The sequence below is a fragment of the Sphingobium sp. V4 genome, from assembly GCF_029590555.1.
GTDB lineage: Bacteria > Pseudomonadota > Alphaproteobacteria > Sphingomonadales > Sphingomonadaceae > Sphingobium.
The window spans coordinates 667,844-724,442 of sequence record NZ_CP081002.1 but is presented as its reverse complement, the minus strand read 5'-3'; the positions used below and the strand labels follow the sequence as shown (position 1 = coordinate 724,442).

The 56,599-nt window shown below is 65.1% G+C and carries 53 protein-coding genes (2 of these 53 cut by a window edge); 30 read left to right on the top strand and 23 right to left on the bottom strand.

Annotated features, from left to right (window positions below; all coding sequences use genetic code 11):
* Positions 1–589: the 5' portion of an SDR family NAD(P)-dependent oxidoreductase gene (locus tag K3M67_RS18990; protein WP_285833014.1), read on the bottom strand. Its footprint begins 257 nt before the window's first position; the window shows 589 of its 846 coding nt (coding positions 1–589); it begins with the start codon at positions 587–589; its stop codon lies beyond the left edge, outside the window.
* Positions 590–747: 158 nt separating this feature from the next.
* Between K3M67_RS18990 and K3M67_RS18985 the strand changes: the two genes are divergently transcribed.
* From K3M67_RS18985 to K3M67_RS18965, 5 genes are all read left to right on the top strand, one after another.
* Positions 748–2,577, top strand: coding sequence for a flavin-containing monooxygenase (locus K3M67_RS18985; protein WP_066855091.1), 1,830 nt, complete (start codon positions 748–750; stop codon positions 2,575–2,577).
* Between the two features lie 100 nt (positions 2,578–2,677).
* Positions 2,678–4,054, top strand: coding sequence for an aromatic ring-hydroxylating oxygenase subunit alpha (locus K3M67_RS18980; RefSeq protein ID WP_066855088.1), 1,377 nt, complete (start codon positions 2,678–2,680; stop codon positions 4,052–4,054).
* On the top strand, positions 4,051–5,835 hold the full coding sequence (locus K3M67_RS18975; protein WP_066855085.1) for a thiamine pyrophosphate-binding protein: 1,785 nt from the start codon (positions 4,051–4,053) through the stop codon (positions 5,833–5,835). Before K3M67_RS18980 ends, K3M67_RS18975 begins: the two co-directional genes overlap by 4 nt.
* 51 nt (positions 5,836–5,886) lie before the next feature.
* Positions 5,887–7,302 carry an aldehyde dehydrogenase family protein gene (locus tag K3M67_RS18970; RefSeq protein ID WP_066855083.1) on the top strand — a complete coding sequence of 472 codons (1,416 nt, stop codon included), beginning with the start codon at positions 5,887–5,889 and terminating at the stop codon, positions 7,300–7,302.
* Positions 7,295–8,890 carry an NHL repeat-containing protein gene (locus K3M67_RS18965; RefSeq protein ID WP_285833013.1) on the top strand — a complete coding sequence of 532 codons (1,596 nt, stop codon included), beginning with the start codon at positions 7,295–7,297 and terminating at the stop codon, positions 8,888–8,890. Before K3M67_RS18970 ends, K3M67_RS18965 begins: the two co-directional genes overlap by 8 nt.
* On the opposite strand, the gene K3M67_RS18960 is transcribed toward K3M67_RS18965, so the two are convergent.
* Complete coding sequence (locus K3M67_RS18960; protein ID WP_285833012.1) at positions 8,876–9,685, bottom strand: IclR family transcriptional regulator; 810 nt, start codon at positions 9,683–9,685, stop codon at positions 8,876–8,878. The genes K3M67_RS18965 and K3M67_RS18960 overlap by 15 nt on opposite strands.
* A gap of 150 nt (positions 9,686–9,835) precedes the next feature.
* Here K3M67_RS18960 and K3M67_RS18955 point away from each other — a divergent pair, with 150 nt between their 5' ends.
* The 3 genes from K3M67_RS18955 (at position 9,836) to K3M67_RS18945 (ending at position 13,607) form a co-directional block, all read left to right on the top strand.
* Positions 9,836–11,416 (top strand): acetate--CoA ligase, encoded by a 1,581-nt coding sequence (locus K3M67_RS18955; RefSeq protein WP_066855075.1) that lies wholly within the window; start codon positions 9,836–9,838, stop codon positions 11,414–11,416.
* Between the two features lie 16 nt (positions 11,417–11,432).
* On the top strand, positions 11,433–12,581 hold the full coding sequence (locus K3M67_RS18950) for an FAS1-like dehydratase domain-containing protein (RefSeq protein WP_066855073.1): 1,149 nt from the start codon (positions 11,433–11,435) through the stop codon (positions 12,579–12,581).
* Positions 12,582–12,695: 114 nt separating this feature from the next.
* A complete protein-coding gene (locus tag K3M67_RS18945; protein WP_285833011.1) occupies positions 12,696–13,607 on the top strand; it encodes an SDR family NAD(P)-dependent oxidoreductase in 912 nt (303 codons plus the stop codon).
* Positions 13,608–13,645: 38 nt separating this feature from the next.
* On the opposite strand, the gene K3M67_RS18940 is transcribed toward K3M67_RS18945, so the two are convergent.
* From K3M67_RS18940 to K3M67_RS18925, 4 genes are read right to left on the bottom strand one after another with little or no spacing between them, the layout of a single operon-like run.
* Positions 13,646–14,809, bottom strand: coding sequence for a sulfotransferase family protein (locus K3M67_RS18940; protein ID WP_066855360.1), 1,164 nt, complete (start codon positions 14,807–14,809; stop codon positions 13,646–13,648).
* Entirely contained in the window at positions 14,809–16,083 is a 1,275-nt protein-coding gene (locus K3M67_RS18935) for an MBL fold metallo-hydrolase (protein ID WP_066855068.1), read from the bottom strand. Before K3M67_RS18935 ends, K3M67_RS18940 begins: the two co-directional genes overlap by 1 nt.
* On the bottom strand, positions 16,080–17,093 hold the full coding sequence (locus tag K3M67_RS18930; protein WP_353051194.1) for a zinc-dependent alcohol dehydrogenase: 1,014 nt from the start codon (positions 17,091–17,093) through the stop codon (positions 16,080–16,082). Before K3M67_RS18930 ends, K3M67_RS18935 begins: the two co-directional genes overlap by 4 nt.
* Before the next feature lie 16 nt (positions 17,094–17,109).
* Positions 17,110–17,931, bottom strand: a complete 822-nt coding sequence (locus K3M67_RS18925) for an SDR family NAD(P)-dependent oxidoreductase (RefSeq protein WP_285833009.1) — start codon at positions 17,929–17,931, stop codon at positions 17,110–17,112.
* Between the two features lie 148 nt (positions 17,932–18,079).
* Here K3M67_RS18925 and K3M67_RS18920 point away from each other — a divergent pair, with 148 nt between their 5' ends.
* The 3 genes from K3M67_RS18920 (at position 18,080) to K3M67_RS18910 (ending at position 19,933) form a co-directional block, all read left to right on the top strand.
* A complete protein-coding gene (locus tag K3M67_RS18920) occupies positions 18,080–18,952 on the top strand; it encodes a helix-turn-helix transcriptional regulator (RefSeq protein ID WP_066855063.1) in 873 nt (290 codons plus the stop codon).
* A gap of 113 nt (positions 18,953–19,065) precedes the next feature.
* Positions 19,066–19,533: a VOC family protein gene (locus K3M67_RS18915; protein WP_066855060.1), complete on the top strand. Its 468-nt coding sequence runs from the start codon at positions 19,066–19,068 to the stop codon at positions 19,531–19,533.
* A gap of 19 nt (positions 19,534–19,552) precedes the next feature.
* Positions 19,553–19,933, top strand: a complete 381-nt coding sequence (locus tag K3M67_RS18910) for a VOC family protein (protein ID WP_066855057.1) — start codon at positions 19,553–19,555, stop codon at positions 19,931–19,933.
* 30 nt (positions 19,934–19,963) lie between these two features.
* On the opposite strand, the gene K3M67_RS18905 is transcribed toward K3M67_RS18910, so the two are convergent.
* From K3M67_RS18905 to K3M67_RS18890, 4 genes are all read right to left on the bottom strand, one after another.
* On the bottom strand, positions 19,964–20,764 hold the full coding sequence (locus K3M67_RS18905; protein WP_285833008.1) for an SDR family NAD(P)-dependent oxidoreductase: 801 nt from the start codon (positions 20,762–20,764) through the stop codon (positions 19,964–19,966).
* A 13-nt stretch (positions 20,765–20,777) separates the two neighbouring features.
* Positions 20,778–21,116 carry a hypothetical protein gene (locus tag K3M67_RS18900; protein WP_066855051.1) on the bottom strand — a complete coding sequence of 113 codons (339 nt, stop codon included), beginning with the start codon at positions 21,114–21,116 and terminating at the stop codon, positions 20,778–20,780.
* Positions 21,113–22,300, bottom strand: a complete 1,188-nt coding sequence (locus K3M67_RS18895) for an aromatic ring-hydroxylating oxygenase subunit alpha (RefSeq protein ID WP_285833007.1) — start codon at positions 22,298–22,300, stop codon at positions 21,113–21,115. The genes K3M67_RS18900 and K3M67_RS18895 overlap by 4 nt, the downstream gene beginning before the upstream one ends.
* A gap of 70 nt (positions 22,301–22,370) precedes the next feature.
* Complete coding sequence (locus tag K3M67_RS18890; protein WP_285833006.1) at positions 22,371–22,949, bottom strand: TetR/AcrR family transcriptional regulator; 579 nt, start codon at positions 22,947–22,949, stop codon at positions 22,371–22,373.
* A 267-nt stretch (positions 22,950–23,216) separates the two neighbouring features.
* On the opposite strand from K3M67_RS18890, the gene K3M67_RS18885 reads away from it, so the two are divergent.
* The 11 genes from K3M67_RS18885 (at position 23,217) to K3M67_RS18835 (ending at position 35,719) form a co-directional block, all read left to right on the top strand.
* On the top strand, positions 23,217–25,640 hold the full coding sequence (locus K3M67_RS18885) for a TonB-dependent receptor (RefSeq protein WP_066855042.1): 2,424 nt from the start codon (positions 23,217–23,219) through the stop codon (positions 25,638–25,640).
* A 292-nt stretch (positions 25,641–25,932) separates the two neighbouring features.
* Positions 25,933–26,619 (top strand): TetR/AcrR family transcriptional regulator, encoded by a 687-nt coding sequence (locus K3M67_RS18880; RefSeq protein ID WP_285833005.1) that lies wholly within the window; start codon positions 25,933–25,935, stop codon positions 26,617–26,619.
* A 3-nt stretch (positions 26,620–26,622) separates the two neighbouring features.
* Entirely contained in the window at positions 26,623–27,606 is a 984-nt protein-coding gene (acuI, locus tag K3M67_RS18875) for an acrylyl-CoA reductase (NADPH) (RefSeq protein ID WP_066855036.1), read from the top strand.
* A gap of 25 nt (positions 27,607–27,631) precedes the next feature.
* A complete protein-coding gene (locus K3M67_RS18870; RefSeq protein ID WP_285833004.1) occupies positions 27,632–28,813 on the top strand; it encodes an FAS1-like dehydratase domain-containing protein in 1,182 nt (393 codons plus the stop codon).
* A gap of 21 nt (positions 28,814–28,834) precedes the next feature.
* Complete coding sequence (locus tag K3M67_RS18865) at positions 28,835–30,517, top strand: class I adenylate-forming enzyme family protein (protein ID WP_066855030.1); 1,683 nt, start codon at positions 28,835–28,837, stop codon at positions 30,515–30,517.
* Complete coding sequence (locus K3M67_RS18860; protein ID WP_066855027.1) at positions 30,514–30,927, top strand: nuclear transport factor 2 family protein; 414 nt, start codon at positions 30,514–30,516, stop codon at positions 30,925–30,927. Before K3M67_RS18865 ends, K3M67_RS18860 begins: the two co-directional genes overlap by 4 nt.
* An 11-nt stretch (positions 30,928–30,938) precedes the next feature.
* Positions 30,939–31,700, top strand: a complete 762-nt coding sequence (locus K3M67_RS18855; protein WP_066855023.1) for an SDR family NAD(P)-dependent oxidoreductase — start codon at positions 30,939–30,941, stop codon at positions 31,698–31,700.
* Positions 31,701–31,830: 130 nt separating this feature from the next.
* Positions 31,831–32,613, top strand: a complete 783-nt coding sequence (locus tag K3M67_RS18850) for a hypothetical protein (protein WP_066855020.1) — start codon at positions 31,831–31,833, stop codon at positions 32,611–32,613.
* A gap of 87 nt (positions 32,614–32,700) precedes the next feature.
* Positions 32,701–33,453 carry an SDR family oxidoreductase gene (locus tag K3M67_RS18845; protein WP_285833003.1) on the top strand — a complete coding sequence of 251 codons (753 nt, stop codon included), beginning with the start codon at positions 32,701–32,703 and terminating at the stop codon, positions 33,451–33,453.
* 29 nt (positions 33,454–33,482) lie between these two features.
* Complete coding sequence (locus K3M67_RS18840) at positions 33,483–34,949, top strand: aldehyde dehydrogenase family protein (RefSeq protein ID WP_285833002.1); 1,467 nt, start codon at positions 33,483–33,485, stop codon at positions 34,947–34,949.
* 20 nt (positions 34,950–34,969) lie between these two features.
* On the top strand, positions 34,970–35,719 hold the full coding sequence (locus K3M67_RS18835) for a TetR/AcrR family transcriptional regulator (RefSeq protein WP_066855015.1): 750 nt from the start codon (positions 34,970–34,972) through the stop codon (positions 35,717–35,719).
* Between the two features lie 4 nt (positions 35,720–35,723).
* Here the strand turns inward: K3M67_RS18835 and K3M67_RS18830 are convergent, their stop codons facing one another.
* The 4 genes from K3M67_RS18830 to K3M67_RS18815 are packed head-to-tail and all read right to left on the bottom strand — an operon-like array spanning position 35,724 to position 39,837.
* Positions 35,724–36,524 (bottom strand): enoyl-CoA hydratase/isomerase family protein, encoded by an 801-nt coding sequence (locus K3M67_RS18830; protein WP_285833001.1) that lies wholly within the window; start codon positions 36,522–36,524, stop codon positions 35,724–35,726.
* 10 nt (positions 36,525–36,534) lie between these two features.
* Positions 36,535–38,742 carry an acyl-CoA dehydrogenase family protein gene (locus K3M67_RS18825; protein ID WP_285833000.1) on the bottom strand — a complete coding sequence of 736 codons (2,208 nt, stop codon included), beginning with the start codon at positions 38,740–38,742 and terminating at the stop codon, positions 36,535–36,537.
* A gap of 16 nt (positions 38,743–38,758) precedes the next feature.
* Positions 38,759–39,586 carry a coniferyl-alcohol dehydrogenase gene (locus K3M67_RS18820; protein WP_066855005.1) on the bottom strand — a complete coding sequence of 276 codons (828 nt, stop codon included), beginning with the start codon at positions 39,584–39,586 and terminating at the stop codon, positions 38,759–38,761.
* A 20-nt stretch (positions 39,587–39,606) separates the two neighbouring features.
* A complete protein-coding gene (locus K3M67_RS18815) occupies positions 39,607–39,837 on the bottom strand; it encodes a ferredoxin (protein ID WP_066855002.1) in 231 nt (76 codons plus the stop codon).
* A gap of 215 nt (positions 39,838–40,052) precedes the next feature.
* Between K3M67_RS18815 and K3M67_RS18810 the strand changes: the two genes are divergently transcribed.
* Genes K3M67_RS18810 through K3M67_RS18795 form a run of 4 tightly spaced genes read left to right on the top strand, consistent with a single transcriptional unit; the run spans position 40,053 to position 43,613 of the window.
* Complete coding sequence (locus K3M67_RS18810; RefSeq protein WP_285832999.1) at positions 40,053–41,306, top strand: cytochrome P450; 1,254 nt, start codon at positions 40,053–40,055, stop codon at positions 41,304–41,306.
* Between the two features lies 1 nt (position 41,307).
* Positions 41,308–41,712 (top strand): Zn-ribbon domain-containing OB-fold protein, encoded by a 405-nt coding sequence (locus K3M67_RS18805; RefSeq protein WP_285832998.1) that lies wholly within the window; start codon positions 41,308–41,310, stop codon positions 41,710–41,712.
* A gap of 3 nt (positions 41,713–41,715) precedes the next feature.
* Positions 41,716–42,876, top strand: a complete 1,161-nt coding sequence (locus K3M67_RS18800) for a thiolase family protein (protein ID WP_066854993.1) — start codon at positions 41,716–41,718, stop codon at positions 42,874–42,876.
* Between the two features lie 2 nt (positions 42,877–42,878).
* A complete protein-coding gene (locus K3M67_RS18795; RefSeq protein ID WP_066854990.1) occupies positions 42,879–43,613 on the top strand; it encodes a DUF2889 domain-containing protein in 735 nt (244 codons plus the stop codon).
* A 41-nt stretch (positions 43,614–43,654) separates the two neighbouring features.
* Here K3M67_RS18795 and K3M67_RS18790 read toward each other — a convergent pair whose 3' ends face one another.
* Together K3M67_RS18790 and K3M67_RS18785 are read right to left on the bottom strand one after the other, a co-directional pair.
* Positions 43,655–44,923, bottom strand: a complete 1,269-nt coding sequence (locus K3M67_RS18790; protein WP_066854987.1) for an amidohydrolase family protein — start codon at positions 44,921–44,923, stop codon at positions 43,655–43,657.
* Entirely contained in the window at positions 44,916–45,740 is an 825-nt protein-coding gene (locus K3M67_RS18785) for a helix-turn-helix domain-containing protein (protein WP_285832997.1), read from the bottom strand. Before K3M67_RS18785 ends, K3M67_RS18790 begins: the two co-directional genes overlap by 8 nt.
* Before the next feature lie 277 nt (positions 45,741–46,017).
* On the opposite strand from K3M67_RS18785, the gene K3M67_RS18780 reads away from it, so the two are divergent.
* The gene (locus tag K3M67_RS18780) at positions 46,018–46,962 is read left to right on the top strand and encodes an enoyl-CoA hydratase/isomerase family protein (RefSeq protein WP_285832996.1); all 945 of its coding nucleotides are present in this window, start codon (positions 46,018–46,020) and stop codon (positions 46,960–46,962) included.
* On the opposite strand, the gene K3M67_RS18775 is transcribed toward K3M67_RS18780, so the two are convergent.
* Genes K3M67_RS18775 through K3M67_RS18755 form a run of 5 tightly spaced genes read right to left on the bottom strand, consistent with a single transcriptional unit; the run spans position 46,894 to position 52,541 of the window.
* A complete protein-coding gene (locus K3M67_RS18775; RefSeq protein WP_285832995.1) occupies positions 46,894–48,315 on the bottom strand; it encodes an amidohydrolase family protein in 1,422 nt (473 codons plus the stop codon). The genes K3M67_RS18780 and K3M67_RS18775 overlap by 69 nt on opposite strands.
* The gene (locus K3M67_RS18770; protein WP_285832994.1) at positions 48,309–49,421 is read right to left on the bottom strand and encodes a CoA transferase; all 1,113 of its coding nucleotides are present in this window, start codon (positions 49,419–49,421) and stop codon (positions 48,309–48,311) included. The genes K3M67_RS18775 and K3M67_RS18770 overlap by 7 nt, the downstream gene beginning before the upstream one ends.
* Before the next feature lie 55 nt (positions 49,422–49,476).
* A complete protein-coding gene (locus K3M67_RS18765) occupies positions 49,477–50,973 on the bottom strand; it encodes a class I adenylate-forming enzyme family protein (protein ID WP_285832993.1) in 1,497 nt (498 codons plus the stop codon).
* Positions 50,974–50,983: 10 nt separating this feature from the next.
* Positions 50,984–51,274, bottom strand: a complete 291-nt coding sequence (locus K3M67_RS18760) for a hypothetical protein (protein WP_066854965.1) — start codon at positions 51,272–51,274, stop codon at positions 50,984–50,986.
* 37 nt (positions 51,275–51,311) lie between these two features.
* Positions 51,312–52,541 carry a CaiB/BaiF CoA transferase family protein gene (locus tag K3M67_RS18755; protein ID WP_285832992.1) on the bottom strand — a complete coding sequence of 410 codons (1,230 nt, stop codon included), beginning with the start codon at positions 52,539–52,541 and terminating at the stop codon, positions 51,312–51,314.
* A 217-nt stretch (positions 52,542–52,758) separates the two neighbouring features.
* Here K3M67_RS18755 and K3M67_RS18750 point away from each other — a divergent pair, with 217 nt between their 5' ends.
* Together K3M67_RS18750 and K3M67_RS18745 are read left to right on the top strand one after the other, a co-directional pair.
* Complete coding sequence (locus K3M67_RS18750) at positions 52,759–53,550, top strand: SDR family oxidoreductase (RefSeq protein ID WP_285832991.1); 792 nt, start codon at positions 52,759–52,761, stop codon at positions 53,548–53,550.
* Between the two features lie 170 nt (positions 53,551–53,720).
* Complete coding sequence (locus K3M67_RS18745) at positions 53,721–54,023, top strand: hypothetical protein (RefSeq protein ID WP_066854957.1); 303 nt, start codon at positions 53,721–53,723, stop codon at positions 54,021–54,023.
* A 63-nt stretch (positions 54,024–54,086) separates the two neighbouring features.
* Here the strand turns inward: K3M67_RS18745 and K3M67_RS18740 are convergent, their stop codons facing one another.
* Positions 54,087–54,551, bottom strand: a complete 465-nt coding sequence (locus K3M67_RS18740; RefSeq protein WP_066855352.1) for a MarR family winged helix-turn-helix transcriptional regulator — start codon at positions 54,549–54,551, stop codon at positions 54,087–54,089.
* An 85-nt stretch (positions 54,552–54,636) separates the two neighbouring features.
* On the bottom strand, positions 54,637–55,893 hold the full coding sequence (locus K3M67_RS18735) for an acetyl-CoA C-acetyltransferase (protein WP_285833731.1): 1,257 nt from the start codon (positions 55,891–55,893) through the stop codon (positions 54,637–54,639).
* Positions 55,894–56,060: 167 nt separating this feature from the next.
* Between K3M67_RS18735 and K3M67_RS18730 the strand changes: the two genes are divergently transcribed.
* Positions 56,061–56,599: the start of an MFS transporter gene (locus tag K3M67_RS18730; RefSeq protein WP_285832990.1), read on the top strand. 1,099 nt of this gene lie beyond the right edge of the window; only the first 539 of its 1,638 coding nucleotides appear in the window; its start codon is at positions 56,061–56,063; its stop codon lies beyond the right edge, outside the window.

Below are 56,599 nucleotides of genomic sequence, written 5' to 3'. Positions count from 1 at the left end.
TGGTGCCGGGGGCCACCGTGTTCACCCGGATATGGTCCAGCGCGAGTTCCGTCGCCAGCGTGCGCGTCGCCGCGACGACTGCGGCTTTCGCCGTCCCGTAGGCGATATGATAGGGCGCGCTGTTCATCCCGCTGATCGACGACACGCCGACGATCGCGCCCGGCAGGGAGCGCGCGCGCAGTTCGCGCGCCACGGCCTGGCTCATGAAGAACATCGTCTCCAGATTCTGTTCGAACAGCGCGCGCCAGTCCGCGCGGGTGACGCGCTCGGCCCGCATCCAGGTCTGCGGCGCCGCGCCGCCCGCCACATTGGCCAGCCCGTACAGTGTTCCGGGCGCCGCCAGCGCCGCCTCCATCACCTGCGCCACGCCTTCGTCGGTGCCGACGTCGGCGATCACCGGCACGATCGACAGACCGCCGGTGATCAGCGGCGCGATGTTTTCGTCGAATTTTCCCCGGGTGCGCCCCGCCGCGATCACCGTCGCCCCCGCCTCGGCCAGCATCCGTGCGGTAGCGGTGCCGATGCCGCCGCCCGCTGCGCCGGTGACGATGATCGTCCGTCCCGTAAAATCCATCAGCTGCTGCGCCATGCCCGATTCCTCTCCTTTTTGCCGCGCGAATCTAGCCCGATGCGGGAAGCGCGAAACAGCCCGTCGGGGAAAAGATCGCTCCCGCGCTAACAGCCCGGCTCGCATTGCAAATGAACAGTCCTGTTGATTAGTTGGGGCCAACAAGATCAGGAGTGGATATGAGCTGCAATCCCACGCGGACGCCGGCGGCCGACAGTTTCGACATGGCCGCACTGCGCGAGAAATATCGCGAGGAGCGCGACAAGCGGCTGCGCAGCGACGGGCAGGGCCAGTATCAGCCCACGACCGATGACCAGACGCACAGCTATGACGTCGATCCGCACATGGCCGTCGCGCCGCGCGACCCGATTTCGGAGGATCTGGATGTGCTGGTGCTGGGCGCGGGCTTTGCCGGGCTGCTCGCGGGCTATCATCTGACGCGGCAGGGCGTCACCGATTTCCGCAACATCGACCATGCGGGCGACTTTGGCGGGGTGTGGTACTGGAACCGCTATCCCGGCATCCAGTGCGACAATGACGCCTATTGCTATCTTCCGCTGCTGGAAGAGACCGGCTTCATGCCGTCGAAGAAATTTGCCGACGGCGCGGAAATTCAGGGCTATTGCCGCCATATAGCGGAACGGTTCGGCTTTGCCGACCGGGCGATCTTCCACACGCTCATCACCTCGCTCACCTGGGATGAGGCGATCCAGCGCTGGCGCGTGGGGACCAGCCGGGGCGACGAGTTCCGTGCCCGCTTCGTCATCATGGGTTGCGGCGTGCTCAACATGCCCAAGCTGCCGGGGATAGAGGGCATCGGCCGCTTCAAGGGCAAGATCTTTCACACGGCGCGCTGGGACTATGACTATACCGGCGGCAGCTACGCGCAGCCTGTGCTCGACCGGCTGGCGGACAAGCGCGTCGCGATCGTCGGCACCGGCGCCACCGCGATCCAGGCGGTGCCGCATCTGGCCCGCCACGCCAGGCACCTCTACGTCATCCAGCGCACGCCCTCGACCGTCGACGAGCGGCCCAACCCCCCCACCGATGCGGACTGGGCGGCCGCGCTCCAGCCTGGGTGGCAGGCGGAACGCATGGCGAATTTCCACCGCGCCGCCATGGAATTCTTCCTGCCCGGCGAACCGGACCTGATCTGCGACATCTGGACCGAGATCGCGCGCAACCTGGCGGCCGAGCTGCAGGCCGAAGGCTGGCCGCAGCTCAGCCCGGAAGAGTTCATGGCCCGGCGCGAAGTGGTCGATTATCGCGTGATGGAACGGCTGCGCGCGCGCGTCGATTCGCTGGTCGAGGACCAGGCGACTGCAGAGGCGCTCAAGCCCTGGTACCGTTATTTGTGCAAGCGGCCGCTGTCGAGCAACGACTATTACAGCGTCTTCAACCAGCCCAACGTCTCGCTGGTCGACGTGGCCGACTCGCGCGGGCTGGAGCGGATCACCGAAGCCGGATTCGTGTCGGACGGCGTCGAATATCCCGTCGACTGCATCATCTTCGCCAGCGGCTTCGAAGTCACGAGCGAGCTGAAGCGGCGCTGGGGCATAGACGTGGTCCGGGGTCGCAATGGCCTGTCCATCTACGATCACTGGGCCGACGGGCCGAAGACGCTGCACGGCACCATGACCCATGGTTTCCCCAACCAGTTCTACATCGGCTATATCCAGGGTGGCCTGAACGCCAGCGTCACCGAACAATTCGGGCGGCAGGCGGAGCATATCGCCCACATCATCCACGCGACGATGGCGAAAGGCGCGACGTCGGTCGAAACCACTCAGGCCGCGCAGGACGATTATGTCCGCCATTTCCATGAGGTCGAGATCGATATGTCGGCTTTCCAGATGGAATGTACGCCGAGCTATTTCACCAATGAAGGCCAGGTGAAGGCGCCCTGGGCGCTGTTCCGCAGCTATGGGCCGGGATGGACCGCCTTCCAGACGCTGCTGCGCGACTGGCGCGCGCAGGGTGACCTGGCCGGCATGGAATTGCGGTCATGATCGCCGGGGGGATGATGTCGTCGCGCCGCCCGCTTTCGCTTGGGCGCACAGGCGCGAACGCGATAGGTCGGCGGACCGGAGCGGGATGCGGGAGGATGGCATGAACAGGCCGACCAACATCGATGTCGAGGATCTGGCCAAGCCGCTGACCTATCCGGTCGAAGCCTTCCTGTCGAAGGACTATGCGCTCGCCGAGAAGGAGCAGCTCTGGCCCAAGGTCTGGCAGGTGGCCGCGCGTGTGGAGGAATTGCCGGAGGTCGGCGACTGGCTGACCTACGACATATGCGATGACTCCATCATCATCATCCGTGTCGCGCCGGATCGGCTGAAGGCTTTCCACAATGTCTGCCCGCATCGCGGCCGGCAACTGGTCAACGTGCCGGAGGATGTCCATTCGGTGCGCGGCAACAAGCGGCGCAACTTCATCTGCGGTTTCCACGGCTGGACCTTCGATATCGAGGGGAACAACAGCTACATCCTCGATCCGCAGGACTGGCAGGGCGCGCTGACGCCCGAATGCACGCGGCTGTCGGACGTGCGGGTCGACATATGGGGCGGGTGGATATGGGTCCATATGGACATGGACGCCGAGCCGCTGGCCGATTTCCTGGGCGATGCCGGCCGCATCCTGTCGCATTTCGAAATGGACAGGATGCGCTACAAATGGCGCAAATGGGTCGTCTATCCGTCGAACTGGAAGACCGCGCTCGAAGCCTTCATGGAACCCTATCATGTCGCGGGCACGCACAGCCAGTTGCTCGCCTATGGCGACTATTATGCCTATAGCGCGGCCTATGGCCTGCATGGGGTGAGTGGTTTCGACCAGCGCAATCCCGCCTTCCAGATGAGCCAGAGTTCGAGCGTCACCCGCGCGGGGAAGGGCGACGATCCACGCCGCTCCACCTATGAGCTGATCCGCGAAAATTACGAGACGCTGAACTATGCGGCCTCGACCGAGACGCTGGTCAACGCCGCCAGTCGCCTGGTCGATGAACTGCCCGAAGGGACGCCGGCCGGCGATGTGATCGCCCACTGGATGAAGTCGGCAAAGGCCGACGATGCCGCTCGCGGCGTCATCTGGCCCGAAATCCCCCCCGATGTGATGGCCGAGGCGGGGCTGGCCTGGCATATCTTCCCCAACATGTCGGTGTTGCAGGGGATCACCTTCGCGCTCTGTTACCGCGCCCGGCCCTATGGCGACGATCCGAACAAGTGCATCTTCGAATCCTACGCGATCGAGCGTTTCCCTGAAGGCCAGGAGCCGGCGACCGAATGGGACCATGCCGAGCCGACGGCGGAGGGATGGGGTTCGGTCCTCGCGCAGGACTTCTCCAACATGAAATGGGTGCAGAAGGGGATGAAGTCGCGCGGGTTCCGCGGGCCGCTGCCCAATCCGCACCAGGAACGCAAGATCACCAATTTCCACCGCAACCTCGCCGCGTACATGGGTACGGGCGCACCGAGGCTATTGAAATGAGCTATGACGATCCCAAGCCCGCCGTCGACGTGAACGCAACGGACAAGAAGGGCACGCCGGTCTACAAGCGGATGCTGGACCTGTTCGAGGCCGAAGGCATCAACACCCTGTTCGGCATTCCCGATCCGAACTTCGTCCATATGTTCCTGGAGGCCGAACGGCGCGGCTGGACGGTCGTCGCCCCCCATCATGAGGCCGCAGCCGGCTTCATGGCCGAAGCGGCATCGCGCATCACCGGCAAGCCGGCGGTCGCCATCGGCACGCTGGGGCCGGGCATCGCCAACATGGCGCCGGCGATCCAGTGCGCGCTGGTCGAACATTCGCCGGTCATCTTCCTGTCGGGCCAGCGTGCCCGCGTGACCGAACAGCGGGTCCGACGCGGCCGCATCCAGTTCGTCAAGCAGATGCCGTTGTTCGAGAACAGCGTGAAATATGCCGCCTCGATCGAATATGCCGACCAGACCGACGAAGTGGTCCGCGAAGGCATCCGCAAGGCGATGGGCGGCACCCCCGGCCCGGTCTATATCGAATATCCCAGCCATATCATCCTGGAGGAGCTGGACCTGCCGGCGCCGCTGCCGCCCGAGCGCTATCGCCTGGTCAATCAGGGCGCGGACATCGACCGGGTCAGGCAAGCCGCCGACCTGATCCGCGCGGCGAAGAACCCGATCCTGCTGTTGGGCCATGCGGTCCATACCACGCGATCGGGCGCGGTGGTCAAGCAACTGGCCGACCTCATGAACTGTCCCGTCATTCAGACCTCGGGCGGCACGAGCTACATCAAGGGGCTTGAGGATCGCACCTTCCAATATGTCTTCTCGAAGGCATCGATCGAAGCCGTCACCGAGTCGGACCTGGTGCTGGCGCTGGGTACCGAACTGGGCGAGCCGGTCCATTTCGGCAAGTGGCGCTACTGGCAGAAGAATGAAGCGATCCGCAAATGGGTCTATGTCGAACAGGATGCGTCGGCGATCGGCGTCAACCGCCCGATCGACGTGCCGCTGGTCGGCGACCTGCGCGGCGTCGTGCCGCAGCTTGTCGCCGCATTGAAGGACAGCCCGCGCGCGCCCGCGCCCGGCCTTGCCGCCTTCATGCGGGAAGGGCAGGCGGAGCTGGACGAACTCGCCGCGGAATCGCTGACCAAGAGCGACGGGACCGGCGACCTGCCGATCCACCCCGCCCGCCTGGCGGTGGAGGCGACGCAGGCCTTCCCCAGGGACGGCATATTGATCCGCGACGGCGGGGCGGGTGTCATCTTCCAGTGGACCTATTCGCAGTGCAAGCCGCATGACGTGATCTGGAACCAGAATTTCGGGCATATCGGCACCGGCATCCCCTATGCCACCGGCGCGATGCTGGCGGATCGGGCGGCGACGGGCGTCAGCCGGCCTGGCCTGCTGCTGACGTCGGACAGCAGCTTCATGTTCCACATTGCCGAACTGGAGGTGGCGGTGCGTACCAAGCTGCCGCTGGTCTGTGTGATCGGCGTTGACAACCAGTGGGGTCTGGAAGTGGGTGTCTACAAGCGCACCTTCGGCCAGGGAACGGAGGAAACCGGTACCCATTGGAGCAAGGATGTGCGCTTCGACAAGATCGGCGAGGGCTTTGGCTGCCACGGCGAATATGTGACCCGCGCGCAGGACATCAAGCCGGCGATCGAGCGCGCCTATGCCAGCGGCAAGGTGGGCGTTGTCCATGTCGTGATCGACCCCAAGGCGAATTCGGAAGAAATGCCCAAATATGCCGAATTCCGCACCTGGTATGCCGAAGGCACGCAGTAAGCGGCAAGCGATCCTCCCTCATGGCGGGAGGATCGAACGATGGAGAGACCCATGCGCGATCATCTGCAATTCTACATTGACGGCCAGTGGGTCGACCCGGTCGAACCCCGAACCGCCGAGGTCATCAACCCGGCAACCGAGCAAGTCGCCGGACATATCGCGCTGGGCTCCGTCGCGGACGTGGACAAGGCCGTCGCCGCGGCCCGTCGCGCTTTTCCCGTCTGGTCGGAAACGACGCGCGAGCAGCGGCTCGACCTGCTCCGCGCCATCCAGGCCGAATATCAGCGCCGCCTGCCCGACCTGGGCGCGGCGATCCGCGAGGAGATGGGCGCGCCTTCGGGCCTTGCCAATGGCTTCCATGTCGGCCTTGGCGCGGGCCATCTCCAGACCGCGATCGAACTGCTGGAGCATTTTCCGTTCGAGGAATTGCGCGGCGCCACGATGATCCGGCGCGAGCCGATCGGCGTCTGCGCGCTCATCACGCCGTGGAACTGGCCGATGAACCAGACTTGCGTGAAGGTTTTTCCTGCGCTCGCCACGGGGTGCACGATGATCCTCAAGCCGCCTCAGCTCGCCCCCTTCTCCGCCCAGATCCTTGCCGAAATCCTCGATGCGGCTGGCGTGCCGGCTGGCGTGTTCAACATGATCCAGGGGCAGGGCAGCGTCATCGGCACGGCCCTGTCCACGCATGAGGATGTGGACATGGTGTCCTTCACCGGTTCCGAACCCGTAGGCGTTCAGATCCAGAGGGATGCCGCCGCCACGGTCAAGCGCGTCGGCCTCGAACTGGGGGGCAAGAGCGCCTTCGTCATACTGGATGACGCCGCGCTGGCCGACAATGTCGCGGGCGCGACGGCGGGCATGATGGGCAATAGCGGCCAGACCTGCAGCGCCGGATCGCGCCTCCTCGTCCCCCGCGCGCGCCTTGACGAGGCGCTGGCGGCGGCGAAGGCGGCGGCGGACAGCGTCACGGTGGGCGACCCGGCGGGCGATGTCGCCATGGGTCCGGTGGTGTCGAAGAGCCAGTACAACATCATCCAGGACTATATCGCCAAGGGGCTGGAGGAAGGCGCGACCCTGATCGCCGGTGGCCCCGGTCGTCCCGACGGCATCGAGCGCGGCTGGTTCGTCCGCCCCACCTTATTCCTCGGCACCAACGACATGGTGATCGCGCGGGAGGAGATATTCGGTCCGGTGCTGGTCATTATTCCCTATGACGATATCGACGATGCGGTGGCCATCGCCAATGACAGTCCCTTCGGCCTGGCCGGCTATGTGAACGGCCTCGACACCGATCTGGTCCACGGAGTGGCGCGGCGGCTGCGCACCGGCTGGGTCAGCATGAATGGCGGTTTCGACTTCCACGCCCCCTTCGGCGGCTACAAGCGCAGCGGCAACGGGCGGGAATGGGGCGAGTTCGGCTTCCATGAATATCTCGAAGTCAAATCCATGCTTGGTTATGCCTGACCTCATGGGCCGCATCGCGCCGACCGGCATGGCGGCGGCCGAAGGCTGGACGCTGGAGCGCCTCACTCCACCCAGCCGCCTCTATGGCGCAAACGGCCTGGCGGTCGGCCCCGACGGCCGGCTGCATGTCGCGCAGGTCGGCGGCAGCCAGGTCAGTGCGATCGATGTCGACAGCGGAACGATCGACACGATCAGCCCGATGGGCGGCGCGATCGTCGCGCCCGACGATCTGGTGTTCGACGAGGCGGGCAATTGTTATCTGACCGAGATTACCGAGGGCCGCGTGTCGATGCTGACGCCCGGGGGTCAGGCGCGCGTGATCCATGGCGATATTCCGGTCGCCAACCCTATCACCTGGCATCAGGGCCGCCTGATCGCGGGCGAATGCCGCATGGGCGCGCGCATCCTGGAATTGGCGATCGACGGCGGCGCGCCGCGCGTTATCCTCGACGGCATCCCCATGGCCAATGCGTTCCAGGTCGGGCCCGACGGCAAGCTCTATGTGCCGGTCATGGGCGCGAACCAGATCTGGCGGGTCGATCTCGACAGCGGCGCGCATGAGGTCGTCGCCGGCGACCTGGGCGTCCCGGATTCGGTGAAGTTCGACAGCAAGGGTCGCATCGTCACCACGCAGGTCGCCAGCGGGCAGGTGCTGCGCATCGACCCGGTCAGCGGCGTGCGCGAGGTGCTGGCCGATCTTGGACCGGGTCTCGACAATGTGGCCTTCATCGGCGACCGCCTCTTCGTGTCCAGCATTCCAGGCGAAATCACCGAAATTCTCGCGCCGGGCAAGGTTCGGCCAGTGGTCGCGCGCGCGCTGCAATGGCCGCTCGGTCTGGCGATGGGCGCGGACGGGGCGCTGTTCGTGGCGGACGGCACGTTCGGCTATACGCTGGAGCCGGGTGGTGCGCCACAGCTTGCGGGTATGATCTTCCATCCCGGCTGCCCGGGCTATATGCGCGGGGTTGCGCCCGGCGCGCAGGCCGGCGAGTGGATCGTCACCACAGGTCTGGGCAGCGTTGCCCGCTACCGGCCGGGTGAGGGGGCGAGCGATTTCCTCAGCCATGGCCATGACCGGCTGATGGGCGTCGCCGTCGCGCCCGACGGCGCGGTGATCTTTGCTGAACAGGGCAGCGGTCGCGTGCTGCGCGCCGACAATGGATCGGTCGAGGCGATCGCGCAAGGACTGGACCAGCCGACGGGCGTGGCGATCGACGCCGACGGCGTGGTCCATGTTACCGAAGCAGGAGCCGGGCGCATCGTGCGGCTGTCGGGTGGCCGGGCCGAAACGCTGCTGGACGGGCTGGACCGGCCCGAAGGGCTGGCGATCAGCGGCGATCGTCTCGTCACGCTCGACAGCCGTGCGAAGGCGTTGGTAGCCTGTTCGCGGGCGGGTGAAGAGCGCGCACTGCTTGCCACCCATCTCCCGGTCGGCGCACCTCCGGGCGTCACGCCCAGATATCTCGGTCCGATCGGCGACATGGCGGGACCGATGATCAACTTTGCCGACGTGGCGGCGGGCACGGATGGGACACTGTATCTGTCGGGCGACGCCGAAGGCAGCGTGCTGGCGCTACGCGCCGCCTAGCTGGTCGGACAAGGTCCGCGCCGCCTCGACCAGCGACCGCTGCAGTTCGGCCAGCCCGCCACTGCGCGCGAGCGCCCCGCCGATCCCGATCGCCACGAGGGCGTGGACGGGTCGCCCCGCGCCCTTCCACACCGGGGCGGCGACCACGGTCACGCCCGCGATATAGTGTCCTTCATCCACGGCGAAGCCCTGCGCGCGCGTCTGGCGGACCTGCGCCATCCAGTCGTCGAAGCTGGGTGGGGCGTCCCACCGCAACTGGTGGAAGCGCGCCCGCAACTCTGTCTCGTCATGCTCGCCGAACGCCGCGATGCAGCGTCCGGTCGCGCTTATGAGAGCGGGAAAGCGGCTGCCGACCTGGGTGCTGAGCTGGAAGCCGCTGCCCGATTGCGCCATCGCGACAACGATCATGTGATCGAGGCCCACCGCCTGCACCCCCAGCATGGTGAGGCCGAAACGGTGCGCCAGCCGGTCGAGCAGCGGTTGGGCGAGATCGTTGAACGGGTCGCGCCGCAGCCAGTGGCGCGCCAGCGTCAGCACCCCTGCCTCCAGCGCGTAGCGTTTGGTGTCGGGATCGAAGGACACCAACTCCTCCTCCGCCAGCGCGCGCAGCACATAGAGGCAGGTGGATGGCACCAGCCCCAGTTCCTTGGCGATCGCCTGGACGCCCAGCGGCCGGTCGCTTCGCCCGAGCAGCCGCAGGATCGCGGCGGCCCGGGCTATGGCGGGCGCCTTGCTCTCCTTCACTGCGCGGGCGACCTTGCGGACGGTGGAAGGGGGGAGGGCAGGCTGGGTCATGCAGAGGCTCCATCGTCCGCGCGATGGACGATCATTCAAAATATAGAATATCATTCATCATTTACAACAATTGAGTCGTCGTGACATCCCCTTGGTCCAGGAAGGAGCGGCGGAACGCCGTTCACCAGGATTAATGGAACGGACGAGCCCATGGCGAAGCTGACCGACTATCGAAGCTATGCCGACGCGCAGGCGCACGCGAACTCGGCGGCGTTGTGGGAATTGTTCGACGGAGACCGCGAGCATCTGAATATCGCGTATGAATGTATCACCCGCCACGCCGACGGGTCGGGCCGGCCCGCCGTCCGCATCGCCCATGCCGTCAATGGAGACGATGGGGGCCGTGACGAGATTTTGAGCTTCGACATGATCTCGGCTGGCGCCGCGCGGTTCGCCCATTGGCTGGATGCCGAGGGCGTCCGGCCCGGCGACCGCATCGCCTTCATGCTCGAACCCTCGCTCCCTTTCTACGTCTGTCTGTTCGGTGCGATGCAGACAGGTGCGATCTCCGTGCCGCTTTTCACTCTGTTCGGGCCGGATGCGCTGCGCCTGCGAGTGGATGACTGCAAGCCGGCCATCCTCATCACCAATGCAGAAAAGGCCGATCTGGCGCGGAGCCTCGATGGGCCGCGGGTCGTCGTCGCGGATGAGGGGCTGCTGGACAAGATCGCCGCATTCCCCGCCAGCTACACCCCGAAGACGAAGGCGAATGACCTCGCCGTCTTTCAATATACGTCGGGGACTACGCGCGAATTGCCAGAAGCCGTCAGGCACAGCCACCGGACCTTGGTAACATTGATGTTCGCTGCGCTCTACGGCACCGGCATCCGTCCGGGCGACGCGTTTTTCTGTCCGTCGTCCCCGGCCTGGGGCCATGGCCTGTGGCATGGCACGCTCGCGCCGCTGGCGCTGGGCGTCACGACCGGGACTTTTGCCGGCCGCTTCGATCCGGTGCGGCTGATGAAGGCGCTGGACGATCATGGCATCACCAATATGTCAGCCGCCGCGACCCATTATCGCATGATGAAGAACAGCGGAAAGGCGGCCGATTATCGCTTCCATTTCGAGAAGCTGAGCTTCACCGGCGAGCCGATCGACCCGGCGACGCTGGAGTGGATCGACCGCTATTTCCAGGTGCCGGCCTGTTCCATGTATGGCACGACCGAAATCGGCGTCGTGCTGGTCAATTATCCCGGCGCCATCGATTTCGTCGTGAAGCCCGGATCGCTGGGCAAAGCGGTGCCGGGACAAAGGCTGGAAGTACAGCGGCCCGACGGCAGCGTGTGCGAACCCGGCGAGATCGGCGAACTGATGCTCTGGCGTGGCGGCGGCTGGATGACCACCAAGGATCGCGCCAGGACTGACGGCGATGGCTATTTCTACCATTGCGGCCGCGCCGACGACGTCATCATCTCCGCCGGCTGGACGATGAGCGCGGTCGAGATCGAGAATACGCTGCTCAAGCATGAGGCGGTGCTGGAATGCGCGGTCATCGGCGTGCCCGACGATCAGCGCGGGCAGGTGGTCAAGGCCTTCGTCATCGCCAATCGCAACGGCGACGACGGGCTGGTGAAGCAATTGCAGGACTTCACCCGCGAACGGCTCGCCCAGCATGAATTTCCGCGCGTCGTGGAGTTCGTCACCGAGCTGCCCAAGACGCCGGCAGGCAAGGTTCATCGCAAGATATTGCGCGATCGCGAGGCCGCGAAGGCGGCCCTACTCACCCATTAAGGACAGGAGAAGCAGCATGGCGACACTGGCGGACGCCCCGACCAACAAATTCCCCAAGATCACCGAGGAGGGGCTGGACGACCTGCGCAAGCGCATTGGCGTCAAGATCGAGAACACGGTCGAACCGTGGAATTATGAAGCGACGCGCGACGCGATCCGCCACTATGCCCATGGCATCGGCGACGACAATCCGCTGTGGTGCGACCCGGACTATGCGGCCAAGACCAGATATGGCTCGCTGGTCGCGCTGCCCAGCTTCCTGTTCACCACCAGCCGCATCATCTCCGGCTATTGCGGCGGCCTGTCGGGCGTCCACGCGATGTGGGCTGGCGCCGACTGGACCTGGCACAAGCCGGTGCTGCGCAATGACTCGATCCGCACCGAAGCCTATCTGAAGGATCTGGTCGAGCATCAGACCCGGTTTGCCGGACGGTCCTTCCAGCAGATCTATCATGTCGATTTCTTCAACCAGCAGGGCGACAAGGTCTGCGAAGCCGACAGCTGGGTGTTCCGCACCGACCGCGACGAGGCCCGCGAACGCGGCACCAAATATACCGAGGCGCGCGGCCGCGTAGAGCCGTTCACCGATGAACAGCTTGCCGAGATGTACAAGCTCTACGAGCAGGAAGACATCCGCGGCGCCACGCCCCGCTATTGGGAAGACGTCAATGTCGGCGACGAACTGCCGCGCATGATGAAGGGACCGATGACCGTCACCGGCTTCATCTGCTACGCCCAGGGTTGGGGCGGCCTCTATATCCGCGCCAACAAGCTCGCCTGGAAGATGCAGCAGAAGCATCCCGGCACGGGCATCAAGAACCGCTTCAACGTGCCCGACTGCCCGGAACGCGTCCATTGGGACGAAGCCTTCGCGCTGGAGGTGGGCGCGCCGGGCGCCTATGACTATGGTCCGGAACGCTGTTCCTGGCTGACCCACCAGATCACCAACTGGATCGGCGACGATGGCTTCCTGCACAAGGCCAAGTGCCAGATCCGTCGCCACAATCCCGATGGGGACGTGATCTTCATCGACGGCAGCGTGATCCGCAAGTTTGAGGAAAACGGCAAGAAATATGTCGAGATCCAGCAGCGCGCGGAAACGCATCGTGGTGAAGTCTCGGCCTTCGGCACGGCGATCGCGGAACTGCCGGGCAAGCCGCGCTGATCCGTTACAGGGGTGGAGAGAGGGGCGTCGCCGCAGCGATATGCGGCGACGCCCCTTCTGCGTCCGGCCTTCGTCGCTAGGATCGCAGGGAAGATGACGGAGAGGAGCCGACGGATGGAGGAGATGCGCTTTGACGGCCGGGTGGCGGTCATCACCGGGGCGGGGCGGGGGCTGGGGCGCGCCTATGCGTTGCTGCTCGCGGCGCGCGGCGCGGCGGTCATCGTCAACGATCCGGGCGTGTCGATGCAGGGGGAGGGGACGGACGCCGGACCTGCCCAGGCGGTCGTCGATGAAATCCGCGCAGCGGGTGGCAAGGCCGTCGCCTCCACCGCCAGCGTCGCGACGCCCGAAGGGGGGCAGGCGATCATCGACGCTGCGGTCGGGGCGTTCGGCCGGATCGACATCCTCATCCACAATGCCGGGATCGTCCGGCGCGGCGCTATCGCCGACCTGTCCCCTGCGGATTTCGAGACGGTGCTCGATGTCCATCTGCGCGGGGCCTTCCATGTGATGCGTGCGGCTTTCCCGCACATGATCGCGGCCAACTATGGCCGGATCATCCTTACCGGGTCGATCAACGGCCTCTACGGCAATGCCGGGGTGGTCAATTACAGCGTCGCCAAGTCGGGGATGATCGGCCTGTGCAATGTCGCCGCGCTCGAGGGCGCGCCGCACAATATTCGCAGCAACATCATCCTGCCCGGCGCCGTCACCCGCATGGCCGAGGGGCTGGACACCAGCGCCTATCCGCCGATGGAGCCGGAGCAGGTCGCGCCTGCCGTCGGCTATCTGGCACATGAGGATTGCGCGATCTCCGGGGAAATGCTCGTCGCCATGGCCGGTCGCGTGGCGCGGGCCTATGTGATGGAAAGCCAAGGCGTATATCGCCCCGACTGGAGCATCGAGCAGATCGCGGCTGACATGGACGCCATTCGCGCCACCGACGATGCGCTGCTCTTCCCGCCCGTGCCGGACGGGCATCTCGCCCATCTGCGCCACAGCTTCGCCATGGCGCGCGACGGCTGAACGGAGTGGGGAGGGGGCGACACGCCCCCTCGCGCCTCCTACCCCTTCACCGGAATCGCGAAGCGGTCGATATAATCCTCGAAATGCGCGTGGATGCCCGCGCGATCGAAGCCGTAATCCTCCAGCGCATAGCTGTGCTTGCCATGCTTGCCCTGGGGGTTGGCGCTCAGCGTCGCCTGCATCGCGGCTTCCGCCTCCGCCGTGAGGGGCGTGTCGAACCGCGCATAGAGCCGCCGCATCTCGCCGATCGGATCGGCCAGCTGCTGGTCATACTGGATGTCGTGGATCGCATCCCAGCCATGCGCCGCGCGATAGGCCAGCATCCGCTCGATCATCAGGTCGAAGGTGCGCAGCTGCGACCGGCCGACCTCGACCGGATCGACATCGTCGCTGAACATCTTGCGCACCTGATAGACCAGGCTGCACGCCGACGCGACGACATCGGCCGGATCGCGATGGGTCATCACCAGCTGCGCGTCGGGATAGATGGTGGTCAGGTCATTCAGGAACAGCGGGTGCCAGGGATTCTTCAGCGTCCACTGGCCGCCATTATTTTCCTGCAACAGCTGGAACAGCCGCTTTTGGTAGCGGAAGGCGGGCAGGTAGCTCGTCGAGAACAGCCAATTCTGGTAGCTCGGGATGTTGAGCACCGAGTCATAATATTGGGCGCAGAAGGACGGCGCCATCGAGAATTGGCACTCGGTCGGGCTGTCCGCATCCTCATGATGCATGGCCGAGATATGCGGTGCATATTTGAGCATCATGTCCAGCCGCGCCTGCTCCGCGACATAGCGCGGGTCGCTGCTCAGTGCGCCGGCTGCGGCTGGCGGGACCGTGTTGAACGCCTCCCAGCGCAGGAAGCTGCGCCGCGCCGGATCGGCATTGAGCAGGTTGATGGTCAGCGTCGTGCCTGTGCGCGGCAGGCCGAACACGAACAGGGGCTTTACGACCGGCGCGTCCAGCAGCGCGGGATGCTTCGCCAGATAATCTTCGACCTGAAGCCGATTGGCGAGCGTCGCCGTCAATTGCTGCGCCCAGCGCCCCTGCGCCGCCTCGGTCAGCTTCGCCTCCCGATTGATCGCGTCGACCAGGACGTTCAGCCCTTCCAGGATCGCATCGTCGCCCAGATCGGTCAGACCCGTCTGCTCGCGGGCGGCCGCGACGATCGCGTCCGCGTCCAGCCCGGCGGTGGTGGTTGTCATCATCCTTCTCCTTCTTGCATCTGGCTGGCCAGGCGCTTCTCGACCTCGGCGATTTCCGCCTTCAGCCACATGGTTTCCGACAGGTTGGTGCCGCCGCTCGCGGCCAGCAACTGCTCCAGCGCGGTCTTCTTGACGCCCAGCGCCATGTCATGATCGGGCGCGACATGCAGCGCGATGTCGAGCAGGTGCAGCGCTTCGAGCGGCCGCCGGCCCACAACATGGGCATGGGCGCGGGCGGCCAGTGCGCCCGCGCCGCCCGCCATTTCGGCAAGGTCGGCATCGACCGCCGATCGCGGCACGCCATAGAGCGCCGTGGTTCCGTCGGCATAATGGAACCAGCCGGCATTCTCCTCCCATATGGCGCGCACGACCCAGGCCGTCTTGCCGTGAAACTCGCCGATCCTCAGGTCGTCGGGCAGGGCGATGTCGCGCATCAGATCCTGCACGCTCCGTCCCGCATTCATGCCCGCGACGGTTTCGCGCTCCAGATAGCTGACCGCCGCGTGCATCCGGTCGAGGTCGGCGCGGATCGCATCGCGTCCCCGGATTGGATCGCCATGGCCGGTAATGACAAGGTCTGCGTCCAGCGCCCGCACCTGCTCCACCGACCGGAGATAGGCGCGCACGAGCCGGGGCCGGTCGCCGCGGATCGTCACCAGATTGGGCATGGCGCGCCAGACCGGGCCGAACAGGTTGCCGGTGAAGACGATCCCTTCGTCGGGCATCCACAGGAAGGCGGAGCACAGCGTCTCGCCGCCCGGCGTCTTGACCAGTTCGAAGCGTCGTCCGCCCTGGGTGAAGGCCAGGCCGGTCGCGACCTCGATGTCGGGGACGATGACCGGCGGCTTGGGCGGCGGCCCGTCGCGGCGCGTCATCGACGCCCATAATTTCCCCGACCGGCGGGCGAGGAAGGGCGCGAGCCGGTCGAAATAATCGGCCGTCTCGGTGAAGCCCGCGCCGGCAATCACCTGCGTCCCGTCCTCCCGCTGCTCGGGTAGCGCGCCATAATGGTCGGCATGGCTCTGGGTCAGGATGATGCGGCGCAGCGGGCCGGTGCGGTGCGGCGCGAACAGCCCCTTGTTGCGCGCACCATTGCCCAAAAAGCCGGTATTGACCAGCAGGTCGCCATCCTGCGTCGTCACTAGATAGGCGTTGGAAATATCCTTCACCATGAGGATACCGTCGGCGATCCGGACGGCTTCGTTCTGCCCGTCCCCGGACGTGACCAGCGCGCCGAGCGGCGTCTGTGGCCTGGTGTCGGCGGCCATGCTCATGCGCCCGCTCCGTCGAATTCGATGATCACCTTGGCCGATTGCGGCTGCGCGGCGATGCCCAGCCCCTCGATCACCCGGTCGAAAGGTAGCCGGTGGCTGATGAGCGCACCGATCTTGTCCTTCAGGCGTGGCATCGCCGCGATCACCTCGGGCATTTCGGTCGGATAGCCGACTGCCGTGGTAATCGTCATCTCGGTCGTCAGCATCGGCCCGGCGGGCAGTTCGACGGGCTTGAGGTAAGCCGCCGTGATGACATGGCGAGCATGGGTCTTGGCCAGCGTCACCACGTCATGCAGGATGGACGGCGCGCCGGCTGCGTCGATATAGGCGTCGGTCGACGCCTTTTCGCGCCCGAACACCATGACCGTGCCGTGAATCTCCTTGATCCGTGCGATTGCATCCTCCGCGCCGGGGTTGATCGTGTGGGCGCCCAGCGCGCGCGCGCGCTCCAGCCGCTCTTCGGCCAGGTCGAGCGCGATCACGTCGGTGCAGCCCCGGTCGACCGCCCACAGGATCATGCCCAGGCCAATCGGCCCGCAGCCGAAGATCACGATCCTGTCGCCGGCCTTGGCCTGCGCCCGGTTGACCCCGTGCATCGCCACTGCCAGCGGCTCGCACATCGCCGCCACGTCATAGGATATGCCCTCGGGGATCGGCAGCAGGCTGTCGCCCAGCCGCGCGTCGCGGACCAGCAGTTCCTCGGTGAAGGCGCCTTCCGGCCCGCCGCTGCCGACATAGCTCGGCGTCATCATCGGGTTGATGATGACGCTCTGGCCCACGGACACGCCCGAAACCTCGTCCCCCACGAACATCAGTTCACCTGCGCCCTCATGGCCCAGCGCGGTCTTCGTGCCGGGACGCGGGATGCCGCCTGCCTTGATGTAGCTCAGGTCGCTGCCGCAGATGCCGCAGGCCTTCATCTTCACGACCACATCCTTCGGCCCTGGTTCGGGACGCTGATAGGGGTCGAGCCGCACATCGTTCACGTCATGGATGGTGAGCAGGCGCATCATCGCTCTCCGCTTTTCAGAAGGCGTAGGGGGGATAGATCAGGCTGCCGCCGTCGATCACGATCGTGTCGCCGGTGTGGAAGCGGGACGCGTCGGAACAGAGATAGGCGCCGATCCCCTCGAAATCCTCGATCGCGCCCGGCCGGTGGATCGGCGTCTTGGCGGAAAAATGCGCGTCGACCGCGGCCATGCGCGCCTTCATCTCCTCGCTCATCCCCTGGTCGCCGCCGATGCCCGTCTTGACATAGCCGGGCGCGATGCTGTTCGCGCGGATCTCATATTTGCCCAGTTCCGCCGCCATGCCGCGCACGGCCGCGCCCATGCCCCCCTTGGACGCGGCATAATTGTTGATGCCGGGCATCCCGTGGAACATGGACAGGCTGCCGCAATAGACCAGGCTGCCGCCCGGTTCGCCGGCGTCGGCGCGCGCGACCATCGCCTTGGCGCCTTCGCGAAGGGTGAAGAAGGCGCCATGCAGGTTCACCGCCAGCAGGTCATGCCATTCGGCCGAATCCAGCGTCAGCACCGACCGGCTGCGCGAGGCGCGTCCCGAATTGGCGAAGACGCAGTCGATCCGCCCGAAATCGGCGAGCAACTGTGCATAGCCCGCGACGATCGCCGCTTCGGATGCCACATCGACCTGGTAGGTTTCGACGCGGCTCGCACCTGCCGCCAGCAGGTCTGCCTTGGCGACCTCATTCTTGTCCACGTTGCGTGCCCAGATGGCGATCTGCCCGCCCATTTTCGCGATCCCGCGCGCAAAGCCCAGCCCAATGCCGCCATTGCCGCCCGTCACCAGCGCAACCTTCTCCGAACAGTCGAAAAGACCCGTCACCACCGCTCTCCTTGCATAATCGCCGCCCGCTGGCGGTCGTTCGCTTGGCGCAGAGTGTCGGGGAGAGCGGGGCGGGTCGCAATTGACCTGACTGTAGCAATCGGGTCATAATCCACCGACAGGGCCAAGACCATGTCAGCCGGAGAGGGCGATGCCGCCATTGGAAACCTACGCCGACTCCACCTTCGAGGCGGAACTGGTCGTGTCCTCGGCGAAGGTGCGGATCATGCGCTTGCATCTCGCCCAGCCGACCGACCGGCTGTTCCGCCGCGCCGATCATTATTGGCTCGACCTGTGCCTGACGCCCCGCCCGGAAAAGGCGCGGGGCTGCTATCGCGAACGTTGGGGCCCGCATCGCTATGAACCGTTGGGGGAGATTTTCCTCGTGCCGCCGGGGGAAGGGATTCATATCCGCAGCGAATCGGGCGGACGACAGGCGTCGGTCGTGTGCGAAATTCCCGCCGTGACCATCGACCGCTGGCTCGACGGCGGCATCGAATGGACCGACCGACGGCTGGCGGCGGGGCTGGACATCGCGCATCCGCACATGCGCGCCTGCCTGTTGCGGCTGGCGGAAGAAGTGCGGCATCCGGGGCCGGGCGGCGACATGCTGGCGGAACTGATCGCGCAGCAACTGGCGATCGAGGTCGCCCGCTATTGCCAGGCGATCGCCGAGGGACCAATCACCGGGGGACTCGCCTCCTGGCGGCTGCGGCGGCTCGACGAGCGGCTGCACCAGCCCGGTCCGCCGCCGCCGCTGGAGGAACTGGCGGCGCTCTGCAACATGTCGGTGCGCCAGCTCACCCGCGGCTTCCGGGCTAGTCGCGGTTGTTCGATCGGCGACCATGTTGCGCAGATCCGCATCGACATGGCCAAGCGCCATCTGGGGACGGGCGAGAGCGTCAAGGAAATCGCCTTCGCGCTCGGCTTCGCGTCCCCGTCGAGCTTCGCTTACGCCTTTCGCCGCGCGACCGGCGCGACCCCGCGCCAGTTTCGCCAGCGCCGCCTGCCCAAGGCTGGCTGATGCGCGCTTTGGCCCGATATCGACGATAGGGCTGGCGATCGACAGATGGGATGGTTGGCGAGTGCCGTTTATCTGTCCATTTCGTTGTAAAGATAATCGGGAGAGGACGGACCATGATCGTGGGACGCCATTATCAGAATGCCTATGTCACGCGAAACGTCGACAAGGCGGTCGCTGAGTTCCGGGCTCGGGCCGACGTCCGCGCGCTGCACGAGATCGAGGTGCCGGTCCATGTCTGGACGCCGCAGGGCGAGGGGACGGGCGTTCAGAAGCTCGCCTTCGTCTGGGTCGAGGATCTCAACTATGAACTGATCGAGCCGAAGGGGGGCGACGTCCTCGCCATCTATCGCGATGCGTTGCCCGCTGATGACCGGCTGGCCTTCCACCATGTCTGCCATGTCGTCGATGACTGGGACGCGCTGATGACGCGGGTCGCGGAGCAGCCCTTCCCGATCGTGCTGAAGGGCGGGACGCCGGGCAAGCTGGAGTTCCTCTATCTCGATACGCGATCTTGGCTCGGCCATTATACCGAATATGTCTGGATGGAGCCGGATCGCTGGGCGGCGATGGGTGGACGATGAAGAGGAAGGGACAATAACGATGATCAGTCTTGCCCGCTTCGGCACCCGCGACCTGGATCGCGCCAAGACGTTCTACGATGGCATCGCCACTTTGCTGGGCGCCATGCGCGCCTTCGACCGGCCTGACGTTGTCGCCTATAAGACCGCCGACGGCGGAATGCTGCTGATCGGCAAGCCGTTCGAAGGGGAGGCGACCCCCGGCAACGGCAACCAGGTCGGCATCCAGGCGGCGAGCCGCGCGACCGTCGATGCGGTCCACGCAAAGGCGCTGGAACTGGGTGGTACCTGCGAGGGCAAGCCGGGCATCCGGGGCGATGACCCCGATGGCTTCTATGGCGCCTATTTTCGCGATCTGGACGGCAACAAGCTGGTCGTGTTCCGTTTCGGCCCGCCAGACTAGCGCCCGTCATCATCTGAATGTCGATCGGCGCTAAAGCAGGCTGCCGCCGTCCACGGCATAGACCTGTCCCGTGGTGAAGCCGGCCCGGTCGCTCGCCAGATACACCGCAAGCGTCGCTACCTCCTGCGCGGTCGCGACCGGCCGTCCCAGCACCGTCCGGCGCGCGCGCCGGACCATGTCATCGGGACTGGCACCGGCAAAGGCCTTGCGGAAAAACCCGTCGTCGGGATTGAAGCGGCTTCCCTTGCTGAAGGCGTCGGGGTCGGTCGAGATCGTGCCATAGGGGGCGACGCAATTGACGCGCACGCCATGCTGGCCGACTTCCTTGGCCAGCACTTTGGTAAAGCCATGGACCGCCGCCTTGGCCGCCGAATAGACCGGCAGCATATAATCCCCGACCAGACCGGCGGTGGACCCGATGTTGACGATCGCACCGCTTTTCCGCGCGATCATCGCAGGTAGCATGGCATGGGTCATGCGCAGCACCGTGCCCAGGTTGAGGTCGATGTCCCTGTTCCATGTAGCCGGGTCGGACTCTGCAAAGAAGCCGGCGCCCACATTGTTGACGAGCACCGCCACCGGCCCGATCGCTTCGGCCACTGCGGCGATCCGGGTCGCCGCATCGGGATCGGTCAGCTCCGCCGAAAGGAAATGGGCGGCGGTCGCCCCGCGCTCCCGGCATTGCGCGGTGACGCGGGCGCCGGCCGCGCCATCGCGCCCGACCGCGACGATGATCGCCCTTTCCGCTGCCAGTTCCAGCGCGATGGCTCGGCCGATATTCGCCGTTGCACCGGTGACGATCGCTACCTGTCCGGCAAGGCCAAGGTTCATCGCGTCCTCCCGGTCAATGATCCGCCGCCGCGCGCGTGATCCGCATCGCTTCCCGATGGAGGGCGTGCCGCTCCTCGTCGTCGCCCTGCACCTCGACCGCCTGCGCGACATGCGCCAGCGAGAGGCAGAGCAGCATGAGCCGTCGTTCTGCGGCATCATGCTCTGTGAGGGCTGTGTTGTCCAACCGATCCAGCGCTGCGCCGACAAGAGGGCTGGCGGCGTCGAAAAAGGTCTGACGTTCCTGGCGGGACGATGCCGTTCGGCGCGCCGCCCGTGCGGCCGCGCCGTCCACGGCCCAGCCGTCGACAAATGGTTCCAGGGCCTCGAAGCCGGCGGGCAGAAGGGCTCTCATGCCACTCCCTCCGCCCGCCAGGCTTCGACCGCGTCGCGAACGCCCTTATAAAGATGTCGGCACAGCGCTTCCTGGGTCTGAAAGTGGATATGCGTCAGCGCCCCGCTGGACAGGCCACGCTGGCCCGCCTCGATCACCGCGCGATCCTCCGCATGAATGTCCCGCGCCGTCGCCATCGCATGTTCACGGGCGAAGCGTTCGCTGGCGCTGCTGTCGTCGCCGACCCAGTAGATGCGGATCACACCGCGCGACCGTGTCGCCGACACCGGATAGACGACATGGGAAAAATGCTGTGCGGGGGTGCCGAGCAGGAAGAAATTGGGGAACAGCGCGAAATAGTCGCGGTCATGGTCGCCCCCCACCAGCGCCCGCGCCATGGCGGCGGCATAGCCCCGGCCGAAGCCGACGGCCTGCATCGGCTTCACCTGCGGCTGGGGATTGGACCAGATGGTCTGGGTCCGGTGCTGGCCATGAAAGCCGTAGCGCAGCGGATAGCCGAAGGGATTGTCGGGACTGAGCGTGGCCAGGCCGGTGCGCGGATGGATGAAGCGCAGATGATAATTTTCCTGGAAATTGTCGTAGGTCAGCTTCCAGTTGGCGTCGATGTCGTAGACATATTCGGAAAATTGCGTCGCCCTTGCGACCGGCAGCGCCTCCAGCCGTTCGGCCAGATCGCCCAGCCAGTCGCGCAGCGGCGGCGGGTCCGGCGCAAAGCTCACGAAGATCAGTCCGGCGCAGACCGCCAGTGCGACCTGTGGCAGGGTGCAATCGGCCTTGCTGACATGGAATTGCTCGAAGTCCGGTGCGGAAATCAGCGCGCCGTCGGTGCCGAAGGTCCAGCGATGATAGGGGCAGCTGAACGTCGCGGCCTTCCCCTGCGCCTCTTCCACCAACTGGGTGCCGCGATGTGTGCAGACATTATGAAAGGCGCGGATGACGCCATCGCGTGCCCGCACGATCAGCAGGGATGCCTTGGCGAACTCCAGGTCGCGACGCAGAAAGTTGCCGGCGGCCGGTAATTCGCAGATGTGGCCGATCTGGATCCAGTCCTTCAGGAATATCGCCTGACGCTCGGCGGCGTACCAGTCGGGATCATGATAGGGCGCCGCCGGGATGGGATCGGTGCCCAGGAAGGCGACCTCTTCATCCGCGACGCGCGCAAAGGCGGTTGCTGGCGCAGTCATGCAAATCCTCCCGCTGATTAATGCGGAGAGAATAGCCGATACGAATATAATTTCAACAGATGTGTAGAAATTATGGCCTTGCCAGATTGACGGCCGACAATAGTCTCTGCTGCTCGTTGCGAAAGCGGCGGATAATCTCCTCGTCCGACAGGTCGTGACGCACGGCGTTGCGGAAGACGCGCGGTCCGATCACGGCGCCCGTGATCAGCAAGGTGCAGAAGATTTCGGGATCGACGCCACTTTGGGCAGCCGTGCCCGCGACTCCTGCAACCAGTGAATCCCAATGGGGATAATTGTCCCTTATGTCGGTCCCGGTCAGGAAATCGGCGATCCACAGTTGGATCAGTGCGGGATGGTCCAGCACGAACCGGGTGATGTGATCGATTCGCTCTTCCTGTGAGTCCGCGCCGGTGAAGGCTGCGGCCAGTTGCTGCGCGGACCATGCGCGCACGGCCTTCAGCAGGTCTTCGCGTGCGCGGAAGTGATAATAGACGGTGGTCCGGTCGATTGCGGCCGCGCGCGCCAGCGCCGCGATCGACAGTCCGGCCATCCCGGTCTGCGAAATGAGCGTAACGGCCGTCTCGATCAGGCTCCTGTGCGTTTCCTCATAGGCGCGATTGCGCCGGCGGTGGGCAAGGGGCTGTTCCATCGCGACCTCATGCCTCAAAATCATCGGCCTTGCCACTTGCAGCGAAGACAATGTTGGTCGGGAATATTGTCCGTGCGATGGCGCGTGAAAGCGGTGGGAATATGAGGGGAATCGCGACGGCGATATATAGACACACCTGTTGGTTAAGGGCTTCGCACGGCAATTGGTTCGGGCATAACGGCACTCGCAAAGAAACAGAAACGACCGCGTTGCGCCGATAGCGAACGGAGGATTCGCTGCGGCGTCGATCAGGGGAGGAGAGACCAAGTGAAGCGCATGACCGCATATCACCTCATGGGCACGAGCATTGCCGCCCTGGCTGCTTCGGCATCGGCACTGGCGCAGGAGGCGCCGCAGGATGCGGGGTTCGATGCACCGACCATCATCGTTCAGGCCCGTCGCCGCGAGGAGGATGTGCAGGACGTGCCGGCCGTCATCAACGCAGTCACCGGCCAGTCGATCGGCAATCTCAATTTCCGCGAGTTCACCGAGGTGAAGTCGCTTGCTCCCGGTCTGGAATTGACCACCAACGCCAACGGCATCGGCGGTAACGCCCGTCTGCGCGGCGTTAATTTCGACGCCAATGCCAGTGGCAACAACGGCACCGTCGAATTTTATTTCAATGACGCCCCGATCTCCCCTGGCATCGTCCTGCAGCAGATGTACGACATCGGCCAGATCGAAGTGCAGCGCGGGCCGCAAGGCACGCTGCGTGGTCGCGCTTCTCCCTCCGGCTCGATCACCATCACGTCGCGCAAGCCCGATCTCAATCAGTTTGGCGGCTATGTCGACTGGACCGGAAACGACATCGGTACGCTGAATTTCAAGGGCGCGCTGAACCTGCCGATCATCGAAGGCGTGGCCGGTCTGCGCGTTTCGGGCGTGTGGGATGAAAATGAGGTTGACCGCATTCGGCCACTGACGCGCGGCGCGGGCGCGCCCGATCCGCATTCGCGCACCAAGAGCTTCCGCGTCGTGGGGGCGATCGAGCCAGCCGACTGGCTGAAGCTGGAGGGTACCTACCAATATCTCGATCGCGACGCACGGACTTACGATCAATCGATCTCGTTCAGCGAGGCGAATCCGAACGCGGCGCCCAGCCCCGTTCTGATCACCGCCAAGGACCGGCGTTCGATCCAGGAACAACCACGCATCATCAATCAGCGGATCGACCTTTTCAACTGGCGCGCCGAACTGGCGGCGGCCGGCCAGCGGCTGATCTACCAGGGTCAATGGTCGAAGCAGGATTTCCACTCCACTGAAAATATCGATCGCGGCAATTTCTTCATCGGACGTGACGTCAACCAGATCACCGACACGATCGCGAAGGCGACATCCCACGAAATCCGCCTGCAGAATGAAGAGCGGGTCGTCGGCATCTTCGACTATGTGATCGGCTTCTTCGACAACAAGCTGACGCCGCCTACCAGCCTCACCTCGCCGACGATCGTGCGTTTGCCGACGGCCTTCGGGGGTGGCATCGCATCCATCGTGCAGTCCGATATTCAGCGTACCGGCGGTGCGCACGAACAATCCTTCTTCGGCAACCTGACGGCGCATATCGGGGAAGCGACCGAAGTTTCCGGGGGCCTGCGTCAAATCAAATATGATTCGGAAAACTTCCTGTTCGTCAATGGCAACAGGATTGCGGCCGACAGCCAGAACCTCAAGAAGCTGATCTACAGCGCATCGGTGAAGCATAATTTCTCGCCGGACTTCCTGGTCTATGCTGCGACGGGCAGCTCGATGCGTCCGGGGATCAATGTCATTGGCGACTTCAACATCGCCAAGTCGGCGCTGGAAAACAGCTTCCTGAACCTGCCGCCGGAAACCTCCAAGTCCTACGAACTCGGCTTCAAGAGCACCTTGTGGGGTGGACGCGCGCGCTTCAACGTCACGGCCTATCACCAGAAGTACAAGAATTTCCCGTTCCGCGTGCCGAACAATGGCGTCTATTATGTCAACACCGTGGCGATCCGCAATGCGGCCGGCCAGGTGACCGGGACGGCGCAGCAGGTCAATTCGTTCAATTTCGTGGGTGCCGTGCCGGTCGAGGTGAACGGCATCGAAAGCGAACTGAACGTCGATGTGACCCGCAGCCTGAATGTTGGTCTGACTGCCAGCTATTCGCTGGGCAAGATCCAGAATGGCAATATTCCCTGCAACGACCTGAACGGCGATGGCGTGCCTGATCCGGTCGGCGCTGCGCCCACTCTGGCGCAGTTGCAGGCGGCGGTCGGCGCTGACAATATCTCCTCCTGCGCCGTGTCGCAGCGGGCGTCCTTCATGCCGCCCTTCACCGCGACTCTTCAGGGCGAATATCATACCGCCCTTTCCGGCAAGGTAGATGGCTTCGTGCGTGGCCTCGTCAATTACAACGGCAAGTCGCAGGGCGATCCCGCCAATAATTTCGACGATGTCGGCGCCTATGCGCTGGCCAATCTCTATGCTGGCATCCGCGATCCGGACGGCGGCTGGGAAATATCGCTGTTCGCCAAGAATCTGTTCGACACGACGAAGGTGCTGACGCGCACGACGCCGCTCTTCACCGCTTACCAGCAGATTACTGGCTTCACCGCGACCGGGGCGACGACCACGGCGGCGACGTTCACCAGCACCTATACTGGCGCTACGGTGACTCCGCCGCGTGAATTTGGCGTGAACCTCCGCTTCTTCTTCGGTTCGCGCTGAAGCAGGCGCGCCCTGGCATGAGCATTCGGCCGGGCGGCGCTCCACGTCGCCCGGACTTTTGCCGTCATATGGCTCGGCAATTGGCTGCTTCTTCGTGGCGGCGATGATGGGATGGCTCTGGTTGACTCCCGTGCAGGCGGGCAGCGTAAGATAATGAACAATGGTGGTCATTAAGTGCTCTTGCCGGATAGACACCCCTGATGTTGACTTGCGCCGCTGGATCGGTGGGCCCTTCGTCGCGTGCATTCATACGCAACATCACCGGGGGGCCTGAGAAATAAGGAATGACGGCATGACGGAAGCACGAAAAAGGCGGTCCCGCGACCCCGAGGCGACACGGGAGGCGATATTGGAAGCGGCGCGCGCTCTGCTGGCGAAGGATGGTCCCGAAGGGATCAGCCTATCCGAAGTCGCCGTACTGGCCGGCGTCAACCGGGGGACTGCCTATCAGCATTTCGAAACACGCGACAAACTGATCCAGGCGACAGCCGACTGGGTGTCCGACCGCATGTTCCGCGCCGTTTTCGGCGATCCCGAAACGATCGGCGAACGGCGCGTGGAGCAGGTCGATATCGCCGACACGACCGATCGCCTGGCCATCTTCGCGATGGAAAATCCCGAACTCTGCCGCATCTGGTTGATGCAACTGCTGGCTTCGCCCGATCCGATGGCCGACCCTTTCTGGCGTGAATATGAAGGATCGTTGCAGCGTTTCGCCGACACCGATCTTGCGCAGGACGGCATCGACGTTGAGGTGCTATCCGTCATGATGCTGGCGGGAGCCTTCCTCTGGCCAGTCTGGGCGCAGTCGCACGCGCGCGCCGACGAAGAGCGCCGCGACCTCGCCCGGCGCGTCGCGCAGGAATCGCTGCGTCTGTGCATGTACGGCTCGATGCGGCCGGAGCGTTTTCCCGACATTGCCGATCGCCTCCGTGAAGGTCTGCCCCAATCTCCCTCATCCCATTCCCGGAAGGAATAGCCGATGTTTTCCGCCATCCTCATCGACAAGACCGACGACCAGCAGAGCGTCACGCTCAGCCAGGTTGACGAAGCGCAACTGCCCGAAGGCGATGTCACTATCGATGTCCTCTATTCGACGCTGAACTACAAGGATGGTCTGGCGATCACGGGCGCTTCACCGGTCGTTCGCAAATTTCCGATGGTGCCGGGCATCGACCTGGCCGGCACGGTCCGGACCTCGGAGCATCCCGACTGGAAGGCCGGCGATCGGGTGGTCCTCAATGGCTGGGGAGTAGGGGAGGGCCATTGGGGCGGCCTTGCCCAGGTCGCTCGGCTCAAGGGCGACTGGCTGGTGCCGCTGCCCGATGCCTTCACCCCGCGTCAGGCGATGGCGATCGGTACCGCGGGCTATACCGCAGCCCTGTGCGTCGAGGCGCTGGTCAGGTCCGGCGTCACGCCAGATCAGGGCGAAGTGCTGGTGACGGGCGCGACCGGCGGCGTCGGCAGCGTTGCCGTGGCCCTGCTCAAGAAGGCCGGCTTTACCGTGATCGGCTCGACCGGCAAGGCTGCGGAGGCAGATTATCTCACCCAACTGGGCGCAGATGACGTGATCGACCGCGCGACCATGTCGGAGAAGGGCAAACCGCTCCAGAAGGAACGCTGGGCCGGTGTCGTGGATTCCGTGGGGAGCTTCACGCTCGCCAATGCTTGCGCCCAGACGCGCTATGGCGGCGCGGTCGCGGCGTGCGGACTCGCTCAGGGCGCCGATTTCCCCGCCACCGTGATGCCCTTCATCCTGCGCGGCGTTCGCCTGCTGGGCGTCGACAGCGTCATGGCGCCGCGCGCGCCGCGCATGGCGGCGTGGGGAAGGCTTGCACGCGACCTTGATCCTGCCCTGCTCGATCTGATCGCTGAGGAAATCGGGCTGGAGCAGGCGATCGCCGCCGCGTCCGACCTGCTGGCGGGCAAGGTGCGCGGCCGCATCGTCGTCGATGTGAATCGCTGAAGCAGCGCAAGAGGGAGTGGATGAGATGAACGAGATGGTGACAATGGACCTCAGCGATGTCGACAAGCGCGTCGGTACGGAAATCGGCGGCGGTCAGATTCGCGAGCCGCTGACGTCGAGCGATCTGCGCCGCTGGGTGATGGCGATGGATTATCCCAATCCGGTCCACTGGGATCCCCGCTTCGCGGCGCAGAGCCAGTTCGGCGGTCTGGTGGCGCCCCAGTCGATCGCGGTGTGCATGGACTATGGCCATGGCTGCGCGCCCGCCTGCGTCGGCTATATCAAGGATTCGCACCTGATCTTCGGTGGCGAGGAATGGTGGTATTATGGCGCGCGCATCCGCCCGGGCGACCATCTGACCCAGAAGCGCCGCTTCCACGACTATAAGGTCACCGACACCAAATTCGCCGGTCCGACCATGTTTTCGCGCGGCGATACGTTGCATTACAAGCAGGACGGCTCGCTCGTTGCCAAGGCGCGCTCGACCGCCATCCGCTATCTCAAGGAGGAAGCCGAAAAGCGCGGCATGTATGACAGCATGTTGGGCGAATTGAAGCGCTGGTCCGACGCCGAGCTGGAGCAGGTCGATGCGGTGCGCCATAATTGGCTGATGGCCTATCGGGAGGGCGTATCGCCCCGCTGGGAGGATGTGTCGGTCGGCGACAAGCTGGTGCGCCGTGTGATCGGCCCGCATACCAAGGCGACCTTCGCCACCGAATATCGCGCCTTCATGTTCAACATCTGGGGCAGCATGGACTGGGTCGCGCCGGCTGGCGTCGACGATCCGTGGGTGAACCAGGATCCGGGCTGGGCGGATGGTTTCGGGTTTGACGAGGAAGGGGCGCTGATCGACCCGCGCAAGCGCGACGGCCTCTATCTCGGCCCGTCGCGCGGTCACGTCGACGATCAAAAGGCAGGCGAGGTCGGCATGAGCCGCGCCTATGGCTATGGCGCGACGATGCAGGCCTGGGCGACCGACTATATCGCCTATTGGGCTGGCAATGACGGCATGGTCCGCTGGATCAAGTCCGACTTCCGTGGCCCGGCGTTTGAAGGCGACGTTACCTATTTCGACGCCGAAGTGGTCGAAAAGCGTGACGTCACCGAGTGGGGCGCGCCGCTGGTCCGGGTGCAGCTTACCCTGTCCAACCAGGATGGCATGGTACTCGTCAAATCGGTTGCCGATGTCGAGTTGCCGTTGGTCTGAACGGGAATCGGGAGCGACAAGATGACTGATCGGCCGCTTTCGATCGTCGCCGGCCCGCCCCTGGGCGAAGAGCCGGGACTGGGCGAACTCACCCTGGGCGGCTGGCTCCGGCAGGTCACGGCGCGATCGGGGCCGGCCGAGGCGCTGGTCATGCATGAAGGCGATACCGTCACGCGGTGGACCTATGACGAACTGTGGGCGCGGGCCAATGTGGTGGCCCGCGCGCTCATTGCCGCCGGCGTGGGCAAGGGTACGCGCGTCGCCGTTCTGATGACCAATCGTCCGGAATTTCTCGCTGCGGTGTTCGGTACGGCGCTCGCCGGCGGTGTGGCGGCGACGCTCAGCACCTTTTCGACGACGGCCGAACTGGATCACCTGATCCAGGCCTCGGGCGCGCATGTCCTGCTCATCGAACGCTCCGTCCTGAAGAAGGATTTTGCGTCCATGATCGCCGAGCTGGAGCCGGCGGTTGCAACCAGCGCGCCGGGGGAACTGGGATCGACCCGCTTTCCATTCCTGCGTCACATCGCCTCAGTCGGAGGCGGAGGCGGTATGATCGAGCCGTGGGACGATTTCCTCGCGCGCGGGGCAACGGTCGATCAGGCTCTGGTCGACGCCGCCGCCGCGACCGTGACGCCCGCCGATCCGGGCGTACTCTTCTTCTCGTCCGGTTCGACCGCGAAGCCCAAGGGCATCCTGTCCATGCACCGGGGAGTCACGCTCCAGCTCTGGCGCTGGAAGCGCTTTCTCGCTGCGCGGGAGGACGCCCGCGCCTGGTCGGCCAATGGCTTCTTCTGGTCGGGCAATTTCGCCATGGCCATCGGCGGCGCCCTGTCCTCGGGCGGCAGCCTGATCCTGCAAGCCACGTTCCAGCCCGAAGAGGCGCTTCGCCTGATGGAACAGGAGCGCGCGACCATGGCCTTTGCCTGGCCGCACCAATGGGCGCAGCTGGAAGGGGCGGCGAACTGGCGCGATGTCGATCTGTCCTCGCTCCATTATGTCGGGGCGAACACGCCGCTGGGTCGCCATCCCACGGTCCGGACCGACTGGCAGGAACCAATGGCCGCCTATGGCAATACCGAAACCTTCACGATCAGCGCCATCTTCGACTCCGGCACTCCGGAGGCGGAGATTGCCGGCAGCCATGGCAAACCGCTGCCGGGCAATATCTTCAAGGTCCTCGATCCCCTGACCGGCGCCGTCATGCCGCTGGGCGAACGTGGCGAGATCGCGGTCAAGGGGCCGACGCTGATGCTCGGCTATGTCGGCGTGCCGCTGGATGAAAGCGTCGACGCGGAGGGTTTCTTCCGCACCGGCGACGGCGGATATCTGGATGCGGCGGGCAGGCTGTTCTGGGAAGGGCGCCTCAACGACATCATCAAGACCGGGGGCGCCAATGTTTCCCCGGTGGAGATCGACGCCGTCATCAAGGGTTGTCCCGGTGTCAAGATGACCCAGACGGTCGGCGTCCCGCATGAAACGCTGGGCGAACTGGTCGTCGCCTGCATCGTCCCGCATGACGGCGCCGCATTGGCGGAAGAGGATGTGCGCGGTTTCGCCAAAGGTCAGCTGGCCAGTTACAAGGTCCCACGTCGCGTTCTCTTTTTCAGCGAGGAGGATCTGGCGCTGACCGGCAGCGCGAAGATCAAGACCGCCGATCTCAAGGCGCTGGTGGCGAAGCGGCTCGAAGCCGAGCCGGCATGAACGGCCTTGCGGATCAGGCGCTGACCATCGCCAATCTCAAGGCGCGCTATTGTGCGGCCGCCGATCTGGCCGCGCAGGATCCGGATGAGGCCCGTACCCTGTTCGCCAAGATCTTCACCACCGATTTCGTGGGCGACTATGGCATGGGCCTGCTCGAGGGTGCCGATGCGATCACCGGCTTTCTCTGTACCGCCATTGCCGGCAACAGCCTGTGGGTGCTGCACATGCTCCATTCGCCCCGGATCGAGGTGGATGGGGACGAGCTGAGGGGTGACTGGACGGTAATGGTCAAGCTTAAACGTCGCGAGAGCGGTGTCATCGACACGGTGATGGGGCGCTATGCCGACCGCTTTCGCCTGACGCCGCAGGGATGGCGGATCGCGCAAGTGCGGTTCGACCGCATGGAATGAGGAGGGACGCAATGGCGCATCGGTTCGCGGGCAGGACAGTGCTGGTCACGGGATCGGCGGGCGGCCTGGGCCGCGCCCATGCCCTGGCCTTCGCAGGCGAAGGCGCCCACCTCATCCTGGCCGACATCAACGAGGATGGGCTGGCGGAAAGCCGCACCCTGATCGAACAGACGGGGGGCAGCGCCGAAATGCACCGCATCGACATGGCGGTGGAGGCCGACATTCATGCCTGCGCCGACGCGGTTCTGGCCGGGCATCACCGGCTGGACGTGCTGATCAACAATGCCGGACTTCACTCCGGCGAGATCGCGCGTGGCTTCTTCGGTCTGGGGCAGGCGAAATGGCAGCACTATTTCGCCATCAACACGATCGGGCCGATGCTGCTGGCGGAAGCGCTCCGCCCGGCGCTGGCAAGGGCCAAGGGCGTCATCATCAATAAGTCGTCGATGGCGAGCTACAATCCCGCGACTGCCTATGGCGTCACGAAGGCGGCGCTCAACATCTTCACCCATGCCATGGCGCAGCAGTTCGGCGCCGACGAGATACGCTGCGTCGGCATCGCGCCGGGCCTGATGGCGACCGAGGCCGCGCAGCAGGGTGTCGACGCCGCCAATTGGGAAAGGTTGAAGGCAATGCAGTCGGTCCGTCGCCAGGGAACGGCGGAAGACATCGCCCAGCTCGCCCTGTTCCTGGCTTCGGACGAAGGCAGTTTCATCAACAACCAGGTCATCCTGTGCGACGGCAACAACCAGATGCGCGGCTTCCGCTTCTGACATTACGCGGTGCTTGCCGGCGAAGGCAGGGTTCGCCTTGGCGATCATTGCCGCTTCGCCGCGCAAGCCGCTGGCACGGCACGGCCGTCCGTGCTGCATTGCTGAGCGCAGCGCTGACGGGATTGCGGACATGAGCCTTTATACGACCATCCATCTCCATAATGTCCCGTCCGGGCGCGAGGGCGCATATGCCCGCTGGTTCGACGGCAAGCATCAGGATGATCTGGCCCGGCTGCGCGGCTTGCGTTCGGCAGACCGCTATGCCGTGACGCCCGAACAGATCATGCCGGACATTCCCCAGCCCTGGGCCTTCCTCAGTGTCTATGAATTCGACTACCCGGCGCCCGAGATCGATCTGCCCGCGCTGGGCCCGCTGCTGGCCGAAGCGCGCGACGCCGGTCTGATCGACGACAGCGGCGATACGGAACGCATCCATAGCTACGCCATGTATGGGGACTGGGCCTTCAGCCCCAACCATCGCGCCGATCAGCCCTTTTCCGGAGTCAGCATCATCCTGGCCAATTTCGTCGCCGGGCGGGAGGCGGAATATCATCACTGGTATGACACGGTGCACGCACCCGAAGTTACCCGCGTGCCGGGCAAGGTGGCGATGAAGCGCGGCCGGCTGTCGTCGGTGCAGATCCAACCGCGCCACTACTGCCCCGGCAGCGACCTCGTCTTCTGCGCCCAGCAGACCGACGACCTGTTGTTCACGGTCAAGGATTTCAGCGCGCGCGCGCGCGGCGTCAGTCCCAGCGGCGTTGCCTTCGCGCCGCGCTCGGCCGCCGGCTCTTTCGCGCGCACCGTCCATTATTTCAGCAAGGTCAGCGGCGCCCGCTTCTGGCCCGGCGGCATCGCCTATGATGGCGATCTGTCGGTCTATCCGGCGGACTTCGCCCGGCCTGCCGGTTAAGGCAGCCAACTATCGCGCGCACGATGGCCTGATCCCTTGCCGGACGCCGGCCAGTGGGGGCAGGTAGGGGGAAAGAGCGGGAAGAGGATGGAAGGCTTTATGGGCAAGACGATCGTCATTACGGGCGCAGGCGACGGCCTCGGCCGGGCGCTGGCGCGCCGCTTCGCCGCGGACGGCGATACGGTGGTCCTGCTGGGCCGCACCGCTGCCAAGGTGGAGGCCGTGGCGGCGGAGCTGGGCGCGCCGCATGTGGCGCTGGTCTGCGACGTCGCCGATCCTGCGTCCATCCGCGCGGCTTTCGCCAGGCTTGCGGAACTGCATCCTAGGATCGACGTCCTCATCAACAACGCGGCCATCTACGAACCCTTCACGCTGGCCGATGTCCGTGACGATCAGGTCGTCGCATCGCTGATGACCAACGTCGCTGGCCCCATCCTCTGCGCGCGCGAGGCGCTGCCGCTGTTGCGGGGTGGCGGTCATATCATCAACGTCAGCAGCGAATCCGTGGCCATCAAGATGGCGATGCTGTGGCTCTACGCCGGGGGCAAGGCTGCGCTGGAACTGATGTCGGACCTGTGGGCGCGCGAACTCGCCGCCGACGGCGTCCGCGTGACGGTGGTGCAGGCCGGCCAGATGATGGACGAGACCAAGACCGGCACGAACTGGCCGATGGAGGTCGCCGTCCGCTTCATGCAGGACAATGCTAAGATCGGCCTCAACCCGCGCGACCGTCCCATCAGCCATTATCATTCTGTCACCGACGCCTTTCGGGCCGTCATCGACATGCCGGCCGACCTGCATATCCGCCATGTCGCATTGACCGCCGACCGTCGCGGCTGACCATCCCCATTCATAGGAAGACCAAGACCATGGCCATTCTCCCCGACGCCAAACTCTATATCGACGGCGTGTTGCGCGAAGCCGAGGAAGGCCGCACGTTCGACGTGATCGGACCCTGGACCGGGGATGTGGTCGGGCGGGCGGCCGATGCGTCGGCGGCCGATGTCGAGGCGGCGATCGCGGCCGCGCGCCGGGCGTTCGACACCACCGACTGGTCGACCAATGTCGAACTGCGCGTGGCCCTCGTCACGAAATTGCGAGCGCTTTTCGAAGCGAACAAGGATCGCCTGTCCGACCTTGCCCGCCATGAAGCCGGCGCGGCCATCGGGGCGGTCGGCCGCGCCCATGTCGACATGGCGCTCGACGGCTGGGACGATTATCTGCGCCTCTTTCCCCAAATCGTCTGGGAAAAGGATTATGGACCGCGCACCGGCTACGGCTTCGAGACGCAGCGCCGCGCCTATTATGAACCGGTGGGGGTCGTCGGGGCGATCACGCCCTGGAACGTGCCGCTCTATGTCAATGTGGGGAAGGTCGTTGCGGCTCTGCTGGCAGGTTGCACCGTCATTCTGAAGCCTGCGCCCAACACGCCGGGCATGGGCGCGATCTTCGGCGAACTGGCGGCGGAAGCGGGCCTCCCCGCCGGCGTGCTCAACGTCGTCTTCGGCGCGGACCCGGCACTGGCCGGCGAAATGCTGGTCACGGACCCGCGCGTGGACCTCATTTCCTTCACCGGGTCTACTGGCGTTGGCAAGCGCATCATGGAACAGGGCGCTGCCACCCTGAAGCGCGTCTTCCTCGAACTGGGCGGCAAGTCGGCGAAGATCATCCTCGACGATGCACCCAATTTCGCCATGGACGTCGCCCAGTCGATGCTCGTCTTCCACGCAGGTCAGGGCTGTGCCGTCCATTCGCGCCTGCTGGTGCCGCGCAGCCGCCATGAGGAGGCCAAGGCCGTCCTTAAACATGCCTACGGCAGTTTCGGCGATAATTGGGGCGAGTTCGACAATCCGCAGCATATCATGGGTCCGGTCGTGTCGAAGCGGCAGATGGATCGCGTCCTGTCCTATGTCGAACTGGGACAACAGGAGGGGGCGACGCTGCTGGCCGGAGGCAAGGCGCGCCCGGACAAGGGCGGCGGCTATTTTGTCGAGCCGACCTGCTTCGCTGACGTCACCAATGACATGCGTATCGCGCAGGAAGAGATTTTCGGACCGGTCCTTGTCGTCATCCCCTATGACGATGACGAGGACGCCATCCGTATCGCCAATGAAAGCAGCTACGGGCTGTCGGGCGGGGTGGCGTCGGGCGACCTTGACCGTGCGATCGGTGTCGCCCGGCGGATACGGACGGGGTCGGTGAGCGTTAATGGCGGCATGTGCATCGCCGGAGACTTGCCTTTTGGCGGCTGCAAGGCCAGTGGCATGGGTCGCGAATGGGGCCTTGAGGGCATCGAGGAGTTTCTCGATACCAAGCTCGTGGCCTGGCGCGCATGACGGGATAGCGGGGTCGGATTTTGAGCGCGAACGTGGACAAGACGGTGGGCGACCAGGCTGTCAGGCCATCAACCATTCGCGCGCGCGCGGCAGCGCCCTCCACCACGCTCAGCCACAATCTCAACGGCCAGCGCCTGGGTCGCAAGGGGCGGGACACGCGTGAGCGTATCCTCGCCGCCACCAATGAATTGTTGGCGGGGCCGCCGGATGTCGAGGTTTCGTTGAGCGCCGTGGCGCGCCAGGCATCGTTGGGGATGACCTCGCTCTACAATTATTTCAACGATCTCACCGAACTGCTGATGGCGGTACTGGAACCGGTGATGGCGACGGCGGAGGATGAGTATATTTCCTTGCTGCGCGATCGCTGGGATGACGCAGTCCTGGGAGAAAGGGCGCTGGCCTTTGTCACCGCTTATCACGGCTTCTGGATCAAGCATTCGCGGCTTCTCCACCTGCGTAACCAGATGGCCGACGCGCAGAATGAGCGCATGGTGTTGCATCGCGTCCATGCGGCGCAGCCAGTCATGCGCTTGTTGGTCGAGCAGATGGACGGCGATCTGGGCCAGCAGCAATCCCCACCATTCAGTATGGCCACGGCATTGATGACGGGGCTGGAACGCGTCGTCACCGTGACGACGGACACCGCGTTGCAGCATATACTGCATACACCCAATCCGCTGGGACGAACGCATCTGTTGCGCGCGGAGGCGCGGCTGCTCGAACTGGGTATTCGCGACTATCGCGCCCTTGCGGTAGAGGGACGCGTTTGACCGATCAGTCCTTCTGCCCGCCAACGCCCTTCAGGTAGCGCTCCATGCCCTCCAGATAGGCAGGGTTCAGCATCAGGGCGCTGTTCGCCATCCGCTCGACATGGCGGCCCATGGAGGGGCCGACCTCGTTAGCAAGTTCGATGGCGATCTTGGCCGCGCCCATCTGTTCCGGATTTTGCCGGGTTAGGTGCCGGCAGAAGGCGAGCGCGGCCTCGTCAAATCCCGCGTCCGGCAGCACGTCATGGACCAGGCCCATGATCAATGCCCGATCGGCATCGGCCTTCTGATTGCCCATGATCAACCAGCGTGCCCAATGCGGACCGCAGATGCGCGTCAGGCGGCTGACCCCATTGGAGGCCGGCAGCACCCCGAAAAGCCCCTCGGGGAAGGAGAAAGCCGCGCTCCTGGCCGCCAGGCGGAAATCGCACGACAGAGCCATTTCCAGCCCGCCACCGACGCAGGTCGCGTGAATGGCGCAGACGATGGGCTTTTCGACATGCTCCATCTCGTCATAGATGCGCTGCATCCCGTTCAGATTCAGCCGATGATTTTCGCGGATGCCGCTCGGCGTGCGCGGATAGGCCGGAGCATCGCCGCTCTTGAGGTCCGCGCCGGCCGAAAAATAGCGACCAGTCGCGCGGATCAGCATCACCCGCAATGCCGCGGTATCGCGAAAGCGGAGCAGGGCGGCTTCGAACAGCGCCATGGTCTCGGCGGATAGGGCGTTGAGCTTGTCCGGCCGATTGAGCGTGACGATCAGGATGCCGTCCTGTTCCTGCGTCAGCAGATGCGGCTTATCACTCATGGCGTCATCCTCAGGCACGGGTGCGCGGCAGGCCCAATGCCCGCTCGGCGATCATGCTGCGATGGACCTCGCTTGTCCCGCCATAAATGGTCGATCCCTGGGCGTGGCGGTAATATTGGTTGATCTCGGCGGCCGCGCCCTTGCGCTTCGACAGGGATAGCGGCGCCGTCAGATCCAGCAGGTCGCGCGCGTCGCTCTGGAATTTTTCGGAACTGAACATCTTGGCCATCGGGCCATAGGCATGGTTGGGCTTCTTTTCCGCTATCGCCCATTGTGCCCGGTAGGTGATGAGTTCCGATGCCCACAGATTGGCAGCGGTCCGCGCCAGGCGAACCTGCGCGCCGCCATTCTCGATCAGCGTCCGGCCATCGCACCGAATCTCTCGGCACAGGCTTTCGGCTGCCTGCAACATCGCGCGCTGATATTTGGCGAAGCCCCCGCCATGCTCCAGCTCCAGACTGGCGCTCATGGTGCGGACGCCGCCGTCGATCTCGCCCAGCCGCCAGCTGTCGGGTATGGAGACGCCGTCATAGAAGGTGATGTTGGTCCGCTCGTCCTGGAAGGTATGGACCGGCTGGATCGTCACTCCGTCGGCCTTCAGCGGTACGATGAACATGGTCAGCCCCTTGTGCTTGGCCACGTCCGGGTTGGTCCGGCACAGCATCAGCACATAGGTGGCCAGGTTGGCGCCGCTGGTGAACATCTTGGTGCCGTCGATCCGCCAGCTGCCGTCGGCCTGCTGCGTGGCGCGACATTGGGCGGCGAACACGTCGGAACCGGAACCGGGTTCGGAATAGCCGAGTGAGCAGATCACCTCCCCGCGCATGATCTCCGGCAGCACCGCCGCCTTGAGTTCTTCCGTGCCGAAGCGGTGGATGATGAGTGCCACCATCTGCGTCACATTGGCGGCGGGGTTATTGTAGCCCTGCGTTTCGAACGCATCCATCGCCGCGGTCTTTTCGTAGGCCGACAAGCCTCTGCCGCCGACATCGGCCGGCAGGCCCAGATAGAGGAGATTCTGCGCGGCGAGCTTGCGGTTCAGTTCGGGATTGTAGCCCTCCCAGCTGTAATGGAAGGTCTCGCGCATCTCCGGCGTCACGTTCGCGGCAAAGAAATCGTTGATTTCCTGCGTGATGGCTCGCGCGTCCTCGCCTAGGTCGAAGTCGATCGGCATGGCACCTGCATCAGGCAGGGCGGGCCTTTCGGCGCCATAGAAGCGCCGGCCCGCTTCCTCGATCAGCCGCTGCGGGTCGCCCAGCAGCAGCGGCCAGGCCTTGGCGCGCAGGTTGAACAGGAAGATGTCATATTCGGTGGTGAGGCCGTAGCCGCCAAATGTGTGCAGCGCCTGCGCCACCGCCCGTGCGGCGGCGTCGGCATTCCACCAGGCGGCGATCGATATCGCCGCGCCCGCCTGTGGTGCGGCGTCGACCAGATCCCGTATCGCTTTCCAGACCAGGAACTTGCCGCCATCGACATCGCACAGCAGGTCCGCCAGCGGATGGGAAATGGCCTGAAACTGGCCGATATACTGGTCGAACTGCTTGCGTTCGCAGGCATAGGCGGCGGCGAGCTTGAGCGCTTGTCGCCCGATCCCCGCCAGCCCGGCGGCAATCAACAGCTTCCATTCCTCCACGCACTGCGCGAGGGTTGACAGTGCGGCCTCCCCAGTCGCCAATATGGCATGGGGTAGGGCGCCAAGATCGATTTCGGCCATGGGTGTCGATGCCAAGTTGTCCTCGGAGCGCCGTGCGGCTTCAGGCACATCGACCAGGATCACATCCCCGCCGCGCCGCGCGATCACGGACTGCGCCACCTGTCCGCCGCCGATCCATTGCACCGGCTGGTCGGCCACGTCATGAAAGGCGAGGCTGACAATGGCCCTGCCGGTCATGACCTGCCCCAGCAACTCGGCGGTGTCGCCGCCCAGCTGCGCCAGCAGCCGGGCGGCGATCAATGCCTCCGCCAACGGCCCCGACACGAGGGTCCGGCCCGCTTCCTCCATCAGCAGCGTGGCGTCGAACAGGCCCAGGCCCAGTCCGCCGGCTTCCTCCGGCACCCGGATCGACAGGGCGCCCAGATCGGCGAGCCCCTGCCACAAGGCCGGATCAAAGCCCGAAGGCGCCGCCTCGCGCACCCGGATCATGCTGCTCTGTTCGTCGAGGAAGCGCGCGAACATGTCGCGCATCATTTCCTGGTCGTCGGTCAGGTCGAAATTCATGTTGGCAGGCTCCGGCTTATTGCGCGGGTGCGGCGCGCCGCATCATGATGCTGAGGTCGACCTGCCCGGTCGCCACGCCGCCCATGAAGCCGCCGTCGACCGGGAAAACCACGCCGTTGACGATGCTGGCCAGGTCGCTGTTGATGAGGACCAGGCCCGCAGCCTGCTCCTCCGGCGTCGAATAGCGTCCCATCGGCTCGGCCGCAGCGGCGACGACATCCTTGCCAGAGGTCGCCTCGAACGCGGCCATCATCGGCGTCTGGGTGGGAGAGGGCAGGGTGCAGTTGATGCGGATGCCCTGCTTGATGAGGTGGGCGCCCATATATTGGGTCCAGACGATCACATTCTCCTTGGAGAAGCTGTAGCCTTCCTTGACGATGTCCATATTTGCCTCGCACCAGGCGATGGCGGCATCGAAGCCCTTGGTGGTGACGAATTCCATGTTGGTGGGGATGCGGCGGCTCCAGCCAAGCCCGCCGGTTGAAGCGATGCTGGCGATCGCACCGCCAGGGCCCATCAACGGCAACACCTGTTCGGTCAGATGCCGCAGGCCGATGAAGTTCACCTTCATGACATCCATCGGCGGGAAGGATTGCGGCAGGCCCGCGCAATTGAAGAGCGCGTCCACCTTTCCACCGATGCCGGCAACGGCGCGCTCGATCGAGCCTGCGTCGCGCAGGTCGACATTGTGGAAGGATGCGAGCGGCAGGCTGCTGTCCTTGAAATCCAGGCCATGCACCTCAGCGCCCAGGTCGAGCAGCAACCTGGCCGTCGCCTCTCCCATGCCGGAGAAGCACCCGCTTACGATCACCCGCTTGCCCCTGTAGCCCAATAAGTCGCTCATCATGCTCTCCGATAAGATGGTCAGGCCTTGGCCGCCGGGGGCCAGCTGATGCTGTCGTCATCCTCGATCACGAAGATGATCCGCTCGGGACAGGCGCGCGCGCCGTTTTTCGCGATCTTTTCCATGCCCTCGGGAACCTCGAAACCGTCGGTCGCGATGTAGCCGTCCTCGTCGAGCGGATAGAGGGTGTCTGACACGGCGGCACAGCGGGCATTGCCCACGCACGCCGCTCTTTCGATGCGGATTTTCATGACGCCTCTCCAGCGATGCTTGTCTTCCTTAGAAAGGAGATTGGGACGGCGATCAACTCGTCCTAACGCTCAATCGCCGCCACGATACGCGCGGGATCGGGTGATTGTGGCGATCGTCCCTGCGGTATTGCGACGAGGCTGTGCCAACCCATTTGCCTTTGTCCGCCATGCGGGCGACACCGGCCAAAACAGGAAGCAGGATAGCCGGAGACATCATGGTTCACGCAGCCCTCAGCCCGATAGCAGCCAAGCCGGCCCATGTGCCCGATGCGCTGGTCTATGACTTTGACGTCCATGCCGATCCGGGCCTGCTGGCCGATCCGCACCAGCGGATATTGGATCTGCTGCGCACCGCGCCGCCCGTCTTCTGGACGCCGCGCAACGGCGGCGGCTGGCTGGCGATCAGCCATGCCGCCAATTATGAAGCCTCGCGCGATACGGAAACCTTCTCCAGTGAATTCGTGCCGGCTGCGCAGATGAAGGCGATGCTGGCGGCGCTGCCGCCCGGCGCGCCCCACATCCCCCAGCCGGTCCCGATCACGCTCGATCCGCCGGAGCACACCAAATATCGCCAGCCGCTGCAAAAGGTCTTCTCGCCCAAGACGATCGCGAACCTGAAGGCCAGCATCAGCGCGCTCGCGGCCGAACTGATCGAGACGATCAAGCCGGCGGGGCGCTGCGAATTCATGTCCGCCGTGGCCGAGCCGCTGCCGGTCCAGGTGTTCCTCAAGATGCTGGGCCTGCCGCTCGACCGGCTGCCCGAATATCGCGCCATCGTGAAGGAGCATATGGAGGCGATCGACACCGATCGCGAAGGGTCGATGCGTCGCCTGCAAAAGATTGCCGCAGCGATGCGCGATGTGATGCTCGACCGCCGCGACAATCCGCGCGACGACATTCTCTCGATGCTATGGAAGCTCGAGATTGACGGCCAGCCCACCACACTGGCCGACATGGAGAATTATGGCGTGCTATTGTTCATCGCCGGTCTCGATACGGTCATGAACGGCATGGGCCTTGCCATGCGCGGTCTGGCCCTCGACCTCGACCTGCAACGCAAGCTGCGCGCCGAACCCAAGCTGATCGCCGAGGCGGCGGAGGAAATGCTGCGCCGCTATACTTTCACGGTGCCGATGCGGATCGTGAAGAAGGAGGCCGAACTGGCGGGCGCGAAGCTGATGCCGGGCGACTTCGTCAAGCTGTTCCTGCCGGCCGCGGATCTCGACGCGAAGGAATTTCCGCAGCCGGAGGTCTATGACCTCGATCGCGAGAATAATGTCCATATCGCCTTCGGGGTCGGCCCGCATCGCTGCCTGGGCTCGCACCTCGCCCGCGTCGAACTGCAAGTCCTCTACGAGGAAATGCTCGCCCGCCTGCCCGAATTCCGGCTCGATCCCGACCATCCGCCGGTGTTCCATGGCGGTCATGTGATCGGCCTGGAAAGCCTGCACCTGGTCTGGGCCGACTGACATGGCCTGGCAGCGTTCGCGGCCCCGGCTCGACCGGGACAATCGCGCCTTCTGGACCGGCGGCGCGGACGGGCGGCTCAATATCACCCGCTGCGGTGATTGTGGGGGCTTCACCCATCCCCCGCGCGAAATCTGTCGCCATTGCCAGTCGGAAAATGTCGGCCCCCATGCGGTGTCGGGGATGGGCGTGGTCGACAGCTATACTGTCAATCATCAGTCCTGGGCGAAGGACATGGAAGTGCCCTTCGTGATCGCGCGCGTGAAGCTGGACGATGCGCCGGGCGTCTATCTGACGACCAACATCGTCCAATGCCCGGTCGATGCGGTCGATATCGACGATCGGGTCCAGGTGCTGTTCGAGGAACAGGACGGCATCTGGTATCCCCTGTTCGAAAAGGTCGGCTGAACCATGGCGCACGAAGCCCATATCAGCGGCATCGGCATGTCCGAGGTCGGTGTCCGCCTGACACGGTCCCCGCTGGGCCTGACCCTCGACGCCGTGCGCGAAGCCATCGCCGACGCGGGCCTCACTCTCGACCAGATCGACGGCGTCGCCACCTATCCCGGCAAGATGCAGAGCTTTCTCGGCTTCTCGCCGGTCAGTGCAGATGATCTCATCGAGGTGCTGGGGCTGAAGACCCGCTGGCATGTCGGCGCGGCGGAAGCGACTGCTCAATTGGGGGCGGTGGCGGAAGCCGCTGCTGCGGTGAAGGCGGGCCTGGCGCGCCATGTGCTCTGCTTCCGCACCGTCTATGAGGCCGCCGCCCTCGCCCGGCCGGAGGAGTTTCCGCCGCTCGAACGGCGCAAGGACGTGTCGGGCAGTTCGCAATGGGTGTCGCCCTTCGGCGCCTTTTCCGCCGCCAACTGGACCGCGCAATTCGCGATGCGGCACATGAAGCGCTATGGTCTGACCCGCGAGCAGCTCGCGCAGGTGGCGTTGAACGATCATGCCAATGCCGCGCGCAATCCGCGCGCCCTCGTTCGCGAACCGTTGACGATGGACAAATATATGGGCGCGCGGATGATCAGCACGCCCTTCTGCCTCTATGATTGCGACCGCTTCACTGACGCCTCGACGGTCATCATCGTTTCGGCAGGCGACGCCCTGGACGAGGTGAAGGCAACGCCGATCCGGATCGCTGCCAGCGCCGGTTCGGTCGAACGCTATAGCTGGGATCAGGCCGAATGGGCCGGAGCCTATCCGACCGGCCGAGATCTCTGGGCGACTACCGACTATCGCGTCAAGGATGTCGATACCGTCCAGCTGTACGACGGCTTCGCCTTCCAGCCGATCACCTGGCTGGAAGGCCTGGGCTTCTGTGAGATCGGCGAGGGCGGCCAGTTCCTGGAAGGTGGCAAGCGAATCGCGCTCGACGGCGACCTGCCGATGAATACCGGCGGCGGCCAGCTCGGCTGGGGTCGCCTGCATGGCTTCGGCTTCGCTTATGAGGCGGTTGTGCAGTTGCGGGGAGAGGGTGGAGCGCGGCAGATCGCCGGCGATCCCAGGGTCGCGATCGCGACCTCAGGCGGTGGCCCGATGGCGGCGGCGCTGCTGCTGGCGAAGGATTGACGATGGACAGCGCCGCGCTCGACAGGCTGTCGGGCTTTCGCCGCCGCTTCCTGGTGACGCCGTCGGCCGGGCAGGTGATCGCCGCTGTCGAGGACGACTATCACAGCATGGCCGTCATCCTGCATCATGACGGCGTGGTCGTGACAGAGGTGGATTCGATCCTGGACCGCCTTCCCTGGACCACCTGTCCCGGCGCGTCCGCGATATTGCAAGGCACCTTCACGGGCGTGCCGCTTGCGGACGTTGCGGGCCGCGGCGAGAAGAAGGCCAACTGCACCCATTTGCACGATCTCATGGTGCTGGCCGCCGCCCACGCCACTGACCAGGCCCCGACCCGTTATGAGATTGTCGCCTGCGATCCGGTCGATGGCCTCAGCGTCGCGGAGATCCGGCGTGACGGCACCCCCGTGCTGCAATTCGCGCATCGCGGCCATGTAATGGAGAGGCCGGACGCGATCGCCGGGGAATCCCTGCTCAAGCTGCGCGAGTGGATCGAGGGACTGGAAGGACGCGAGAGGGAAGCTGCAAGGCTGCTCCAGTGGGGGGCGATCCTCGGCAATGGCCGGCTCATTCCGATGGAGCGGCAATCCACCGCGACCCGCGTGCCGCCCAATTGCTATACTTTTCAGCCGGAAAATGCGGTGCGCGCGCGGCGTGTCGGGAAGATCATCGACTTCAGCGGGGGTGCCCTCGTACCGCTCGATCATTTCGACGGAACCCGCTATCGCCAGCGCTGAAAAAGGGCGCTCCCGTTCGTCGGGAGCGCCCAGGCCTTCGGTCAGAAGGGCAGATTATAGAGGCCGGTGGCGTTGGTCTGAAGCACCTTCTTCTTCACCTCGAAATCATAGCCGCCCAGCACGTCGATGATATGCGACTGGACGCCCGGATAGAGCGAGGTCGGGTGCGGGAAGTCAGTCTCGAACATGACCTTGTCGACCCCGATCGTCTCCAGCAGCAGTTTGGGGGCGATCTTTTCGAACCAGAATGTGACCCAGAAATGGTCACGGAAATATTCTTTCGGCCGCTTGTTGAGCAGACCCTTCTTGCTCGGCAGCATTTCGTCGAACTGGTGCTCCAGCGCCTCGATGGCGAACGGAACCCAGCCCGCGCCGCTCTCGATCAGGCCGATCTTGAGCTTGGGATGTCGGTCCAGACGACCCGACACCATCCAGTTGCCCAGCGTGGCGGCGTTGCCGATCGAGAACATGGTGGCGACCACCGACAGGGTCTGTTCGAAGCCGAAGCCTTCCCAGGTCAAGGTATTGGGATCGATCGCCGCATTGAGATGGAAGTTGAGCGGCATCCCCGTCGCTTCGCACATCTCCAGGAAGGGCGTCCAATACTCATGCATGAAGCTGGGCACGCCGACCCGTTCGGGCGTGTCGGGTAGCACGAAACCCTTTAGTCCCATGTCTACGCACCGCCGCGCCTCGGTTTCCAGCGCCGTCTGGTCCCAGAAAGGCAGATGGGCCATGTTGAAGATGCGATCGCCCGATACCTGCTGATATTCGGCGGAGGCGTCATTATACATCTGGATGATGGCCAGCGCGAGGTCGGGGTCGCCGAGCGACATCAGCGATCCCGCCTGGGTCACGCCCGAATTCTGGAAGCCGATCTGGGCATGGACGCCCATATCGTCCATCGCCTGCAAGCGTTCCTTGATGAGATGGCCGCCCGGATGTGCCTGTGAAAGCTTGGGAAAAGCGAGACGTCCGAGCAGTTTGTTATTGTCGGCGCGGATGACGTTGCCGCCCATAGAGCCGAAATTGCGGTCACCGACATACCAGCGTTCGACGCCGTCGGCGTCGAGCTTCACATAGGGTACCTTTGCTTTGTAGTTGGCCGGCGCGCGCGATGTGAACAGATCGGGCGCCTCGGTAATATGGGTGTCGGTGTCGACGATCTTGATGCCCGCCAGCGACGGATCCAGACCGCCCGATTGCGAGGCATAGTCGACCTCCCGGATCACGCCGCCTTCCGTATATCCTTCGGCCGACCAATATTTGCGCGCGGCCTGAGCCAGTTCCTGGTCCTTAACCTCAACCATGGCTGACCTCGAACTGCGGCTGGCGGGCATCGAACAGGGGCGAAACCGATGCGGGGGCCGGCTCTTCGACACAGCGACGCACCGCGTCCTTGAGGGTGGCGAGCAAGCCCTCGGCGTCGATCTGGTCCGATGGTTCATAGACAAAGCCGATCGCCAGCGGCTGGCTTTCCGGCATGTTGGGCAGCAGCACCGCCGTTACGTCCGCGATCGAGCCGAAGCCGGCCCGGCCACTCACATGGGCTTCATCGCGGCAGCGCTGGACCTGCCCCACCATGTCGGCGGTGGCGAATTTGCGGTCCTCACTGGCTTCGGCGTTGAGGCGCCGGATCATGCCGCCGCGCCGCGGCTCGGTGACGGTCGACAGCATCAGCCAGCCGGCGGCGGAGTCGGACAGATAATCTTGCTGCCCGCCGCAGAAACCGGGGCCGGCGGTGCGGAAGCTGCGCTTGCCGCCGCGCCAGTGGACGACCTGCACCTTCAGCCCGACCATGCCGAAAACGGCGACGCCCAGGCCGGTCTGCGCCGAAAGCCGGTCGATCAGGCCGGTCAGCCCGCCATCGCGCACCAGACGCGGCTGCACTGCGGCGGCCAGCATCGCCGCGCGCGGCGTGGGCGAGTAGGAGCGCGAGCAGGGGTCCTTGTGCAGCAGGCCCAGGTCGACCAGGCTGGACAGCAATTCCGAGGTGCTTGACTGGGGCCGGTCGAAGCGACGGACAATGTCCATCACCGTGGCCTGCGGGTGATTTTCGTCGAAGAATTCAAGCACTTCGATAACGCGCTTGGCGATCTTCGCCTTGTTGGACTCGACTTGAGCCATGGTCCTCTCCTTCGGTTTATGAACATAGTTGTTCACTAACGCGGAGAGTCTGTCAATTAAAAATGAGATACTCTCGTTTATATCGAAATTACCCTTTGATCCTAATCTGTTACCGCTGCTCCCTCGCCCGCTGTTACCCCTCTTCTGGACAATGCGTTCGTTCCACAGTCCGCCGCCGAATCGAGACCGGATGCATGGCTTCGTCCCAGGAGACCGCCTCGGCGATCAATGATGACTGTCCTTTGGCATTGCCTCCGCTTGCCTCTACATTTCCCCGATGGCCGACCGGTTCGCCCGCATCGATCCGCAGACGCTCGTCACTCCGTTTCAGGACCATGGCGCGGCGCTGGCTCTTGTCGATCTCCAAGATTTGGCGCCGGACGCAGTGCGGCATCCGCCGCCCTGCCCGCTGATCGGCCTCGGCGATCGTGATCATCCCGCTGCCGCTTGCTGCGACCTGCTGGTCGAGCCGCCGGTGTCGCTGGATATGCTTGTCACCGCCATCGAGGCCCAGCCGAAAGCCGCCGCGGTGCTGGTGCAACTGCTCCGCCTGACTGACGGGATGGACATGGGAGCCGCGCTGGTCGCCGAATCCATGGCCTATGGCCTGCTTCAGGGGAGTGCCGGCCATGCGCGCTGGCTCGCGGAACGCGAGCCGCAGGGCCAATATCCGCCGGGCACCGTCCACGTCCTGCGCGACGGCGATCGGCTCGACATCTGCCTCGATCGTCCCGAGGCCGACAATGCGATTGATCGCGCGATGCGGGATGCGTTGCGGGATGCGTTCGATCTCGCGGCGCTGGACCGGGACATCGCCTCCATCCGTCTGCGCTCGACGGGGCGCAGCTTCTCGCTGGGCGCGGACCTTGCCGAATTCGGCACGACGCGTGACCCGGCCACAGCGCACGCCATCCGCATGGCGACCTTGCCCGCGCACGCCATGGCAGGCTGCGCTGACCGGCTCGACGTGCATGTGCAGGGCGGATGCGTCGGTTCCGGGCTGGAAATGGCAGCCTTTGCCGGCCATTTGACCGCCAGCCGCCTCGCCTGGTTCCAGCTACCCGAGCTTGCCATGGGCATCTTGCCGGGGGCGGGGGGCTGCGTTTCGGTGGCGCGCAGGATCGGACGGCAGCGCGCGGCCCTGATGATGCTGTCAGGCAGGCGCATCAGTGCGCGGACGGCGCTGGACTGGGGACTGGTCGACGCGATCATGGACGGTTGATCCGGCGATCAGGGTCATGCGGACATCGGCCGCGTCCAGCCGCGTGCGCGCCTGCGCCCAGCCGCGGTCGAGCAGGCAGAGGTCGGCCGGCGCGCCTTCCCTGATCCGGCGAATATGGCCCAGTTCCAGGGGATCGGCGAGGAACAGGTCGCGCGCTTCCTCGGGCGTCAGTGCCTCATCATGGCCGATAGTGATCCCGGTTGCGGTCCGGCGCGATACGGCCGCGCGCATGGACGCCCAGGGATCGGGGCGGCCATAGGGGGCATCGCTGCCCGCCGCGAGCGTCACGCCCGCCCGCCGGAAGGCGGCGAGCCGATACAGGAGCGCGCGTTCACGCGGTTCGACGTCGGCCAGATACTGGTCGCCGCGCTCGGCGATGAAATGCGGCTGGCTGACGACGTGGAGGCGCATTTCCGCCATCTGCGCCAGCAGGGGATCGGGGGTTATGCCTGCATGTTCGATCCGGTCGCCCGGCCGGACGCCGGCCTCCTTCAGCGCAGCAAGCGCGAACACCAGTTCGACCTCGGTCGTGCAATGGATCGCGGCGACACGGTCGCGCTCATGCGCGTCGCTCACGAACGCCACGCAGTCGTCGAAATCCGGCAACTGATGCTCGTGCAGATGCAGCTTGGCGGCGCCGATCGTCACGGAAGCGTGCCGCGGCGCGTCAGACAGCGCCAGCGTTCCGGCCAGCAGTATCCGTTGCGGCAACCGTCCGGTATCCCGCTCCGCCGCGAAATGCCCCGCCATGCGGTCGTCATTGGCCGGTGACATGTCGGTGATGCCAGTTACGCCCAGGGACGCCAGCTCCTTGCCGATCGATCCCATGTCCGGTGGCACGCCGCCCAGCGCCGACCGCAGCCAGGCGTCGGCGTCGAACAGCCGTCCCGTCCAGCGCCCGTCCTCGCGCTCCATTCCCGTCGGGGGTACTGCGCCGGACAGCAGCCGATCGAGCGCCGCGCTGTTTAGGAACCACATGCGCCCGGAACGATGCTGTATCCGCACGGGACGATCGCCGGTCCAGCGATCCAGTTGCCGCGCATCCAGCATACCGGCGACACTTTCATGATAGCCGATCCCGCGCAGCCAGCCACTCCCCGGCTGCGCCAGCACCGCCGCAAGTCGCGCTTCATCCGTCACATCGGGCGGCCCGCAGGCCAGCGATGCGCGCGCGACGGCAAGCGCCGCGCAATGGATATGATGATCATGCAACCCCGGCAGCAGCGCGCCGCCGCCAGCGTCGATCATCCTTTCGCCCTCAGCGGGTTCAAGCACGCCCAGGGCCGCCACCCGCCCGCCCTCGATGCGGACATCGGCCAGGCGACCATCAATCTCGGCCGCGCGGATCAGCATGAGGCAAGCCAGGCCTGATTGTCCTGCCCCAACGCGGCCACACGCCCAGACGGGCGCGGCCCGGCGTTCGGGAAAGGCGTTCCGTGCCTCAGACTCCAATATCGAAGGTCGGCCATCAGCGCCTTCTCGTCTCGCCGCCTTTCGCTGTCCAGTGCCTGCGCCACGATCGCGCTCATCGACAGGATCATGCGGGCCGCGCGTCCGTCCCGCAACCGCGCCAGCGCCAGCCGTGCGGCATGGATGCCGGTCAGCGGATCGGCGCAGGCGTCGCCAGCGAAACCGGTCGCGCCGCTGGCGTCCCGAAGCGCGCCGCTCAGACCCCCCGCGACGCTGCAATCATCGCCGAAGCCGATCCACTGCGCCGCATCCCCCATCGCGCCATGACCGGTGATGGTCATCCAGACCAGGCCGGGTACGGCGCGGACCAGCCCATCGGCATCGATCCCCAATTGACGAAGGGCGCGCGGCCGCGCCGCCTCGATCACAAGGTCCGCTTGGCTGATCAGAGCGATCAGCGCGGCGCGATCGGCGTCGTGGCGCAGGTTTAGGGCGATATTGGCCTTGCCCTGATTCAGCCGGGCAAACAGGGCAGCGTCGCCCTCGCGCATCCGATCCGGGCGGCCATGGCACTCCACCTTAACGACGCGCGCGCCGGACAGACCGACCAGATGCGCCGCCAGCGGTCCGGCCCATAATGCCGACAGGTCGATAACGATCGGCGTCGATCGTCTGGTCCTGCTCTCTCCCTCAGCGGTCACGCTACAGGCGGGGCTGACCGGCGTTTCGCCGATCCGCGCAATGGCAATGCCCAGCAGGCGTCCCTGCGCGACAAGCGCCTCGCTATGGCGCTTAGCGAAGGCGGCCGCGATCTGCCGGTCATCGTCGCCATCGATTCCGCTGTCCCCGAACAGCGCAGGCAGCATCGCGCGGTCGTCTGCCCGGGCGAGCGTCAGCGCCACGGTCCCGTCGAGCGTGTCGTGCAGCCTGCATCCGCCGCCCGCTGAACGCCGGCCCGGCACCAGAAAGCCGTTGAGCGTCGCCCGTTCGCCCATCAGCTGCGCGGCCGACGGGAGGGAAAAGGCGTCGCCGCCCAATTTCTCGATCATGCGCAATTCCGCCTCGGCCCAACGCATGAGGGGGAGAGTTGGCGCGGCGACCATGTCAGTCGAGAAAGAGCTTCTTGATCTCCCGTCGCAGCAGCTTGCCCATCTCATTATAAGGCAGTGCGTCGGCGAACAGCACCCGCTCGGGCACTCGTGAGGACCGCAGGCGCGCCCGCACCATCTCCTTCAGCTCATCGTCCGATGGAGCGGCCTGGCCGACGCGGGGAACGACGATTAGCCCGACGGCTTCACCCCATTCATGCGACGGGATCGCAACGGCAGCGGCCTCGGCGATGGCGGGATGGGCGGCCACGACGTCCTCGATCTCGCCCGGCGAGATATTCTCGCCGCCGCGCACGATCACGTCGTCGGCCCGACCCGACAGGAACAGATAGCCCTCGGCATCCAGATAACCGGCGTCGCGGGTCGGAAACCAGCCTTGAGCATCGAGAGCGCTGCGTTCCCGATATTCGCCCGAAACCTGGTCGCCCCGGACGTAGATCTCGCCCGCTTCGCCCGCAGGCAGGGCGCGCCCGTCCTCGTCGCGGATTTCGATCTCCACCGTTGGCAGTGGACGGCCGACGGATCCCAGCCTCGCCCGCACTGCGGGATCATCCGTTTCATGGGCGGCGCGATGTTCTTCCGGGCCGAGCAGCGCGATCGTCGAACTGGTTTCGGTCAGCCCATAGGCGTTGGTGAATCCCGTTTGCGGGAACAGATCCAATGCCTGACGGATCAATTCGGTCGGCATCTTGCCGCCGCCATAGGCGATGGCGCGCAGGCTGGACAGATCGGGCCGATGCCCCTTGTCCATCGTGTCGATGATCCGCGCCAGCATGGTCGGCACGACGAAGGCGTTGCTGGCCCGTTCTGTCGCGGCCAGATCAAGCCAGGCCTTGGGTTCGAAGGCCGGCAGCAACAGGATGCGCCGCATAGCATAGATGGAGCTGAGCAGCGCGGCGATGCCGGCGATATGATAGGGCGGCACGCTGACCAGCGCGGCATCGTTCTCCGGCGCTGCGCCGAACTCCACAGTGCCCAATATATAGGATACAAGATTGGCGTGGCGCAGGATCGCTGCCTTGGGCGCCGCCGTGGTGCCGCTGGTGAACAGCTGGATCGCGACACCCTCGCCATCGTCACCATCGCCGGCCGCCGCGTCGGCATGTGCCAGCGCCTCCGCGAGGAAGCTGGCGCGGTCGAACAGCCGGTTTTCCAGCGATGGACACAGCCGCCGGATCCGATCCGCGTCGCCCACGATCAGGGCCGGGCTGATCCGGCCGATCAGTGCGGCAAGGTCGGCATCGGCGAGCCGGTAGTTGAGCGGCACATAGGCGACGCCGGCCAGCGCGGCGCCGAACATCGCCATGGCTGCCGCCTCGCTGCTTTCATCGAGCAGCGCGACATGGGTGCAGCCGGTTTCCCGCAGCAGCGCCGCAGCGCCGCGCGCACCTGCCAGCAGTTGCGCATAGGTCCAGCGCTGGCCGTCACAGACCAGTCCGATCCGATCGGGCGCAGCCTCGGCGGCCATTTCAAGGAATAGTGCGATGTTCATGGGATGTGGATCAGTCCGAAGCGGGCAGGGGCTTGGCGTCCTTGGTGCTCAGCGCCACCCCGTCCACCGATAGCGATCCCTTGCCAGGCTTGACGCACAGCAGTTCGAAGGTGCCGGCCGCATCGACATAGCGTTTTCCCATCAGCGTCCCGGTCGAAAAATCCGCGCTTGGGCTTCCCTGCGCTTCCGCCTTGGCCTCGCCCATGGGCGCGCCGCCGCATTCGATCATGCCGTCGCCGCTGCGGATCACCATGACTTCGGTGTCGCACACCGCGCTTTTCAGTTTCGTTCCGGGTTTCATGACTATCTGCCCTCCTGACGGTGGAATATCGCCTGTTTCAGGCGATTGCGCCACTGGCCTTCCATTGTTCGATCCGGTCCCATTCGACGCCCATCTCCATGAGTACCAGCTCGGTATGCTCGGAAGCCTGTGGCGCGCGCGTGGTTTCGAGCGGCTGGCCGTCAAACTGTACCGGACCTCGCACCAGCCGCAGGGGCTTGCCGCTGCCATCGGCGCCTTCGACCTCCACGATCATGTCGTTGGCCACCGCCTGCTCGTCGGTCAGCAGGTCCGCGAAGCTCTGGATCGGCGCCCATTGGCCCTTCATCGTCTTCAGATGCTCGCGCCAGTAGGCGAAGGGCTTACGCGCGAACGCCTTGACCAATATGTCGCTGGCCGCGCCGGCATTCTCGATCAGGGCGTGGACATCCTTGAAGCGGGGGTCGTTGCCGGCCTCCGGCGCGCCGACATGCTCGAACGTGTCGCGGATCAGGCCCGTGGGGCTGACCATGCACAGGTTGATCGTGCCGCCATCGGCGGTATGGAAATTGCCCATGAAGGGATTGCGCAGCGATCCTCCGGATGCGGGCATTCCGTTCCGTGTCACGACGCCATTTTCCATGATCTGCGAAATCTGCGCGCCCGATGCCCACCAAGCGGCGCTCAGCAGCGACACGTCCAGTTCCACTGCCTCGCCGGTCCTTTCGCGATGATAGAGCGCGCCGGAAATGCCGCCGGCGATGAACATGCCGCCGATCGAATCGCCGAATGCGGGAATGCCCTGGGTCAGCGGACCCGGCAGATCTTCCGGCGTCATCGCATAGGCAATGCCGCTGCGCGACCAGAAGCATGTGCCGTCGAATCCGCCCACCTCGCGTTCTGGCCCCTTGTTGCCCAGCGCGCTGCCGCGGGCATAGATGATGTCGGGGTTGACCGCGCGAATATGCTCCACGTCGAACCGGTTCTTTTGTCGTACCTGGGGCAGATAGTTGGTCAGGAACACGTCCGCCGTCCGGGCCAGTTCGTACAGCACTTCCTGACCTTCCGCGGTCGACAGGTCGATGCCGACGCTGCGCTTGCCCCGGTTGGGATGTTCGAACAGCGTGTGGCGCAGCGGGTCGAGCGTGACGCCGCCCATGTTCAGGAAGCCGCGCTGCGTGTCGCCGCGCACCGGATGCTCCACCTTGATGACATCCGCGCCCCAGTCCGCCAGGATCGCGCCGGCCGCCGGAACATAGGTAAATTGCGCCACTTCCAGGACGCGCATACCCTTCATCACCTGGGTCATCTACCCAATCCCCTCGCTCGCCGCGGAAAGCGGCCTTGTCTGCTGAAAGGGTAGAAGCTGCGGCCGCCGCCGCAAGACCCGACAGCCTGTCGGATGCGGGCTATCGCTAGCGCGATGGGCCAGCGTCGCTCAACGCCGCCGCGATATACGGGCCGGGGGATTGAGAAGCGCCGATGTCGGGCCGATAGCAGGGGTGCGGACGACCCGGAGGATTGCCATGCTTATCGACTCTTCGCTTTCGGCCATCGTGACGGGCGGAGCGTCCGGCCTTGGCCTCGCCACGGTGAAGGCGTTGCGCGCGCTTGGCGCGAAAGTCGCGATCTTCGACATCAACGAGGACCAGGGCGAAGCAATCGCCGCCGAGGTCGGGGCGCTGTTCTGCAAGGTCGATATATTGTCGGAAGAAAGCGCTCTCGCCGGCTTCGACAAGGCGCGGGCCACCCAGGGCCAGGAACGGATCCTCGTCCATTGCGCCGTTATGTCCAAGGGCGGCAAGACCGTTGGCAAGGACAAGGAAAGCGGCGGCTTCAAGCGCCTTTCGACCGAGGATTACGCCTTGTCGGCGCAAGGCGTGCTGGTCGCCACTTACCGAATAGCCTCGATCGCTGCGCTTGGCATGGCCGCGCTCGATCCGCTGGACGACGGCGAACGCGGGACCATTATACTCACCTCCAGCGCGGCCGCGCAGGATGGGCAGGTGGGGCAGGTCGCCTATGGCTCGCTCAAGGCCGGCGTGAACGGCATGGTCCTGCCGATGGCGCGCGATCTGATGGACCTGGGCATCCGGGTCAATGCCGTGATGCCCGGTATTTTCGCGACGCCCCCGATGCTCCGCTTCAAGGACATGAATCCCGCCATGTATGAAAGCCTCAACAATAGCGTGCCCTTTCCCCGCCGGCTTGGAAAGCCGGAGGAATTTGCCAGCCTGGTCACGGAAATCGCCCGCAACAGCTATGTGAACGCCCAGACATTGCGCATCGACGGAGCGATCCGCTTTCCACCGCGCTGATCCTGGACCCATCCGATCTTTGTAGGGCGCTTCTTCGAGGCGCCCTTTTTTGTTCGCTGCCGCAGTCTCGCAGATGCGGAAAATAATACTAAGCTAGCTTGACAATTTTCCGCGATTAGCTAACCTAGCTTAGTGTTAAGTGAGTCGTTCTCATTTCTAAGAGGCCCGTCATGAACCATTTTGCCAAGCTCGCTCTCCTTGTCCCTGTCACCGTCGCGTTCGCGACGCCGGCTCTTGCCGATGATGCGGTGCAGCTTTCGTCCGCGTCGGTCAGCGCGGCCGATTACAAGGGAAAGATGCTCTATACCGCGGCGGGCGACCGTCTCGCCGCAGTCTATCGCGTCGGCCAGGATGGCGCTGCGCAGATCATCCTGAACGGCAAGATGGTCGTGGTTCCTGCCGCCAGCCTGACGGCGGCAGATGGCAAGCTGACGACCAACCTGTCCAAGCGCGACCTGCTGGTCGCCCGCTGATATTTTGGAGGCAGCAAGACAAAAGGGGCCGCTCCATCGGAGCGGCCCCTTTTGCGTTTGGGCTCAGCCTTTCGAGATATTCTCGGAGATCGTGTCCAGCAGCGCGTTGAAGCGCCGCAGGTCGTCGCCGTCGAAGCCGGCAAAGGCGACCTCCTCGTTGGCGCGCGCGATCGCCGCCAGTTTCGACGTGATCGCCTGTCCCGCGTCGGTCAGATAGACGGCATGGGCGCGGCGATCGTCATCCTTGGGCCGCCGTTCCAGCAACCCGTCGGCGCACAGCCGGTCGATCAGCCGGCCGGCCGATGCTTCGGCAATCTCCAGCATGGTCGCGATCGTGCGCTGGGTCGATCCGGGATAGCGGGCGACCGCTGCGATCACCGTCCATTGCGACCGGGTTACGCCCAGCCGCACGACGCTCTGGTCGAAATGTGCGCGCAACTGCCGCGCGATCACGGTCAGTTTCAGGGATGCGTTGCGCATCAGCGCGGTGGGGTCTTCGGCCAGCAGCTCGTCGATCGGTTTTGCCATCGTGCGCGCAGCATAGCGCCATCGCGGCGAAACGAAAGAAAGCTCGTCCTGCGAAACGCAGCCGGTCACAGGCGGATTGCCGGGATCAGACACGTTCGATGATGATCGCCGGTGCCATGCCGCCCGCGGCGCACATGGTGATGAGGCCATAACGTCCTCCGCTGCGTTCCAGTTCGTCCAGCGCCGTGCCGATCAGCACCGCGCCTGTCGCCCCGATGGGGTGGCCCAGCGCGATGGCGCCGCCATTGGGATTGAGCCGGGTCCGGTCGATCTCCATATCGCGGATGAACTTCTCCGTCACGACGGCGAAGGCTTCATTCACTTCCCAGACGTCGATATCGTCCTTGGTCAGCCCCGCCTTCGCGAGCACCTTGCGTGCGGCGGGAACCGGGCCGTTCAGCATCAGCGTCGGGCAATCGCCCATATTGGCGGTAGCGACGATCCGGGCGCGCGGCTTCAGGCCGGTGCGACGGGCATAGTCGCCCGACGCCAGCAGGATCGCCGCCGCCCCGTCGACCACGCCGGAAGAGGTGCCGGCATGGTGCAGCGGCTCGATCGCCAGGTCGGGATATTTCTGGTTGATGAGCTGGCGAAAGGTCGGCCCGTCCGGGCGCGAGGGCATGTCGATGAAGGAGGCGAAGGCCGGCTTGAGTTCCGCCAGCTGCTCGGCCGTCGTGCCCGGCCGGGGATATTCCTCGCGATCCAGGATGACAGCGCCGTCATCGTCGACGACCGGAACCGTCGATCGCGCGAACCGCCCTTCGGCGATCGCGACCGCCGCACGACGCTGACTTTCAGCGCCAAAGGCGTCCAGTTGCTCGCGTCCGATCCCCTCCATCGCGGCGATCGCATCCGCCGCCACGCCCTGGTTCGACTGGGGGTGCCGAGCCTGCAACCGCAGATTGCCCGTGCCCAGCCCGCCGACGGACTTCACGCCTGCCTCCCGCAGCGCCTGACCATAGGCATTGACGTGCGACATCATCTCGGTCCCGCCTGCCACGACCAGATCTTCCATCCCGGCCATGATCTGCCCGGCGGCGAGATTGGTGGCGGTCAGACCGCTGCCGCAGAAACGGTCCAGCGTCACGCCCGACGCCCGAATGTCATAGCCCGCGTCGAGCGCCGCCATCCGGCCCATGTCGCCGCCTTGCAAGCCCATCTGCGCGCTCGTGCCCCAGATCACGTCATCGACATTGGCGGTATCGATGCCATTACGATCGCGGACGGCGCGCAGCACCGTTGCGGCGACATGCTGTGGATGCATGTGCGAGAGCGCGCCCTTGCCGACCTTGCCGATGCTGCGCGGCGTGCGGACGGCGTCGATGATGAAGGCGTCGGCCAATGCTCTTCTCCCATGCTTCTCTCTTGCCCTGGCTATCGCATGGATCAGCCGCGCGGTGCCACCGCGAAGCCAATCGCGCGGGCGATTGATGGACAAGGCGGCTCCAGGAGGATGGACGATCGGCCCGCCGTCGCCCCAATGTGCCGCCTTCGAAGGAGAAACCGACTATGGCGGGCAGCTTCGCACCGCTGCGCGAACCGGTCTTCCGGCGCATCTGGATCGCCAGCCTGCTGTCCAATTTCGGCCAGCTCATCCTGGGCGTGGGGGCGGCGTGGGACATGGTGCGGCTGACCCAGTCGGCGGGCATGGTGGCGCTCGTCCAGACGGCGCTGATGGCGCCGCTGATGCTGGTCGCCGTGCCGGCGGGCGCGCTGGCCGACATGTTCGACCGGCGTCGGATCGCAATGGCGGGCCTCGTCTTTTCCAGCCTTTGCGCCGCGCTGCTGACGCTGCTGGGCGCCATGGGTTATGCCACGCCCTGGACGATCCTGGCCTTTTGTTTCCTGATCGGGGCGGGTGTGGCGCTCTATTCGCCAGCCTGGCAATCCTCGATCAGCGAACAGGTTGGCGCGCCGCATCTGCCCGCGGCAATCGCGCTCGGCACGATCAGCTACAATGTGGCGCGCAGCTTCGGCCCGGCGATCGGCGGAGCGATCGTGCTGGCGGCCGGCGCACAGGCCGCCTTTGCGGTCAACGCGCTCTGCTA

Excerpts from the sequence above, each read along its gene's own strand:
- K3M67_RS18985 (WP_066855091.1), top strand. The coding sequence starts at position 748 with ATGAGCTGCAATCCCACGCGGACGCCGGCGGCCGACAGTTTCGACATG.
- K3M67_RS18980 (WP_066855088.1), top strand. The coding sequence starts at position 2,678 with ATGAACAGGCCGACCAACATCGATGTCGAGGATCTGGCCAAGCCGCTG.
- K3M67_RS18975 (WP_066855085.1), top strand. The coding sequence starts at position 4,051 with ATGAGCTATGACGATCCCAAGCCCGCCGTCGACGTGAACGCAACGGAC.
- K3M67_RS18970 (WP_066855083.1), top strand. The coding sequence starts at position 5,887 with ATGCGCGATCATCTGCAATTCTACATTGACGGCCAGTGGGTCGACCCG.
- K3M67_RS18965 (WP_285833013.1), top strand. The coding sequence starts at position 7,295 with ATGCCTGACCTCATGGGCCGCATCGCGCCGACCGGCATGGCGGCGGCC.
- K3M67_RS18960 (WP_285833012.1), bottom strand. The coding sequence starts at position 9,685 with ATGACCCAGCCTGCCCTCCCCCCTTCCACCGTCCGCAAGGTCGCCCGC.
- K3M67_RS18955 (WP_066855075.1), top strand. The coding sequence starts at position 9,836 with ATGGCGAAGCTGACCGACTATCGAAGCTATGCCGACGCGCAGGCGCAC.
- K3M67_RS18950 (WP_066855073.1), top strand. The coding sequence starts at position 11,433 with ATGGCGACACTGGCGGACGCCCCGACCAACAAATTCCCCAAGATCACC.
- K3M67_RS18945 (WP_285833011.1), top strand. The coding sequence starts at position 12,696 with ATGGAGGAGATGCGCTTTGACGGCCGGGTGGCGGTCATCACCGGGGCG.
- K3M67_RS18940 (WP_066855360.1), bottom strand. The coding sequence starts at position 14,809 with ATGACAACCACCACCGCCGGGCTGGACGCGGACGCGATCGTCGCGGCC.
- K3M67_RS18935 (WP_066855068.1), bottom strand. The coding sequence starts at position 16,083 with ATGAGCATGGCCGCCGACACCAGGCCACAGACGCCGCTCGGCGCGCTG.
- K3M67_RS18930 (WP_353051194.1), bottom strand. The coding sequence starts at position 17,093 with ATGCGCCTGCTCACCATCCATGACGTGAACGATGTGCGGCTCGACCCC.
- K3M67_RS18920 (WP_066855063.1), top strand. The coding sequence starts at position 18,080 with ATGCCGCCATTGGAAACCTACGCCGACTCCACCTTCGAGGCGGAACTG.
- K3M67_RS18915 (WP_066855060.1), top strand. The coding sequence starts at position 19,066 with ATGATCGTGGGACGCCATTATCAGAATGCCTATGTCACGCGAAACGTC.
- K3M67_RS18910 (WP_066855057.1), top strand. The coding sequence starts at position 19,553 with ATGATCAGTCTTGCCCGCTTCGGCACCCGCGACCTGGATCGCGCCAAG.
- K3M67_RS18905 (WP_285833008.1), bottom strand. The coding sequence starts at position 20,764 with ATGAACCTTGGCCTTGCCGGACAGGTAGCGATCGTCACCGGTGCAACG.
- K3M67_RS18900 (WP_066855051.1), bottom strand. The coding sequence starts at position 21,116 with ATGAGAGCCCTTCTGCCCGCCGGCTTCGAGGCCCTGGAACCATTTGTC.
- K3M67_RS18895 (WP_285833007.1), bottom strand. The coding sequence starts at position 22,300 with ATGACTGCGCCAGCAACCGCCTTTGCGCGCGTCGCGGATGAAGAGGTC.
- K3M67_RS18890 (WP_285833006.1), bottom strand. The coding sequence starts at position 22,949 with ATGGAACAGCCCCTTGCCCACCGCCGGCGCAATCGCGCCTATGAGGAA.
- K3M67_RS18880 (WP_285833005.1), top strand. The coding sequence starts at position 25,933 with ATGACGGAAGCACGAAAAAGGCGGTCCCGCGACCCCGAGGCGACACGG.
- acuI (WP_066855036.1), top strand. The coding sequence starts at position 26,623 with ATGTTTTCCGCCATCCTCATCGACAAGACCGACGACCAGCAGAGCGTC.
- K3M67_RS18870 (WP_285833004.1), top strand. The coding sequence starts at position 27,632 with ATGAACGAGATGGTGACAATGGACCTCAGCGATGTCGACAAGCGCGTC.
- K3M67_RS18865 (WP_066855030.1), top strand. The coding sequence starts at position 28,835 with ATGACTGATCGGCCGCTTTCGATCGTCGCCGGCCCGCCCCTGGGCGAA.
- K3M67_RS18860 (WP_066855027.1), top strand. The coding sequence starts at position 30,514 with ATGAACGGCCTTGCGGATCAGGCGCTGACCATCGCCAATCTCAAGGCG.
- K3M67_RS18855 (WP_066855023.1), top strand. The coding sequence starts at position 30,939 with ATGGCGCATCGGTTCGCGGGCAGGACAGTGCTGGTCACGGGATCGGCG.
- K3M67_RS18850 (WP_066855020.1), top strand. The coding sequence starts at position 31,831 with ATGAGCCTTTATACGACCATCCATCTCCATAATGTCCCGTCCGGGCGC.
- K3M67_RS18845 (WP_285833003.1), top strand. The coding sequence starts at position 32,701 with ATGGAAGGCTTTATGGGCAAGACGATCGTCATTACGGGCGCAGGCGAC.
- K3M67_RS18840 (WP_285833002.1), top strand. The coding sequence starts at position 33,483 with ATGGCCATTCTCCCCGACGCCAAACTCTATATCGACGGCGTGTTGCGC.
- K3M67_RS18830 (WP_285833001.1), bottom strand. The coding sequence starts at position 36,524 with ATGAGTGATAAGCCGCATCTGCTGACGCAGGAACAGGACGGCATCCTG.
- K3M67_RS18825 (WP_285833000.1), bottom strand. The coding sequence starts at position 38,742 with ATGAATTTCGACCTGACCGACGACCAGGAAATGATGCGCGACATGTTC.
- K3M67_RS18820 (WP_066855005.1), bottom strand. The coding sequence starts at position 39,586 with ATGAGCGACTTATTGGGCTACAGGGGCAAGCGGGTGATCGTAAGCGGG.
- K3M67_RS18815 (WP_066855002.1), bottom strand. The coding sequence starts at position 39,837 with ATGAAAATCCGCATCGAAAGAGCGGCGTGCGTGGGCAATGCCCGCTGT.
- K3M67_RS18810 (WP_285832999.1), top strand. The coding sequence starts at position 40,053 with ATGGTTCACGCAGCCCTCAGCCCGATAGCAGCCAAGCCGGCCCATGTG.
- K3M67_RS18805 (WP_285832998.1), top strand. The coding sequence starts at position 41,308 with ATGGCCTGGCAGCGTTCGCGGCCCCGGCTCGACCGGGACAATCGCGCC.
- K3M67_RS18800 (WP_066854993.1), top strand. The coding sequence starts at position 41,716 with ATGGCGCACGAAGCCCATATCAGCGGCATCGGCATGTCCGAGGTCGGT.
- K3M67_RS18795 (WP_066854990.1), top strand. The coding sequence starts at position 42,879 with ATGGACAGCGCCGCGCTCGACAGGCTGTCGGGCTTTCGCCGCCGCTTC.
- K3M67_RS18790 (WP_066854987.1), bottom strand. The coding sequence starts at position 44,923 with ATGGTTGAGGTTAAGGACCAGGAACTGGCTCAGGCCGCGCGCAAATAT.
- K3M67_RS18785 (WP_285832997.1), bottom strand. The coding sequence starts at position 45,740 with ATGGCTCAAGTCGAGTCCAACAAGGCGAAGATCGCCAAGCGCGTTATC.
- K3M67_RS18780 (WP_285832996.1), top strand. The coding sequence starts at position 46,018 with ATGGCCGACCGGTTCGCCCGCATCGATCCGCAGACGCTCGTCACTCCG.
- K3M67_RS18775 (WP_285832995.1), bottom strand. The coding sequence starts at position 48,315 with ATGCTGATCCGCGCGGCCGAGATTGATGGTCGCCTGGCCGATGTCCGC.
- K3M67_RS18770 (WP_285832994.1), bottom strand. The coding sequence starts at position 49,421 with ATGATCGAGAAATTGGGCGGCGACGCCTTTTCCCTCCCGTCGGCCGCG.
- K3M67_RS18765 (WP_285832993.1), bottom strand. The coding sequence starts at position 50,973 with ATGAACATCGCACTATTCCTTGAAATGGCCGCCGAGGCTGCGCCCGAT.
- K3M67_RS18760 (WP_066854965.1), bottom strand. The coding sequence starts at position 51,274 with ATGAAACCCGGAACGAAACTGAAAAGCGCGGTGTGCGACACCGAAGTC.
- K3M67_RS18755 (WP_285832992.1), bottom strand. The coding sequence starts at position 52,541 with ATGACCCAGGTGATGAAGGGTATGCGCGTCCTGGAAGTGGCGCAATTT.
- K3M67_RS18750 (WP_285832991.1), top strand. The coding sequence starts at position 52,759 with ATGCTTATCGACTCTTCGCTTTCGGCCATCGTGACGGGCGGAGCGTCC.
- K3M67_RS18745 (WP_066854957.1), top strand. The coding sequence starts at position 53,721 with ATGAACCATTTTGCCAAGCTCGCTCTCCTTGTCCCTGTCACCGTCGCG.
- K3M67_RS18740 (WP_066855352.1), bottom strand. The coding sequence starts at position 54,551 with ATGGCAAAACCGATCGACGAGCTGCTGGCCGAAGACCCCACCGCGCTG.